The organism is Sinorhizobium chiapasense (assembly GCF_036488675.1).
GTDB classification, from domain to species: Bacteria; Pseudomonadota; Alphaproteobacteria; order Rhizobiales; family Rhizobiaceae; genus Sinorhizobium; species Sinorhizobium chiapasense.
On the sequence record NZ_CP133148.1, the window covers coordinates 459,178 to 513,324 of the forward strand.

The window sequence follows — 54,147 nt, forward strand, 5'->3', positions numbered from 1 at the left end:
CAAGGTGCGACAGACACCGGAGACGAACGCCTTCTTTTCCTCCGACGGGCACATGAACCGAGCGAAGAACGCTCAGCTTGGCCATTGGGGAAATATCATCGACGCCAATTTCAATGCGGAATATGGAGCGAGGGTTAAGGCCATCGGCCAGGTGCATGCCAGGATCGGTCTCGATCCGCGCTGGTATATCGGCGGCTATGCGCTAATCGCGGAGCATCTAGTCGGCGAGGTCGTGAAGGCGCATTGGCCGAAGGCGGGCGCCTTTGGCCGCCAAAAAACCTCCGCCGAAGAGATGAGCGCGATGCTTGCGAGCCTGATCAAGGGCATTCTGCTCGACATGGACCTATCCATTTCCGTCTACATGGATGCTTCCGACGTGGCCAAGCAGCGCGCCGTGCAGGAAGAGGCGCTTGCAGGTGAAAGGGCGCTCGTCAGCCGCATCTTTGGCGCCGCCTTGCAACGGATCGCCGCCGGTGATCTCACCGCCCACATAGACGTCAATATCCCGGAGGCCTACCAGGAGCTTGCGCAGAACTTCAACCATGCGATCGCGGAACTCGGACGCGTGGTAGGCGGGATAGGGGCCGGAGCCAGCCAGATCCACCTCAACGCCAAGGAGATCGCGGCGGCAGCCGACGATCTTGCGCAGCGCACCGAGCGCCAGGCGGCCAATCTCGAGGAGACGGCGGCGGCCGTGGAACAGGTGACGCGCACCGTGCGCCAAACGGCTGAAGGCGCCGACCGGGCGAATTCGACGGTGACGGCGGCACGCGCGAATGCGGAGCAGAGCGGCGAGGTCGTCGGCCACGCCATCGGCGTGATGCAGGAAATTCAGACGTCCTCAGCGAGTATCGCCCGTATCGTCGGCGTAATCGACGACATTGCCTTCCAGACCAATCTGCTGGCGCTCAATGCCGGTATCGAGGCGGCACGGGCAGGGGAAGCGGGCAGGGGCTTCGCGGTCGTCGCCTCGGAAGTTCGCGCGCTTGCCCAGCGTTGCGCCGATGCGGCCAAGGACATCCAGTCGCTGATCGCAAAGTCGCGCGGCCAGGTCGAGGATGGCGTCGCCTCTGTCAACCAGGTGGCGCAATCGCTGCAGCAGATCGTCGCCCAGGTGGTCGAGGTGAGCGCGGTGTTCCACGCCATCCGTTCGAGCACAGCCGAGCAGGCGACGGCTCTCCGTGAGGTCAACAGCGCCATCGGCCAGATGGACCAGATTACGCAGCAGAATGCGGCGATGGTGGAGCAGGCTAATGCATCCAGCCACGCGTTGACGGCCGAGGCCGAGCAGATCGCGCTGCGCCTCGGCGCCTTCACGACGTCCGGCAGTGCGAAGGCGAGCGCGGCGTCCGGCTACCGGGTTGCTGCTTAGATGTTTAGTCCCGGCATCTGGTGGAGCGGATTGAGGGTAAAACGTTCGGGCTGCGACGCCCATGCCTTGCAGATGAATTCGTAAGGGGTGAGGCCCTTGAGCGTCTTGAGCCTGCGGCCGAAGTTGTAGGCGGCAACGAAGTCGGCGAGATGCTGGCGGAGCTGGTCGTGGTTCTCGTAGTGGAAGCGCCTGACGGTGGCGTCCTTGATGGTTCGGTTCATCCTCTCGACCTGGCCGTTGGTCCATGGATGCTTTGCCTTGGTCGTGCGGTGCTCGATATCGTTTGTGGCGCAGGCGTACTCGAAGGCATGGGCCCAGAAGCGTTCACCGTTGGCAATCGCCGCCTTGATCAGCGGGACAGCCGAGCCACCGGCGCCGGGCGTGGTGAATTGGATGCCGTTGTCGGTGAGCACGGTGTGGATCTTGTAAGGGACGGCTGCGATCAAGCGCAGCAGGAACTCGCGTGAGACGGCGGTGGTGGCCTTCTCATGCAGTTCGACAAAGGCGAACTTCGAGGTGCGATCGATGGCAACGAACATGTGCAGCTTGCCCTGTTCAGTGCGCACCTCGGCAATGTCGATGTGGAAGTAGCCGATCGGATAGCTCTTGAACTTCTTCTTGGCCGGCCTGTCGCCGTCGACATCGGGCAGGCGGCCGATGCCATGGCGCTGCAGGCAGCGATGCAGTGAGGAGCGCGTCAGATGCGGGATCGTCGGCTGCAACGCATAGAGACAGTCATCCAGCGGCAACAGCGTGTAGCGTCGAAACGCGACGATGACCGCTTCTTCCTCGACGGAGAGCACCGTCGAACGTGGCTCCTTCGGGCCGGTCGGCAGATCCGCAACCGACGCCCGCTTCCGCCACTTGGCGACGGTCTTCTGATTGATCCCGTAGCGCTTCGAAAGCGTCCTCAGGCTCTCTTGACTATGCTGTATCGCTCGACGGACCGCCTCTGTCGTCGTGGCGCTCCCATGAAGAACCTGGCCCATAGCGCATCCTTTGATTCGGAAGACAAGGATGCCCCATCAAAGCCTGGGATCAAACATCTAGAGCTCGGCCTGAATTACACTCTCGGGCCGAGCTATTCACATAGGACATCAAGCAATGCCATGGATGCGGCCGCCAAGGCGGGGATCCTGCGTATCCACATTCCGGTGGCAAACGGCCTCTCCGACGGACGTGGTATGGCGCCGACTGGATCGAGTGGAACGACACGAGATACCAGCTACTGCGGACCTTTGCGCCATCGATGAGCTATGGCCGCTTAGGGTCCGAAACCCGTATTTTGCGGGACGGCTATTTCTAAGGTCAGAGCCCTCTTGCCCCCCAAAGCAATCAATGAGCATAGCAGGCGCAGGCGAAGCCGAAACCAGTTCGCGCACCGCCTAATCAGCTTTTCGCGGCTAAGCATGTGGTCCGCAAGAAGACCAGAATTCTTGATCCAGGTGGGTACACCAGCGTCATCGGCAGGGTACCGGATCAGTCTAATTGGCTCAGTTCAGAGAGGCCACAAATGCGTTGAGATGCCGCTGGGCAGTTCGACGTGCGGAGATTGGCTCGCGCATGACTTTCGTCATCTCGACAAAAGCATCAACGAGTTTGCATCGTCCAATCCCATCGTCGTCGATCGCATCGAGCACCTTTCCAGTCTCAATGCGTGGGGGAATTTTGCCAAAATGGCTGCAATCCCAGGCGACCTGAATGCATTCGGCGCCAGCAGAATACTGCCTTCGACAGCAATGCTAAGGCCATCAAGGCTCTGCATGCGACCGAGATCGTGCAACGGCAATGTAAACAGGAGGACAGCGACGTGCACGATGGATGCCAACTCGCTGCGCTCGGGCGGAGCGAGCGAGAATTGCTCCTCCATGGTTCGCGACCGCTCCCGGCGCTTGAGCTTATTAGCGGCGAGCGGCCGCGCGTCATTCTTCGTCGACTGAACGAGAAGCTGACCAAGTCATGAGCGTGTATTCCATGATCTTGACCGCTTCGTTGAAGATCTGCTCGTTCTCTCCGGGAAACTTTTCGACGTCGTAGGCGCCGTCCCATCGAAAACCTGATGTAGACAGCAGGCGACCGATATCATGGTTCGGATCGGGAAGGTCATCCTCCGGCAAGAGGTAACGGAGGACACGCCGCCCCTCGCCGAGAGCCTCGAAACAATGCTTGCCGAGTGTCTCACGTTCCTCCAGATGGCGTAGCATGCCCTTGGGTCCGCCTCTTACATCATCGAGGTCGGTGATTGTCGCCAAGGTCTCCTCGATCTGCTCGAGCATTTCATCGTAGTAGCCAAGCAGTTCGGACCGACGCTCCAGTGCGAGGGATGTCCCGCATCCTTCGACGACATAGCGCCATTCGCTCGCCTGAATGGCTTGCTGGATTTCCTCGATCGGAAGTCCACGCTCAGTATGCAGGTCGACGGCCTGTCGAAACCCATCGTCGTCGCCGCTTTTTGATAGCGCGCGAAGCGCGGAGATACGATTTGGGTCATAGCTATTCGGCATCTGTCACCTCCGACTGCGAAATCCTGTTCCGTTGAGTGGATCGAAGCTTGGCCTGAGCCTCCTTCCACCGCCTTTCATGGTCGGCGGACCAGATTTCCGTGACCATGTCGCCGCCATTCCATTCGAAGCCTGCCGTTTTCAGGCTTTGCTCGATCGGGTCGTCCGCGGGTGCTTCACCCGGCAGGAGATATCGCGCCACGCGCACCCCAACGAGCTCGGCCGCGCGAGCCAGGCGTGCGACCTTGGTTCGAACTCGTACCTGCGCGAATTGGTCTGAAAGCTCGGTCGCTTCCATATCCTGCACCCGAAGCTCTTTCGCAGCGACTTCTAAGTTGCGGACTGCGTCCTTGAATTCCGTCTTCAGCGCCTCAATGCGTGCCAAGGAAATGTCCCGGCCCGAATTCGTCACCAGAAAGCGCCATCCTGTTCCACGGATGGCCTCCTTCAGTTCGCTCAGCGGATGACCCGCAGCAACGTGCGCCTTGATTTCATCGAAACCCTCGTTCTTCAGAAGTACACTGAGGAGGCGGTTGGTCCGTTCTTGATCCATTCGTCGTCCCCTTAGAATGCATAGTGCGAGGCGGTCCGGAAACGGACACGGACACGCTCCATCGCTTCTTCGAAACGGTTGCCATTCGAAAAGCCGCGCCACCCCCAGCCGCGGAGAACCTCGAGGAAGGCGTTCGTGAGAGCCGCCAGCAGCGCCGAGCGAACACCTGGACAGCCGCTTTCTACAGCCGCGAGTTTGTGTTGAAGCATTGGTGCGTTCCTTTGATTTCCCCTTGGGGCGGGTAGTGGTTATGCGCCGAAGTATTGGTTGGCGAGCTCGTGCGGTGCACTGAATGCGGCGGCTTCGCGCGCGGCCTTCAGCGCCTTGGCCAAGGTCGAATGGGACTCGTATGTCATCGCATCGTCGGTGATTGCGCGGACGTGCCACCAACGGCGATCCGGTTCTCGCCGGCCGGTGCTGGTGATGTAGTCGCCGCCGAATTCGACGACATCGCCGGCCTGGACAGGATCGAGATCGACAATGTCGCCTGCGGTGGGGAGAAAGTGCCGCTCGCAGCTCGCGGCATTCTTTCCGCGCATGATCGCCGCCCAGTTACGACCGCGCTTGTGATAGCAGTGCGCGGGATTCTTGATTGAGCGGCCGTCGAGTTCAATTGTTCTCATACGTTTACCCTTTCTTTGTCGATTTCCCTCTCAATCAGGCCCGTAACCATCTCGCGGATCGTTGTATCGCGTCTCGCCACATGAACTTTGAGGGCGGTGAGCGTGCCCTTCGGGATGGTGACCGTCAGACGCGAGGCATGGCTCCGCTCGTCACGCTGAAGCGTGTTATTCCTTGAATTCTTTTCCATTTTCTGGGAGGTCCTGCGTTGTGAGTAGGTGCCATTGTGCATCCTCACATATGAGGCTCAGGGCGATTCTCACGGTCGTCAAGATAGAAAATGACGACCGTTCGATCTTTTCTCTTGTTGGTTCCTTGCGGTTCTATGCCGCGATCCGGAGGTCCTCGAGCGACCTTACCTTGATCTCCTCGGCGACGTTCGCCGACACCGTGATTGTCAGCTTCTCGCGCTGCCGAGGGTGGACAGAGGTCCTGTTCGCTTCGACGAGCCTCCAACCCTCCCTGGCCCGGACGATCTGGACCTTTGTGCCGGCCGCCGCATACTCGTACGCCTTGGCTCCTGGACCTCCGGAGATGAACTCCACGCGGCACCCAACCCGCAGGGCCTGCGGCAGGCGGGCGGCTTCGAGGCGGGCCTCGGCCTTCTCTGCGGCGCGCTCTACGTCGGGTCTGTTGGCCACAAACCTCGACGCCCGGCCGTTGACCTGCGCGAGGATCGCGTCGATTTTGTCCTTTTCGCTGAGCTTGATGCCGTGTTTACCGATTTTCAGTTCATTTTTCATGCGATGACTTCCTGTTTTGTTGGATAAGGCGATGGCCTCTCTTGGGAGAGGGCAGTCGCCTAACGAATTCGACGATCAGGCCCGTTAAGGCCATGGCGGGCGTCTGGCGCGCGAAACTAGGCCCTTAACCTGCTGGACGTTCGTCTCGTGGTGCATGCTCATTGCTCACCTCGTTTGGTTTGAGCCGAGAGCAAACGATCGCGGGCGGTGACATGTACGAGTGCGTCGGTGTCGACCTGCACAGCATATGAGGCGTAGAGGCGCTCATTGTCGTTCGCGAAATCACGATCCACGATCATCATGACGCCCTCGCGTGTTCTGCAACAAACTTCTTGATGGCCGGTCCGAGGCGCTGCATGGCGAGGCTGCCGAGCTTCAGCGAATTTGCCGAGGCTTGGCGAACGAGCGTGTTGTCGCGATCGCCTGTGAGAGGCAGTTCGATCTTGAGGAATTTCGCCACGGGTCCCCGACTGGCGTCGTTCCGCACCAGGATACTGGTCTGAACCAGCGCGAGCAGATTGGCCACGCCGTTTTCGCTCACACACAGGAGAATATCGACCCCGCCGTCCAGGATGCCGAGGGACTTTGCATGCGGTTCGTCACGCCAGGCGCCGCCACAGACGCGATAGGCGCGACAGGCGCCACGGGCGCGGTTGTCGTATGCGAGGAAGGGGCGGCTTTCGACGCGAAGGCCACGATTTGATGAGTTGTTAGGCACGTTGTTCTCCATCGGATGCTGCGAATCTGCGGGGATCAAAGCCCGACCGAAGTCGGGCGAAGTCATGGCGGGAGCTCAGTGCACGGAAGCTGCGGCAGGCCAGGGATCGTGCGACGGGTCGGTGTGGACGAGCACCTCGACGAACGCTTGAGCAGCCTTGGCTTCCTCCAAGACCGTTTCGAGCGCTTGGCGTACCTGTCGGCGATACTTGGCCGGGACACCTTGCGGAAACTGGCCGAAGATGAAGACGACGTAGGCGAACGCGACCTGTCCGCGCGGTGACAGCGCAGCATTGTCGAGCATGGCGGGATGAAGCCCATCAGGCAATTCAACGCTGGTAGACGTCGGGACCGTTTGAGCCTCTGCGGGCGAGCGAAGAATAACCCCCTTGCCTGTGCCTTCGAGCAGATGGCCTGCCAAGTCAGTTTCACCACGTGACAACATCTCGTGGAGTTTGTGGGACAGGTCATGGGTAGACGTGGCCAGGATCTCCTCCTGTTCGCGCACTTTTTTCATGTCGACCATAGTCATTCCTTTCGGTTTTCAGTTCGCGTGATTTTGTTACCTAAGCCGCCAACTCGTTCGCGAGGCGCAGGATTTCGCTGACATCGGCTTCATGCTGACGCCACTTGTGGATCAGAGGCTGGTACGCGGCCCCGTCGACGTTGATGACGTCACAGTGATGCTGTCCGTTATCGTCGCAGTAGGTGCCCTCGACCAGCGTGTCGCCGTAGACGAGTTCTGCGATAACCTGCGCGAGTTCCTGGTTCGACACGGTCGCTCGCGGCGCGGGATCCGCTTCGATGCGATCGCATTCGCCAGTCGCCATCATGGCGCCGAGTGCATCGGGCGAAGGCCAGTAGCGCGTTGCCGTCTCGTAAGCGATGCCATGCGTTTTCTGGAGCCAGCTCTTCTTGGGGGCACACTGATGGCTTTGTACGTATTCGCGGATCAGTGTGCTGATGTGCTCGCGCATGGCCTCTCCGCGAAGGCTGTTATTGCGCTTGGTCTGCTTTGTTTGTTCCTGCGGGTTATTCATCGGGGGGACTGCCTCCTGCTCGGATGGAATTGTTTCTGGGAGAAGGACGACTTTGGTTTCGTCCAATGGGTGTTTGCGTTTCCGAGTTACCTTGTCGCCCTCGAACACGACGCCGGCTCGGATCGAAGCTGACCTCAGGTGATTGCGCGAGGTATCGAGAAGCGCGGCCGCCTTGTCGAACGGCATTCCGGATAGGGCCAACGCGCGCAACGTGGGAATGGGAATCCGCGGCTTGCGTTTCTTACCGCTTGCTTTATAGTCCTCGCGATAGACTCCCGCATGGTTCCATCCGCGGATCGTTGGGTGCTTGCGACCTGTCGAGATTGCGACCTCGTCGCCTACGCGACCTTGTGTCGTGTGTACTGTCCGATCTGGCATCACGTCTCCTTTGCTCGTGTTCTGAGTGTGTTTGAGCCGACTTGGAGTCTGTCCGCCATACGCGGAATGTGACAGCATAAGTATCTGAATTAGATAGACAATTTCTGCACCCGGACATTCCGGGACACATCATGCCGGAGATGGCGTGAGCGAATTGGTAACCCATTCCATTTCCCGCCGATTAGGAAGGCGCGTGATAGCGACGTCGCGGTGCACACGGTTTGGTGACATCGGCAGAATGGGACATAGGAATGCAGAAAAAAGCGGCCGAAAACGTCGAGCTATTCAAAGGCATGGAAGCCTTGAGAGAAGAGTTGCCCGAGATCGAAGAAAGGAAATCGCCCCACTTGCGGCCTCATGTCGGAATCGACGACATCCTTGAGAAAGTGCTGCACGGCGAGATGCAGCCCGCCGAAGCCGATAAATGGGCCAGAGAGCACTGTTTCGAACCGTTCTCGGAACTCCCGCGAGAAATCGACGTGTTTGGGTCCGAGTGCCCGAATTGGACCGTGGAAATGGTCGCCGCCTGGTTTCGTTGGAAAGACCCCAAAATGGTGATGCGCCACGCTGCGGCGTCTTATGCCGGCGCGTGCGTGTGGGCAAAAAACCCTCTTGCGCGGAGGCAGCCCTTTGGCCCCGATCCAATTAGCGCGAAGGGACACAGACTTGAGGTGATGGAAGCGACGAGCATCTTTGAGCCTTTCATCGGATACGATGGACGGCCCTATTCATTCTTGCCCCACGGGTATTGGCAGAAGGTTCTGTTCGCTCATCTCAAGTTCGGCGATATCCGAGCCGTGGGACGCGAAAACGCCGTGAAACTGGTTTGCATACCTATAGAAGCCTGGGACCGGGGCATGTTTGTAAGGCACGATGATCAAACAGCTCTGTTGGTCGACAAGCAGATCTATACGCAGATCGAATTTGCCTCTGCGGATGTTAAGGCTCTCCCACACGAGCCCAACATCAAAATGCGTCCGTGGAAGAAAGACATGCCAGAATTGACGCCGGTAAACGAGGACTTGCGCGCGATTCTGCAGGCGCGTTCGCCTCAAGGCTTTGCGCCCTTATCGAAGATAGAACGAGGCAACCTCAAGGAGCAAATGCTTCAGCTTCATAAAGACATGAAGTGGGACGACGACGAAACCTTCAGACGCTTTCTGCACAGGCTGATTGATGACATTTGCGAAAAGAACCCGCGGGTCCCAAAAAGAAAATTGGTTCCCAGACCGGTCTATACAATTCGTGGGTAGGGCGGAGGGGGGAAGTTGGCGCCTTAGATCGTTCGGCATTCCCTTCCGAGTTCGCGTTCTGGTTAGCAGTGCATCTGACAGAGAACGGCTTCGATGGCGTCAATCTCATCTTGGAGGTGCCGCCGCTCTTTGCTGCTCTCGTAGGGCAGCCTGGACCTGAGTTCCTTGACCTGGGCCTCCAGCCGGTCAGCGAGCCGCGCGTCATCAAATCTGAAATCCTTCATCGATATCGTCAGCATGGAATGGTCTCCCGGAATTCGCCCACGCAAATAGTCTGAATGCAGCCACGGGCGGCGGCAAGCTGACTTTGACGCGCCTTACAGACCGCCGCGTCGATCCGCTGGCGAGAAGCTGTCTCGTTCATGCGAGTGACGCGGTCGTCCTTGAACTCCACTGTCGCCGCCAGCAGTGTCGTCAGACCGCGCAGATACGTACGCCAGCGCCTCGTGCCGGGCGGCTTCGTCGGCGATGCTAGAAAGATGCGCGTCGATTGCATCGTGTAGCGTGCGAATTAGTCTCAAGTGTTTCTCCTGCTATGAAAGGTCCGCAAACAATGCTGCACCGGCCAGCGGCCGGCCTCAAGGGCAACCCGGGCGACGTTGTCCCGGCGGTAAGTCGCGCAAAACGACGAGGGCCTCATCACCGTATTCTTGGTCGTCTGCCTTCCGCCGCTCGCTCCATTTTCTCCACCCGAACGCGACTTGCGCTCCGGCGACCAGGTCTTTCACCGCGGTGGAAGGTTCGGCGTTGGCAGGCCCGCGGAACTGGCGGACAAAACCGTCGCGGATTTCCAACGTCGCCTTTGGTTTCCCGTTTTGATCGCGAACCGAATACATCCCGGCGCCAGGCTCATCGAGCAGCGCGTCGTATCCACCGGAGCCGACGCAGTGTCGCATGCGGAGGCCCTCCCTGCGGAGGGCGGCACGCGACAGCAGTTGAACGAGGGTATGCCCGGCGCCGAGGTCGTAGACGAATGTTTCGTCTTCCGGGCCAAGGATGATGTCCCGGATGTTGCGCTGGCGAAGACCCTTTGAGGCTTCATGCACCAGGCGTTCCAGGTTACTGCATTTCATGATCTTTTTCGGAAAGCCGTCGTCGTCGACATTCACGAGCCATGGATGCTCGTCCGCGACCGCAGTGATCAGCCAATCGCAGACGTGCCAAGCATCTACGGAATGCCATTGCATCCACAATGCTGCCCGTCGACTCCACTTTCGATAGATGTGTCCGTCACCTTGTTCGGGCCAGCCATCGATACGGTGCCATTCCGGATCGACGTGGTCGCCAGGGGTCGGCATCCACTCCGTATCGACAGCGTCCTGTTTAAGCCAATCGAGCCAGAAAATACGGCCAAGCGAACATCCAATAAGCTCGCGGATTGGCACGAAAACGCGGTCGGGAATGTCCAACGCGCACGATAAGCGGAAGACGGCCTCGCGGTATTCCGGGTGATTGTATTTGTTGGCCATGCGTCGATGCCTCCTGTTAGGAGAGCGTCCGTCGTCGGCGTGCAAGCGACAAAGATGACGCCCCAGTGGCAGCCGGTGTCGAACCAGTACGCCGGGGATTTTTACGGCGCCGGTCGGCGGGAGGGAGGAGAGAGAGGCTGGCGAGCGGCAATACGGTCAAGGAGGGGCGCTCTATAGCCGGGGCTGCGAACCTCGGCGATAACGGCCCGGGTCAGCGCTCGGTGGGTTTCTGTCCAAGCAACGTTGATCTCGATCCACGCCTGGGCAACCGTCATCTCGAAACCGCGTTCTGCGCAGAGCGCGTTCCAGCTTTGCTCCCGAAGTTCCATCGAAGACCGGGACAGCGCCGTCGGCGACGGAGCGCACACAGACAGCGGGATATCCCTGTGCTTGCAGACGCGGATGATCTCACGGGCGACCCGATCCTTGTCGATCTCCATGGCGGCGAAGCTGAGTAGATCCGCCTGATTTTTGACGCGGCAGTCGGTCGCGGACTGCTGGAAAACGGCGAGCCACTTCTCGGCGGCGGCCGCTTCGAGCGGCTGACAATAGGCGACGATCCCGGGCTGGTTGCTGATCACAGACGGCAGTCGCTGACGAACGACGCCTTGCGGGAAGGCGAACGGTCCCTGTGCGACCGAGAGATCGAGATGGGTATTCCCCTGAATCGTGCCGCACATCGCTTCAAGTTTTATCCTGGTGACCGGGTCGAGGTGACCCCGGTCAATCTCGTCGAAGCCGATCTTGCTTAGCTCAATGCCTTCCTTGCGAAGGATTGCGCCAATGCGCTGCATGCCGCGCTGCATTTCCTGCTCGGAGTAGTGGCGAACAACAGCAATGTCTCCGTTTTCCGTCGGGCGCATGTGCTGCGGATAGAGCAGCCCGCCCTTGACCATAATTGGCGTCGGGCCGAACCCGACTTGAAAATGCGCCAAGCAGCGTTCAGCGACATAGCGTGATGCTGAATTATTGACGTCCATGTTCCTGTCTCGGCACGTCTGCTTGAGGCGGTCCCCGAGCGCGACGGCTACGGCCGTCATGGGTGTGAAGTCTTGCATTCCGATGCCTCCCTTTAAGGAGACGGTGGTCTTCGGCGATGCAAGGGACAAACGGCGTGTCTTTGAGGAACCGCGATTCTGAAACAGGAAGTAATGGGGGGAAGCGGGACTAACGCGATCAGCCTGAGGTCTTGGAATAGCGACGTCGCTTGACGAGCCGGGCCGAGAGAGCGGACCAGGACTGCTTACGATCGAGGCGCCTGACATCGACCAGATGATCGAGGGCAGCTTCCCAGATCGAATTCAGGACGTCGGACGTCTTGGTCTCCTTGTCCCCAGAGACCTTGATCCTCCGGAGTTCGGCTTTCATGGCAGCCGAGAGAGCCTCGTCTACCGCTACCGGCTGCGGCTTACCGACGGCTGCGCGACGCTGCCGGGTCTGCTGCGCGGATGTCCGCTGGCGCTGCGTTGTCTTGTAGAATTCCCTTGGCATAGCTCATGTCTCCCGAAACGGCGTTGCTAAGCCCATGAAACGGCGTTTCGGTGCAGGCGACAAACGGATGCGTTCTAAATCGAGAATGGGACGCCGATGTCCCATTCACAAATCACGACGACTTGCGTGCGATGTGCAGCAACTTCGGCTTGAGCTTTCCGGATTTAGCCCGTGACCGGATGGTTAGAGGCGCGCCGACTTGGTCGTGGTAGATTTTCGAGAGATACGACATGACCGCATCGGCACCTGGTCCGCCGGTCGCAAGAAGCAGCAGGGCCGCATCCGCCAAGGCCTCGCGGGTCGAAACCGCGTCGAACTTTACGCTCCCTGACAATTCACGCGCCTTCAGGGATGCCCGACGTTCCGCTTGCTTCCGGGCTTTGTATGCCCGGAATTCGGCGTCGGTCATGTCCGATGTCGCGACCTTGTTCCGCTTCACGGTGGTCCTTGGCTGGATCTCGACCACGGGCTCGTCGCCGAGAAGCTCCTTGAGCAGGCCGAGTTGGTCCTCAACAGACGTCGCCGGCTCTTCAATCTCTGTGTTCATCATCGTTGTATCCGTTCAACATGTAGAAACATGTTTCAAGTTCTTAATGTAGAAGTCTTGTCTGCTGGCCAAACTCAGCACAAGTCAATTCTACATGTAGAATGCAATAGTTTTTCTACATGTAGAACGCAATTTAAAAACGAGCTGGCGCACTAGAAGGCTCCGCCGGTTACACCAATTGTTATCAGAGGCTCCCTCTGCGAAATCCGATATCCATTTGACCACCAGACGAAACCAAGGCTTCGCCATCCGAACCCAAGGGGGACAGGTCAGCTATCAGTCACGCTCCGCGTATCTGACGACGAGGACATTTCAGCTTGCGCCAGGCTCCGCTGGAGGGCAGACTAACAAAAGAAGAGCGAAGCGACCCGCCTTTCAAAACTGGCGGAGCCCATGAAACCTCAGGATTAAAAATCCGAACCCTTGGTTTCACAGTCGCTATCTGAAGGCTCCCATTCCCCAAAATCCAGCGTCCAAGGAAAACCGTATAGTCGATTTATTTTATACCACCTGTCCCGGCACTCAGTGAATCCTGACGTAGCAAGGAAAAGGTCCACCTCAGTCGAAAAATAACGTTGTGCCTCTTGTGCGATGTTGCGCCGAAAAGCACACTTCTATGTGTCAGGGAGACAGAAGACGTGCATCAGCCAGCCACAACGCTCGAAGAAATGGAAACCGCCCCTAAGCGCCGTCGGCACAAGATGCACGGCAAGCGTGGGTCGGTGTTCGTTCATGAGCGCGAAGACGGCTCGGAAAAGGGCTACGTCTGGAAATCCACCGGCGACGACATTATTCGCGGTCATCAGCGCGGCGGTCTCAAGTGCCGCGATCTGTCCGCCGAAGCCGTCTTCGACAACGAGGCAACGTCTCCTCGTATCGAAATCCCGCGGGTCGTCATCGAGACGATGCAGATTGAATCGAACAATCTTCGCGCCGGCGACATCGCAGCCTTCTGGCGGCTGTTCGCCGAGGCGCGGAAGCAGGGCATCTCGCGCGACACGCATTCGATCAAGCTGGGCGACATCGTGAAATACCTCGGGCTCAACAGCCTCCATCGCGCCAAGCAGGCGCTGGCTCGGCTGTCGACGGCTGCAATGACACTCCGCCTGAACCAGGCGGGCGCGCGCGGTACGATCCGCATGCAGATGATCGCGCTGCTGCACGACACCGACGATTTCGCTGCGTTGCGCGGGGTCGACGAGATGTTCTTTCGTCTTCCGTCCGCCCTGAAGCTCGCGGTCGAGAAGAGCCGCGACTACGCCTGGGTCGATCTGAATGCGATGTCGCGGTTCGGGTCCAAGTTTACGTTTCCGCTCTATCTCAAGCTGTGCCTGAAGGCGGGCAGGCATCGCTTGTATCGGTCGGTTCCGGAGATGACGAAGGCCGAGTTTCGGGCATTCGTCGGAATGCCTGAACGGACGCAGGCGTCCGTGCTGGACAAGACCCTGCAACTCGTTTGTAACGATCTGTCGGCGATCAGCGGCGTCCGTCGCCGGTTTCCGATCTCTATCTCGTTCGAGGACGGAAAGCTGGTGATCGTCGTCGGCGCGGCCGCGAAGAAGCTCCGCGAGGTCAAGCCTGCGTGGATTGCGGCAGAGATGGCTACGAAGCAGACCGCGGTGGTCGACGCGATGCCTGCGAAGAAGCGGAAGCTCTATCCGTCCCTGACGCGGTTCCGTCAGGCAGAGACGACTATTGGAGCGCCGGCTTACCGGATTTTCGGCCTTTGGTCTGCCGACATTCACGGAGCGACGTCGTACCCCGACGATTACATCGTCGGCATGACCGGCCGCGATTTCCTTGAGCTGATCGACAAGGTCGGCGTGGACGAGGTTCTGGAGGTCTGGGCCGACAAACGCGACTTCGAGGTGCTTGGGATTGCAGGCAAGTGGCGAGATGTCGAGGTCGTCGAGCATACGACAGGAGTTAAGGTGCCGACGGAGGCCCGTTTGTTGAATGCACCTTGCCTGGACGATCTCATCCGCAACCACGGTGTGGTCCTCGCGGACGATCCTCTGCCGCCGAAGCCGTCCTCGTTCGCCGAGGTCGACGACGACGAGATCGATTTCTAATCGATCGCGCCTCGTTAACCACTCGATCGCATTGGCGTTTTAGAAACCAGAATTCCCGGATGCCGCGTTGACAAGCGAAACTGCACGCGGCAAGGTTGCAAACACGTTGACCGATCGAGACAAGCCGAAGCCATGACCACCGACCTGCGAATAACCCGGATAGCGCACTGATCCCCATCCCGGGGACAGCTTCCGTGGTGTTTTGCAGGAGCAAATTATGGCTCGCATCGACTTCGAGCGAACGCTCGCCCGCCTTCACGTGGACCGCATCCTCGATGGCCTCGGTCATCAGCCGAGAGGTATCCACGTAGTCATCGTGCCAGAGACGACTACCGCCGTTGTATGGCAGGACGCTGCTGCTCTTGCCGTCCGCGATCTCCGCGTCTGTCGGGGACTTACTCCTGGAAACGGCGACAAAATGGATTTTTGCGTCGAGGACGTCGTGGACGGAGACGATGCTATCACTCCCTCCTACGATGTTGATGTGGCTCTCATGCGCCACAACATGGGCATCGAGAGCGGGATCGACGATGCCGCTTGCACTCTCATCATGGCGGACGGTTCGGATGCCGAACATTCGTCGGTGCCGCTTGCTGACTCGGTCATCCGCCCCGAACTGGACGTCGATCTAGTGATCCTCGCGGCGGCTCAATGCGGCCGCGAGATCACGGCAGATGAGGCCACCCTGCTTTCGGAGATGCCGTGGCGTCGTCGCCGCATCGCTGTCTCCGCTGCCCGCTCGATCTCCGAAACCCACCGGCTGCACCTGCAGGCAGAGGCAGCCGAGGAGGAACGGAAAGCCAAGGAATTCGGCGAAAAATCGGCCGACAAAAAGGACAGGAAGGGCCCGAAGCCATCGGAACGCCTGGTCCCGGATGTCCGCCCGTTGGTCGAAACGCACGGCTACGGCGGCGCGAAGGATTGGGGTCTCGAACTCGCGAAAGACATTGAGGACTGGCGTAACGGAGTCATCCGCTGGAGCGATGTTGACAACGGTATTCTCCTGAGCGGTCCTCCGGGATGCGGGAAGACGACGTTCGCCGCGGCGCTCGCGAGGACGCTCGACGCTCACCTCGTCATCGGCAGTTATGCTGCGTGGATCGGCACTGGAGATGGGCACCAAGGCGATCTCATCCGTGCGATGCGCGAGGCATTCGCTGAGGCTCGAGAGCATGCGCCGTCTGTGATTCTGGTCGATGAGATCGATAACTTTGTGCAGCGCGGTTCCATCGGTCACGGTCGGTCCGACGAATGGATGCGCGGCGTCGTCAACGCCTTGCTCGAATCCCTCGACGGGGCGATCGAGCGCGCGGGCGTGATCGTGGTTGGCGCGACGAATGACGCGTCGGGCATCGATGCAGCACTCCGCCGCCCGGGACGGCTCGACCGGCACATCGAAATCGGTCTTCCCGACGCCGAAGCCCGGAAAGCGATCTTGCGCCAGCACCTCGGCGTTGCGGAGGGCTTCCCATTGCGCCTCTTCGAACGGAAGACTCAGGGTATGTCCGGCGCTGACTTGGCGAGACTGGCTCGCGACGCCCGTCGGCTTGCTCGACGCGAGCGAGGGGAAGTTCGGCCTCATCATATCGCTGCCGCGCTGCCGCGCCGAGAACGGCGTTCCGAGGATGACCTCCGTCATATCGCTGTCCACGAAATTGGTCATGCCGTCGTCGCGGCGCACCTGGGGGCGACGGTGCATGAGGTCTTCGTAACCCGGGATCGCGATCCCAAAGCTGAGATGGAGATCGCCGGAGCGGCCGCTGTGCAGCCGCGCGGCGGCCGACGAGATTTCGCGTGGTATGCTGACCGCGTGGCGCACATTATGGGCGGCATGGCGGCCGAAAAGATGGTCTTCGGCAACCATGCCGACGGCGTAATCGCCGATCTCGCCGAAGCGACAAATATCCTCACTTACGCACTGTCGAGCGTTGGTATGGGGCAAACGCTTCGGTCGGACGGACACCGCGATCCGCAGTCGATGGTCCAGGCTCGACAATTCGATCCCGTCCTCCGTCGGCGCGTCGAAGACGTTCTCCAGGAACAGGCAGAGCGCGCCCTCGGCATTCTTGAAAACAATCGCGCTGCTTTCGACGAACTCGTTGAGGTTCTCATCCTCCGCAGCCGGCTCGGCGGGGACGAGGTCCACGAGACGCTTGAGGCCTACGCGCAGCCGCAGCTCTCGCTGGCGATCTGAGGAGGGATCATGTTCGTGAAAAAGTTCTACATCTCGGACACCCACTTCTGCCACGAGCGCATCATCAGGATGTGCGCTCGGCCGTTCGCATCAATCGACGAACACGACGAGGCCATCGTCGCCAATTGGAACTCCGTCGTCCGCGACCAGGACATTGTCTACCACCTCGGCGATTTTGCCTTCCAGCTCGGCATCAACAGCGAGCGCATCCGGTCGCTGTTCTTCCGCCTCAAGGGCCGCAAGCACCTGATCATCGGCAACCATGACCTAGACAAGCGCGGCGATCTGCATCCGACCTTGGCGGCTCTCGACTGGGCCGCACGCCCGGAGCATGCGCTACGCACTCGGGACGGCGGTCGCGATGTCTACCTGGCTCACTATGCCGCCCGGGTATGGCCGAGCCAGCGGTACGGCGCCGTGCATTTCTACGGACATTCGCACGGAAAGCTCCCCGGACAGGGGCTGTCTCGGGATGTCGGGATCGACATGCCCGACGTCGACTACACGCCGCGTAGCTTCGACGAACTCATGAAGGGAATGATTTGATGACTGGGAATGACCTGAATGAGCTTTACGGTGCGATCATCAGCCCCGCGGCTTCCGTAGTGATCCCGGAGCATTGGATGCCGGCTGTACACGAGGCTCTGGCAGCTTTCCGCGATCTCCCAACGGACATCCGAGCGTTCATGATCGTGACCGGAATTCGAGACTGCGACGGGCTGGTCTTCGATGTCGGCGCTGTGCCTCATCTTATGCCGCCCGACGGCCTGACGCGCATCGGGGAAATCGTCGAAAGCGCGCGGGCGGCTGTCAAAGCGGGCCTGCACTGATGCGCCTCGAAAACGACATCGCAATTCGCCGTGAGGTCCTCAGCATCCTCGCAGATGACGTCGCGCTTGGCGTCGGCGACGGTTGGCACCAACTTGTCGGCAAGGCGCTCGTCGGAATCCAAGACCTCACGGACGGTCAGGTTACGATCCGTAAGGTCTCGGAACGTAGCGGACTGCTGACGATCGCAACCGATGCCGCTCGGTCTTTATTTGACGATGCCACAATGCGTCGCGTCTATGCGATCACCGGTGTGGCGACAGATGCCTCCGCGAGTGCATGTGAGATGTGCGGATGTCAAGGACGTCTGATCACGACCGCGCGTCCTCGTGTCCGCTGCGCAGCGTGCGGAGACGACGAACCCGCACGGCAGCGTGTCTGGCAACAGCATCGAGGCGGCATCAACGAGGCGGCCGCGTACTATCTCCGTGTGTGCCTCGAGCATTCTCGGCTTTTCCCGGTCGCGAACATCGTCGTCCGTGTCTGCCTCGATGACCGTGATCACCGCGTCTACCTGGACGAGGTCCACGATCGGCTAGTTTGGTGGCGTGGCGGCTCCTGGCTTGAAGGCGTCGATGAAGCGGTGCGCGATCAATTCAGGAGGCTCGATTTTGACCGACGGTGACCCCGACCTCGGCCTCATTCTCGACCAGCGAAGCCGGCGAGCAACCGAAATCCGGGCGGCCGCGCGGGCCTACGTGCGGGAATGCGGACGGAAGAAAGAGGTCGTCGACATCAAACTATGGGGGCAGCACCGTTGGAGGCGCGATGGCGTGGTCAAGCGACGGATAATGATCGATGCGCTGCGCGACGAGGTATCCACGGGTGTTGCCGTTGTCGACGTTTGGCAGAGGTTCGAGGTCAGCGGCACTATAGCGCGCGGGCTTGTCGGCGCTCGGAGCTATGGCGACCTGTATCGCATTCTGATGATCAACGAGATGCCGGTCGGTTTCAGTCCAGGAGATATCGCCCGGTGGGTTTCGGAAGGCAAAATGTCGGCCGAGGACGGGAGGGATATCCTCGGCATCGAAAGTGACGCCGAGTTCGAAGCGTTCCTTGCGGCTTGGACTGCCGACGAAAACTTGCTGTCAGACGGCCCCGGTAACCGGCATTGCAATCCGTGCCAGAATGGCTGGCGGAGGCGGCCTAAGCCGCCTTCTTCTCCTTTTCAGGCTCCTCGGGATCGAACAGGTCGATAGCTACCAGCGTGCCGTTCTGGTCCACAACGATGCCTTCGTCACGCACCTGATTCCAGGCGTCTAGCACGGCGTCAGTCCAAACCAGCATCGCCTCGCTCTTGAGGTCGAGGTGCTGGATGTCGCCGTAGCTGTCTCCCGTGATCGCTGCGACGCGATTCCGAACCCAAGCCGCAAGCTCCTCGGGGGACATATCCTTCTCTTGTTTGCCGGCGTCGATAGTGTGTGCCAAAACCGCTGATGCGCCCCCTGGGATACCTGCTTCGTCCATTGTCTTCGTAATCGCGCGTCGCAGATCGTGAGGGGAGAAATAGTTCACGCCATTGAGGGCGAGAAGATCGACGGCTTCCTGCTTGCCTTTCATAAGATTGTCTCGGGCAGCAAGACGACGCAGCACCGCGAGTGTTGCTGACCGACTAACATGCACGTCGTCGCCATCCTCGGAGGGGAAAGCCCATCCGGAAGAACCCGTATGCTTTGCCTTGTCGACGTAGTAGCGAAGGGCGGTCGCCATTCTCGGCGGAATAGGCAGCGCGAAGCACCTACCGTTCTTTTGGATACCTTCATCCCATTGAGCCAGGTACCAACCGTCCTCTTCGCGACCGGGGTAGAGTGTCAGGTTCGCCGCTTTAAGCTGGAGCCCTGCGCCCTGCCGCTGCCCGGACAGGACGATCCACAGGAAGGCCGCGAAGACATTATCGCGGAGGCCGTGCTGCACTCCGACACGACCCGGTAGACGGTGATCGAGGAAGTAAGCGGCGAGGGCGAGGGTCTTTCCGATGCCTTCGATTTCTGGCCGGCGCTTCCGTGGCTTGATGACGGTATCCGTCGACAACATCAGCCACCACGGTTCCCGACCCTCAAGGCCTGATTGACCACGATGGTTTTCGTATGTGTACGTGAGAACCGCCCGCAGTCGTGAGACGGCCTTTTTACTCGGTGAGATGCCCGAGTTTTTCTCGACAGCGTCTCGGATGTTTTCGCCGATCGTTGAGTTCAGCTTCGTGATCGGAGCGTTGATGATGTCGGCGAACTCCTTGCGGGCGAACACGGACCGCACTTCGTCGGCGTAGGACGCCTTGATCGCCTTCTTCTTGCCGTCTCGCGAGCGTTTTTCTATGAAGTTGTCGACGGCCTGCTGGAGGGTCCATGCATTTTCATGTTGTAGTTCGCCACGAACTCTAGCGACAACTTCCTCAGCCTTGGCTTGAGCCTTCCGAATATCAGCCCTACCGATTTCGTCTGCGGTTGCATGATAGTTCAGGAGGAACGGATCGATCAATTCTTCATCGTTGTCGATCAAATATCGAATGTGGTCATTCAGGGCTCGGGCATACACCGGCGACTGCAACAGCCATCTCTCCTTTTTAGGATCGGGGACGGCTGCGTATCCGAGCGTAATCATCCGGCCTTTATAGCGTGAAATCCATGCCGCCTTTTTTCCTTGGACGCGAAGCTCCATGCCCTTGGTTTCTGCGTCGGTGTAGATGCGATTACCTTCTGAGAAGGGATCGGCTAGAAAGCTCTTCATGAAGCCGGTGGTGATTGAAAGCTTTGTCGATGCCATCTCGGAAGTCCTCGAAGCGTTATGGTTTCGGCTCTATAACATCTCCATAACATTTTTCCAGTGTTGACAATGCAAATTCAAAGCCCGCATTTCCGGGCTTCTTCCGAGTTATGGTTAACAGATTTTGGAATTTCAAGCGTTCTGGTGACGGACGATTATTCAGTGTTGACAATAGGTTAGGTTGGTATCACCATGATATTTCTAGGTAATCGAGTCAGTGTTGACAAAGGGCCGATTTCCTTAGAGCGCAGGTTTGTGGCACCTGAGGTCGGTGGTTCGAGACCACCCAACCGTACCATTTTTCAACTCATCCTGTCGTCTCTTTGATTGAAGGGCAACTCCGGTAAGCGGATCGTCGGACCTTGCATGCATGCAAGTGCAGGCGTGCCGCGAACAGTGTGCGGCGGGAGGCGGAGTTCCTCATGAGTTTCGCAGGCGCGGCGAAAACCGCGCCTGCGCTTACTTCAGACGATGAAGAAATCGGCGGCGGTAAGCGCAAGATTGGTCCCAATCGTCGCAAAATGTACAGACCCGCCCGCTGCATTTCCGTTGCTGTCGTAAAGCAGCTTTCCCGTGTCGCTCTCATAGATGATCCGATCATTGGCGTCAGCAGCGAGGCCCGTAGTATTCTTGACAAACTGGACCGCGGTGAGCGTGCCGGTACCGACGATGGCCGAGAAGATCAGGTTTTCCAGCCGGACCGTGTCGTCTGCGACGGTGAAGCCGTTGATCGTGTCGACGTTCGTCGTGGCGTTCAGCGCGCTGTTGAAGAAGAATGTGTCCAGGCCCGTCGAGCCCGTCAGGCTGTCATTGCCGAGCCCACCATTGATCAGGTCATTGCCGAGTCCGCCGTTGATCAAGTCGTTACCGGCGGCGCCATTGAGGCTGTTGTTGCCGGAATTCCCGCTCAAGCTATTGTTCAAGCCGTTGCCAGCGCCACTGATATTGCCGGTGCCGAGCAGGGCGAGCTTTTCGACACTGCCACGGACGACGGCAGCGTTACCGAGATTGAACGATATGGAGGAACGAACCGTATCTGACCCGGCGCCGTTGTCGGCGCTTTCGTCGACTACATCTCCGACATTGTCCACAAAGTAGGTGTCGTTTCCTTGGCCGCCCCGCATTTCATCGGCGCCGCCGACGCCATTGAGGGAATCATTGCCTGCCTGGCCTCTGAGAACGTTTGAAACAGCATTGCCAACTATCGTATCGGCGAAATCTGTCCCACGCACATTCTCGATGTTTGACAAGGTATCCTGCGTGCCGAAACCGTCTCTGGCAACTCCGGTGGTAAGGTTCACGACAACACCGAGGCTGCCGCCCCTGTCGGCATCCCGGTGATATCTCACCGTGTCGATACCGCCTCCACCATTGATCGTGTCCCTTCCTCCGAGCCCCATGAAGCCTTCGTCGATTGCCGCTCCAATAAACGTGTCGGCGAACTGTGTGCCCCGAAAATCCTCGAAACTGCTGAACGTCTCGGAGAGACCGTAAGGGTCGATAACCGTTCCGGTGGATGCGTTGAGACTGATGCCGCGAAAGGCTGACGAGGTGAAGTAGGCGTCTTGGAAATTGAGGGTGTCAAAGCCGGCGCCGCCGTTGTAGGTGTCATCTCCTACCCCTCCGGTAATGAAGTCGTCGCCATCATTGCCATTCAGGATGTCGTTGCCAGCACGACCATTCAACTCATCGCTGCCCGCCGAACCATTAAGCGTATCTGCCCCACGCAATAGCCACTCTTCCAACTGAAAATTGTCGAAAGCCGTCATACCGTTTTGAAACAATTCGAGCGACAGACTCAGACCGCTTATCGCCTGGACCAGCGTCGTCCCGTTGTTTTGCAGCACCTGTATGGACGAGATCGTGCCCGCAACCGGATATCCGTTAGCGTCGAATGCGAACCCTGATCCAACAAGCTTTAGCTTCAGGCCATTGCCCAGACTGTAAAGGACCTGTGTGCTGCCCGTGGTCAACCGCGTAGACGTGCTCATGTCGACCAGCTGTGAGAATGCAGGGTTAACGTCGTCGAAGCCTGCTATCGGAGGGTTGTACTGGTTTGGATATATTCCACCTGGGAAGAAATAAGTAACAGTAGCCATGTTTCCCCCATGCCGGGTCGCGCCCAGCTCAACTATGTTGCGCAGGTAACCAAGGGATTTGGTGGTTCGGCGGTCAATTTTAGGTTGTTCTAATTAGCAGATTGGCGTTGCCCTGTCACATCGTCCTTTCGGGTGACGTGTCGGGATGTCCCTTACTCAGTCGCTACAACGCAACTGGCCCTGCGTCTAATCGAAGATCTGATGCTCCGCCGCCACCAGCTCCTGCAAAAACGAAACGACGGTGCGCACGCGCACGAGATCGCGCGCGCTTTCGTGATAGGTCGTCCAATAGGCGCGCCGGATGGTCGTTTCCGGCAGGATGCGTTTGAGCTCGGAAACCTGGCGGGCAATGTAGTTGTGCAGAATGCCGATCCCGGCGCTGGAACGGACGGCTTCCGTTTGTCCCGTGGCGCTGGAAATCTCGAAAGAAGCGTCCCAGCTGCGCATGATTTCGGCGGAGAAATTGAGCGAAGGCGTGAAGATCAGGTCTTCGACATAGCCGATCCGGCGATGGTCCTTGAGATCGTCAATCGCTCGTGGCGTACCGTGGCGGGCAAGATAATCTGCCGATGCGTAGAGCCCCAGTGTATAATCGGTCAGCTTGGATGAAACGAGACGTCCCTGTTCCGGGCGCTCGATGGTGATCGCGATGTCGGCCTCACGCTGTGACAGCGAGAAGGAACGCGGAACCGGAACGAGCTGCAGCTTGAGCTCCGGATAACGCGCCGTAAGCCGCCCGAGGCGTGGCGCCAGGAAGGAGACGCCGAAACCGTCCGGCGCGCCGATGCGCACCGTGCCGGCGATCGCCGTGTCGATCCTGCCGATCTGCGATTGCGCCGCGAGCATTTCGGTTTCCATGCGTTCGGCGGCGGCAAGGAAGACTTCCCCCTCCGCCGTCAGCTCGCAGCCGCTCGGACGGCGGACGAGAAGCCTGGTTTTTAGTGTTTCCTCAAGCGCCGTCACTCGGCGGCTCAGGGTGGCGTGATTGATGCCGAGCCTCTTGGAGGCGGCGAGAATTTGCCCCGTTCGCGCCACCGCGAGAAACACTCTGACATCGTCCCAGTCCACGCCGCAGCTCCATGGGCTTTAGTTTTTGCACAACGGTTCCTGAATATCGGAAATTGAATTGTTCAAATCGTAGTGCGATCATGGGACCACAATCAAGATCAGGAGGAGCACCAATGTACGAAATCGGACATTTCATTAACGGCGAGCGTGTTGCCGGCAAAAGTGGCCGCACCAGCAACATCTTCAATCCTGCGACCGGTGAAGTTCAGGGGACCGTGGCGCTGGCAAGCGACGCGGAGCTCGCCGCAGCGGTCGAAAGCGCGAAGGCCGCGCAGCCGAAGTGGGCCGCCACCAATCCGCAGCGCCGCGCTCGCGTTTTCATGAAATTCGTCCAGCTGCTCAACGAAAACATGAACGAGCTGGCCGAGATCCTTTCGCGCGAGCACGGCAAGACGATCGAAGATGCCAAGGGTGACATTGTTCGCGGCCTTGAGGTTTGCGAATTCGTCATCGGGGTGCCGCATCTCCAGAAGAGCGAGTTCAGCGAGGGCGCCGGTCCGGGCATCGACATGTACTCGATCCGCCAGGCGGTCGGCATCGGTGCCGGCATTACCCCGTTCAACTTCCCGGCCATGATCCCGATGTGGATGTTCGCGCCGGCGATCGCCTGCGGCAATGCCTTCATCCTGAAGCCGTCCGAGCGTGACCCATCCGTGCCGATCCGGCTCGCCGAACTGATGATCGAGGCCGGTCTGCCCGCGGGTGTGCTCAACGTGGTCAATGGCGACAAGGGCGCGGTCGACGCGATCCTGACGCACCCGGATATTTCCGCGGTTTCCTTCGTCGGTTCGACGCCGATCGCCCGCTACGTCTATGGCACCGCGGCGATGAACGGTAAACGCGCCCAGTGCTTCGGCGGCGCCAAGAACCACATGATCATCATGCCGGACGCCGATCTCGATCAGGCCGCCAATGCGCTGATCGGTGCGGGCTACGGCTCCGCCGGCGAGCGCTGCATGGCGATTTCCGTCGCCGTTCCGGTAGGTGAGGAAACCGCGAACCGGTTGATCGACAAGCTGGTGCCGATGGTCGAGAGCCTGCGCGTCGGTCCCTATACCGACGAAAAGGCCGACATGGGGCCGGTCGTCACCAAGGAGGCCGAGCAGCGCATCAGAAGCTTGATCGATAGCGGCATCGAGCAGGGCGCGAAGCTCGTCGTCGATGGCCGCGATTTCAAGCTGCAGGGCTATGAGAACGGCCACTTCATTGGCGGCTGCCTGTTCGACCATGTCACCCCGGACATGGACATCTACAAGACGGAAATCTTCGGACCGGTTCTCTCGGTCGTCCGTGCAAAGAACTACGAGGAAGCGCTGTCACTGCCGATGAAGCACGAATACGGCAACGGCGTCGCAATCTACACCCGCGACGGCGATGCGGCGCGCGACTTCGCTTCCCGCATCAACATCGGCATGGTCGGCGTCAACGTGCCGATCCCGGTTCCGCTCGCCTACCACTCCTTCGGTGGCTGGAAGTCCTCTTCATTCGGCGATCTCAACCAGCATGGCACGGACTCGTTCAAGTTCTGGACCAAGACGAAGACTATCACTTCTCGTTGGCCGTCCGGCATCAAGGATGGTGCCGAGTTCTCCATCCCGACGATGAAGTGAGGAACACAACGATCCTCCCGTCTGGGCCTCCTTCGGGAGGCCCTTTTTTGTTGCATCGGCTGAGGCGGTACAACTAACGTTGCTGCATCGAGCGGAGATTCGCGGCCAGGGACTATCGGGGGATAGTGGCCATTGACGCGTCGATGCAATTCAGCTGCGCCGGGCGAACATCTCTTCGCCTGGCGTTTCGAAACTAGAGCGAGGGGAACACCATGGCTTTGAGCGAGCCACCAACGATATCGCCGGCATATCTTGATCGTCGTAACAATTTCGGGCGCTCGCCGGCAGGCGACTTTCAGCGCCTGTCCTTTGCCGGCAGCGCCAGCGAATATTTCGGGATCTGGATCGTCAATATCCTGCTGACGATTGTCACGCTCGGCATTTATTCGGCTTGGGCGAAGGTTCGCCGCAACAGGTACTTCTATGGCAACACCGTGTTGCTTGGCCGTGCCTTTGAATATCATGCGAAGGGCAAGCAGATACTCATCGGACGAGCCATCGTGATCGGAGCACTGGTGGTGCTCAATGTGGTGGCCACACTCGCACCGGTGCTCGTGCTCTTGCCAACAGTCGTGGTTCTCGCGGCGTTGCCCTGGCTTGTCGCGAGAGGGTTGCGCTTCAATGCGCGCGTGACGAGCTATCGCAATGTCCGCTTTGATTTTGTGGGTGGCGCAGGTGGCGCGTTCAAGGCGTTTATCCTCGGCGGTTTCCTCGCTCTCATCACATTGGGGCTGCTGGCGCCGCTCGCCAGCCGGTGGGTTGGTCGTTACGTTGGAACAAACCTGCGCTTTGGCGGAAGGGCCTTCCAGACAGATCCGCCGCTTGCGCCGCTTTATCGCGGGTTGTTCCTCGGCCTGGGGCTTGCACTGGCGGTCGCTCTCCTGGCCACCGCGATTGTTATGGGAACATTGCGCGCGACAGGGACGCTGGGCCAGCCGACGGAAAACTCGATATGGCTGTGGTTCTCTATTGGTTCCAGCTACGCCGGATTTATAACCTTCTATGGCATTATTACATTGTTCTACCGCGCCGCCGTACGCAATGCAGTCTGGAATTCGACTGTCTTTGACGGAAAACACAGATTCTTCAGCGGCTTGTCGCGAGGGCGCTACACCTGGATCGCGATCTCGAACGTCGTTGTCACCATTGTGACGTTGGGCCTGATGCGCCCTTGGGCGGCGGTGCGTATGGCGCGTTACACATGGACTCGGACCGGTGTCGCCATTTCCGGGGTCGTAGGTACGCTGGTGAGCGACATTGAAGAACAGGCCTCAGCTGTGGGGGCCGAGTTCATTGACTTCGAAGGTTTTGATTTTGGCTTCTAGCAGTGTCCACATCGCCCCCGGCGAATGGCACCCGGCCGGTTCAACCCGCTCGGTGCCTTCGCAACTGATCGACGATGGCGGCGAGATCACGGCGATCGATGCATCCGGTGCCAAACTCGCAGGCGGCGCCTTCGCTGCCGTCGACATTTCGGCACGTGTCGGTGCTATCCCGCGTCGCGTCGAGTTTGCCGACGGATCGCTTTTCGAAACGACGCACAACGATGCGGTCGATCGCTATTTGAAGCAGAAGGGACGGGTCGGCTTCATTCACGAATTGGAACGCTTTCACCCGCGCCTCATCGCCGTTATCGCCGCGACCGTGCTTTGTAGCATTGCGATCTACCGCTACGCCGTGCCGGCGCTCGTCGAGATCGCGGTGCTGGTCACTCCGCCGATCGTGCCGAAGATCATGTCGGCGAGCACCATGAAAACGATGGACCGCACGCTGCTCGACCAGACGCAACTGACGGCCGAGCGGCAGGACAGGATCCGCGAGGGCTTCAAGGCGATCGCCGCACGCTCCAGCCGCGGCGAGGCCGGATACACGCTCAATTTCCGCAAGGGCGGACCGATCGGCCCGAACGCCTTCGCGCTGCCGGACGGCACGCTAATCGTTACCGACGAACTCGTCGAGCTTGCCGGCGACGATCCCGAAATGATCGTCGGCGTGCTGGCGCATGAGATCGGCCATGTCGAACTCGAACACAGCCTCAGGCAGATCTATCGCGCGGCCGGTGTTGCCGGCCTCATCATGATGATTGGCGGCGACATTGGTTCGGGCGCGGAAGATGTGCTGGTGCAGGGTGCCGGTCTTCTCTCGCTTTCCTATTCCCGCGGTGCGGAAGGCGCGGCGGACAGGCACTCGGTCGAACTGATGCAGAAGGCAGGCCGAGATCCGACGGCGATCGCCCGCTTTTTCGATCTGCTCGAAGAGAAGCTCGACGATCACGGCGATACCAGCATTCTCTCGACGCATCCCGGAACGCCCGAGCGGCGCAAGACGATCCTTGATTATGTCGCGGAGTTGCGCGCCAGAGCGGGATGAGGAAATGTGTGTGCGGTTTTCCGCCCGCATCCTGCCATGGCGCGCATAGCCCTACCCAGAACGAAAACAGCGGGCCAAGGCCCGCTGTCCACATTCTGTAAAATCGGCTTGCGCTCAATCCTGCGGGCCGTCGTTGTAACCGACCTTGTCGACCAGTTCCGATGCCTTCTTGCGGTTGGCCGCGATGTCGGCAAGCGGCAGCGTATCGGGCTTGATCGTTCCGAAGGACTTGACGACCCCGGAAGGCTCGGCGCCTGCGAGCACCGGGTATTCGAAAACCTGCTCGGCATAGATCTTCTGCGCTTCGCCTTCGGACAGGAACTCCATCAGCTTGATGGCGTTGTCCTTGTTCGGCGCGTTCTTGGCGAGCGCCATGCCCGAGATATTGACATGGGTGCCGCGGTCCTTGGCATTCGGGAACAGGACCTTGATCGCTGCGGCCCATTCCTTCTGTTCAGGCTCCCTCTCGTTGGTCAGCATGAGACCGACGTAGTAGGTGTTGCCGATGGCGAGGTCGCATTCGCCGGCGAGAATGGCCTTCGCCTGGTCACGGTCGCCGCCGTCCGGCTTCTTGGCGAGGTTGTTTCTGAGACCCGTCAGCCATTTCTCCGTTTCGGCTTCGCCGTGATGGGCAACCATCGAGGCGAAGAGGCCGATATTGTAGGAGTGTTGGCCGTCGCGCGTGCAGATCTTGCCCTTCCACTTCGGATCGGCGAGCTCCTCGTAGGTGATGTCGTTCTCGGTCACGCGCTCCTTCGAGGCGTAGACGACACGGCCGCGCGTCGTGAGGCCGAACCAGTTGCCGTCGGGATCGCGAAAATGCGCCGGAATATCCTTGTTGATCGTCTCGTTGATGACCGGCTGGGTAACGCCCCCGTCCTTCGCCTCGGTGAGGCGGCTGATATCGACCGTCAGGATAACGTCGGCAGGGGAGTTTGCGCCTTCCGCCTGAATGCGCTCGACAAGGCCCTTGTCGAGAAAGAGCACGTTGGTTGTGATGCCGGTCTCCTTGGTAAAGGCGTCCAGCAGAGGCTGGATCAGATCCGGCTGGCGATAGGAATAGATGTTGACTTCGCCATCAGCCCAGACCGGTGCGGTCGAAGCAAACAGCGTCGCCGTTACCGACAGTGCTCCGATCGTCACTCTTGACATGCACATGGTGCCCTCCGTTTCGTTTTGACGTAACTTAACAAAATCGGTCATCTTTTTGACGCCGCGCGCACGGACAGTCAACAGTCAAACATAGCCGTCAACCAGAAGTGATTTTTTGCCGTTTTGGAATTGTTCCAAACTGCGATCCGTCCTATATGATGAAAAGATGAATTTCTCGATTCCGGAGTGAATTATGCGTCTGACGAAGCAAACGAACTACGCGGTTCGCATGCTGATGTACTGTGCTGCGAACGGCGAGAAGCTCAGCCGCATCCCTGAGATCGCCAAGGCCTACGGTGTCTCCGAGTTGTTCCTGTTCAAGATTTTGCAGCCGCTTACCAAAGCGGGCCTGGTGGAAACCGTCCGGGGCCGCAATGGCGGTGTACGGCTGCCAAAGCCGGCATCCGAAATCACCCTCTTCGACGTCGTGAAGGTTACCGAAGACAGCTTTGCCATGGCGGAATGCTTCGAAGCCGGTGAGATCGATTGCCCGCTGGTGGATAGCTGCGGCCTTAACGCCGCCCTGCGCAAGGCGCTGAATGCCTTCTTCGAAGTGCTTCAAGGCTATTCGATCGACGACCTGGTCAAGGCCCGGCCGCAGATCAACTTCCTTCTCGGCCTTGACGAGCCGGCACAGGTGCGCACCTCGGCGGCCTGATTTTCCGCCCCCTCGTGGCGGCTGTCTGGCCGGCCGCCCTTACTCCTCCGGCAAATATTCCCTTAGGATGAACTCGATCGCCGTCGGGTCGATTTCCGATTTGTCGATGCGGAAATCGGCGCCATACTCTTCCAGGCTCTGGAAGTAGGGGTCACCCGGCGAGGACGATATGACACCGATTGGGCCGATGAAGCCCTGATGCCTCAGTGCGGGAACGGTCTCGCGAAAATCACCGCGAGGATGCACGAGATTGTCCAGCAGAACCATCGAGACCGGTTTGCCGGAAAGAAGAAACGCGATCGCGCTGTCCATGGTCCGGCAGTAGTGCAGTTCGATGTCGATGCTGTCCACTTTCCTGATCAGTCCGCTGAGGATGAGGTTTTCCGCCGGGTTGTCGTCAACGAGCAAGATGTGGGCTTTCCGTGTCATGACCGTTCACATCCCTGATTGATCGGCGGTCCATGCGGGAGGCATGCCGCTCGCGTGGCGTTCCCGGCCGCGCCGGTAACGTCATTGGATAATCTGTTCTCGTATCGCTTTCGCGACCATTTGCGTCCGGTTGACCACATCGAGTTTCTTGAGGATCGTTGCGGTATGGGAATTCACGGTGTGTTCCGAGACCGAGACGATCAGGGCAATCTCACTCGCCGTCTTTCCGTGCGAAATCCACTTGAGTATTTCGGTTTCCCTCGGCGTCAGGCCCATGCCAGCCTTGTTGGCGAGCGTCGCCCGATAGAAATAGTCGAAGGCAGATGCCGCGCTGTAGCATAGCTCGTAGTGCTCGGCCTGTTCGATGTCTTCGCCATCGCCGAGGAAGAGGACCGCGTAGCGCGATCCCGTCGTTGCCGCATTGACAGGCACGCAAAGCAACAGGTCGAAACCGAGTTGGGAAATGAGGCCATGCCCTGGTCCCAGCGTCGGATCATCCGCGCGCCATACCGACGAAATGTTCGACGCATGCAAGGCCCTGTAGACGATGGAATCACCGAAACGGTGACGCTTGTCGTATTCCTCGGCGAGGCCGGAGGGGAGGTCGTGGAGCACCAGTCGGCTGGAAAGCATGCAGGCGTCATTCTCGTTGCCGAGTTGCAGGATGCCGAAATGCCCAAAGCCGAAACGCAGCGCCAATGTGTGGAAAATGCGGAAGAAATCCACGCGGTTGAGAGCCGTCTCCAGCTCCTCGTGAAGGTCGTATCGCCTGTGATTTTCCTGCAAGACTGCCACGCGCCGGCTATCTCCCCATTGCCGCGCGGCAATTTGCCGACCAGCCTGACATGGACACCGGCTCCATGTTGGCGGCCAAATCCTCTACATGGATATCACCCACGCCGAATGTTCCCCCGAAATCCGTACACATTCTATTGCACGACAGGCTTTGCGTTTCTACTGCACTATTTTGGGGTTCACCGGGCCCGGCCGACGACTTTCGAGCCCTGCGACGTGCTGATACTCGCGCGGTTGACCAACGCATACGGTGCGTTTTTCTGGCGCGCCGGGTGCGAAAGCGCTGTCAATTCTTTTGTCCGGGCGGTAAACGCGCCTCGAAGACTGAGATCCGCCGAAACGGGGTTCGTGTTGGAAATCGTGGACAGTTGCGCGAGCTCTACTTAAGGAAGAATTTTTCGCATAGACAAATTTCTGCAGTGACTTATTGCATTGCGACGCCAAATGTCGTTCCATCCGCCCTTGACCGGGTGCAAACGTCATTCCGCGTCAGGCAAATACGAGAACAAAAAACAAATCTGGGAAGCAAGCTCATGAAAAAGCTCACTACTCTCTTCGCAGCGACGGCGCTTGCCACGCTGATGGCCGGCTCGGCTTGGTCGAAGACGTTCGTCTACTGCTCTGAAGGTTCACCGGAAGGCTTTGATCCCGGCCTCTACACGGCCGGTACGACGTTCGATGCTGCCGCGCACACCGTTTACAACCGCCTTCTCGAATTCAAGAAGGGCACGACGGAGACCGAACCAGGGCTTGCTGAAAGCTGGACGATTTCTGACGACGGCCTCGAATACACATTCAAGCTCCGTCCGGGCGTCAAATTCCAGACGACCGAATTCTTCACCCCGAGCCGTGAACTGAACGCCGACGACGTCGTCTTCTCGCTCGAGCGTCAGTGGAAGTCCGACAATCCGTGGCATGGCTACGTGACCGGCGGTTCCTGGGAATATTTCGCCGGCATGGGTCTGCCTGACGTGCTCGAGTCGATCGAGAAGGTCGACGACATGACCGTGAAGATCAAGCTGAAGCGCAAGGAAGCACCGTTCCTCGCCAACCTCGCCATGCCCTTCGCGTCGATCATGTCGAAGGAATATGCCGATAAGCTGCAGGCCGAAGGCAAGATGAACCAGCTCAACCAGATGCCGCTCGGCACCGGTCCGTTCGCCTTCGTCGGCTATCAGCAGGATGCGGTCATTCGTTACAAGGCTCATCCGGACTATTGGGGCGGAAAGCAGAAGATTGACGATCTCGTCTTCGCGATCACCACGGATGCAGCCGTGCGCTTCCAGAAGCTGCAGGCTGGCGAATGCCATCTGATGCCTTATCCGAATGCGGCCGATGTCGAGGCGATGAAGGCCGATCCGAACCTCAAGGTGATGGAGCAGGCCGGCCTCAACGTCGCCTATCTCGCCTACAACTCGACGCAGCCTCCCTTCGACAAGCCTGAGGTCCGCAAGGCGCTGAACAAGGCCATCAACAAGCAGGCAATCGTCGATTCCGTCTTCCAGGGCCAGGCTACCCCGGCGACGAACCCGATCCCGCCGACGATGTGGTCCTATGACGACAACATCGCGGACGACACATACGAGCCGGAAGTCGCCAAGAAGATGCTCGAGGATGCCGGCGTCAAGGATCTCTCGATGAAGGTCTGGGCGATGCCGGTTGCGCGCCCGTACATGCTGAACGCGCGTCGCGCTGCCGAACTGATCCAGGCCGATTTCGCCAAGATTGGCGTCAAGGTCGAGATCATCTCCTACGAGTGGGCCGAATATCTCGAGAAGTCGAAGGCGAAGGACCGCGACGGTGCCGTGATTCTCGGCTGGACCGGTGACAATGGTGATCCGGACAACTTCCTCGACACGCTGCTCGGTTGCGACGCTGTCGGCGGTAACAACCGCGCTCAGTGGTGCAATCAGGAGTTCGACGACCTGGTGACCAAGGCCAAGGAAGCGACCGACGTTGCAGAGCGCACCAAGCTCTATCAACAGGCTCAGGCAGTCTTCAAGAAGGAAGCACCCTGGGCAACGCTCGACCACTCGCTCTCCATCGTCCCGATGCGCAAGAACGTCGAAGGCTTCGTGCAGAGCCCGCTCGGCGACTTTGCTTTCGACGGCGTTGACATTGTAGAGTAATCTTACCGACTGACCCGAAGGGGGCGTTTGCCGTTGGGCGAGCGCCCCTCTTCCTTTTTGCCAGTGCTGCCGCAAGGAGTTCGCGGCCACGATTGGCAGAGGTTTGACTATGTTCCGATTTCTTCTGGGGCGCTTGGCAGTGCTGATCCCGACATTCATCGGGGTCTCCATCATCGCCTTCTCCTTCATCCGCCTGCTTCCGGGCGACCCCGTGGCGTTGCTTTCCGGCGAACGGGTGATGTCGCCGGAGCGGCACGCTGAAATTTCTCACCAATTGGGCTTCGACCGTCCCATCGTCGTGCAGTATCTGGATTACCTCTGGGGTATTCTCCATGGGGATTTCGGCACCTCGATCGTTACCAAGAAGCCAGTGATCGATCAGTTCCTGGAACTCTTCCCGGCGACAGTCGAACTCTCGCTGTGCGCGATCATTTTCGCCGTTGTCGTCGGCATTCCGGCGGGCGTTATTGCGGCGATCAAACGCGGTTCCATATTCGACCAGATCATCATGGGGACGGCGCTCGTCGGCTTCTCGATGCCGATTTTCTGGTGGGGCTTGCTCTTGATCATCGTCGTCTCCGGCATGTTGCAGTGGACGCCGGTGTCCGGACGGATCTCGCTGATGTTCTTCTTTCCGTCGGTCACCGGCTTCATGCTGATCGATTCTCTGTTGTCGGGGCAGGAGGGTGCCTTCCAGTCCGCCTTCAACCATCTCGTTCTGCCGACGATCGTCCTCGGCACCATTCCGCTTGCCGTCATCGCGCGGCAAACCCGTTCGGCGATGCTCGAGGTTCTTTCCGAGGACTATGTGCGGACGGCCCGTGCCAAGGGGCTTCCCACGTTCCGCGTCGTGGGCATCCATGCCCTGCGCAACGCAATGATTCCGGTCGTGACCACGATCGGTCTCCAGATTGGCGTGATGCTGGCCGGCGCCATCCTGACGGAGACGATCTTCTCCTGGCCGGGCATCGGCAAGTGGATGGTCGATTCGGTTTTCCGCCGCGACTATGCCGTCATCCAGGGCGGGCTCCTGATCATCGCCGCCGTCATCATGCTCGTGAACCTCGCCGTCGACCTGATGTACGGCCTCATCAACCCTCGTATCCGGCATTGAGGAGGGCGATATGACTGAAGTTACTGCAACAAGCCCCATATCGACCGATCCGTCCCGCCGGGCGAGGCTTGCCGAGTTCTGGTACTATTTTTCGGAGAACCGCGGCGCCGTCATCGGTCTGTTCTTCTTCCTTTTTCTGGTGGTGCTCGCCATATGCGCCCCGCTCGTAGCGCCGCATGATCCGACCATCCAGTTCCGCGAGGCGGTTCTGCTTCCGCCCTTCTGGCAGGAAGGTGGTCGCGCGGCCTTCCTCCTCGGAACCGACGCCGTCGGCCGCGATATGCTCTCGCGCCTCATCTATGGCACGCGCTTTTCGCTGTTCGTCGGCGTTATCGTGACCACATTGTCGCTGATCGGCGGCATCCTCATCGGCGTCATCGCCGGCTATTTCCGCGGATGGGTCGATACTGTCATCATGCGGATCATGGATATCATCCTGGCGTTTCCGTCGCTGCTGCTGGCGCTGGTTCTGGTCGCCGTGCTCGGTCCCGGTCTCACGAATGCGATGATCGCGATCGCGCTGGTGTTCCAGCCGCATTTCGTTCGGCTGACCCGGGCAGCCGTGATGACGGAGAAGACCAGGGACTACGTCGTGGCGGCAAAGGTCGCCGGCGCGGGCCACCTGAGGCTGATGTTCAAGACCATCCTGCCGAACTGCATGGCGCCGCTCATCGTTCAGGCGACGCTCTCCTTTTCGAGTGCGATCCTCGACGCGGCGGCACTCGGCTTTCTCGGCATGGGTGCGCAGCCGCCGACGCCGGAATGGGGAACGATGCTTGCGGAAGCTCGCGAATTCATTCTGCGTGCTTGGTGGGTTGTGACGCTCCCCGGCCTTGCGATTCTCGCGACTGTTCTCGCAATCAATCTCATGGGCGATGGTCTGCGTGATGCTCTCGACCCCAAGCTGAAGAGGTCCTGACATGGCGCTCCTCGAAATTGAAAATCTCGTCGTTGAATTTCAGACATCCTCCGGACCGTTCCGGGCGGTCGACGGCGTTTCGCTCAAGGTTCATGAGGGCGAGGTCCTGGCGATCGTCGGGGAATCGGGCTCGGGCAAATCCGTGTCGATGCTTGCTGCGATGGGGCTTCTGCCCTGGACCGCGAAGGTGACGGCGGACAAGCTTGCCTTCAATGGACGGAACCTTCTGAAAATGTCCGCGACCGACCGTCGAAAGATCATCGGCAAGGACATCGCCATGATCTTCCAGGAGCCGATCGCCAGCCTCAATCCGTGCTTCACGGTCGGCTTCCAGATTGAGGAAGTACTGCGCATCCACATGGGCCTCGACCGCAAGGCGCGGCGCAAGCGCGCGATCGAACTCTTCGAGGCCGTCGGTATTCCCGATCCGGCCGAGCGTCTCGGCCATTATCCGCATCAGATGTCGGGCGGGCAGTGCCAGCGCGTCATGATAGCCATCGCCCTTGCCTGCAACCCGAAGCTGCTCATTGCAGATGAGCCGACGACCGCGCTGGACGTGACGATCCAGAAGCAGATCCTCGATCTTCTGATGAGACTGCAGCAGGAATACCGCATGGGCCTCATCATGATCACCCACAACATGGGCGTGGTGGCGGAAACGGCCGATCGCGTCGTGGTTCAATACAAGGGCCGCAAGATCGAGGAGGCGGATGTGCTGTCGCTGTTCGAATCGCCGAAGAGCAACTACACGCGCGCGCTTCTTGCTGCCCTGCCGGAGAACGCGACGGGAGACCGCCTGCCGACGATCTCCGAACTTTTCAACGACCAGCAGATGCTGGAGGGAGCCACTCGATGACTCACGTTCTCGAAGCCCGCAACCTGGTGCGCGACTACCACATTCCCGGCAACCTGCTCCGCAAGGCGCGTACCGTTCATGCGCTGAAAGGCGTAAGCTTCACCGTGGATGAGGGAAAGACGCTCGCGATCGTTGGCGAAAGCGGCTGCGGCAAGTCGACGCTTGGCCGCATCATCACGCTGATCGACCCCGCCACATCGGGCGAGTTGCTGATCGGCGGAAAGAAGGTCGACATCGCGAAGGACGGCCTGACGTCGGAAATGCGCCGTAAGGTGCAGATCGTTTTCCAGAATCCATATGGTTCGCTCAACCCTCGGCAGAAGATCGGCGACATCCTGGCGGAGCCGCTGGTCATCAACACCAAGGCGCCGGCCGACGAGCGGCGTGACCGCGCCATGACGATGCTGAAAAAGGTGGGGCTCGACGAGAAGCACTTCAATCGCTACCCGCACATGTTCTCGGGCGGCCAGCGTCAACGCATCGCCATTGCGCGCGCCTTGATGCTCAATCCCAGTCTCCTCGTGTTGGATGAGCCCGTCTCCGCGCTTGATCTTTCGGTTCAGGCACAGGTCCTCAACCTGCTCGCGGACCTGCAGGACGAGTTCCACCTGACCTATGTCTTCATCAGCCATGATCTCTCGGTGGTACGCTACATCGCCGACGACGTGATGGTGATGTATTACGGCGAGGCGGTGGAATACGGCAGCCGTGACGAGGTCTTTGCGGATCCCAAGCACACCTATACCAAGACCCTGTTTGCCGCCACGCCGCGCGCAGACGTTGCCAGCATCAAGGCGCGCCTCGCACGGAAAGCCGCTTGAGATATCCTGCCCTGTCACCTGCAGCGCCGCGCGTCTTATCAGGCGCGCAAAGAACGCCGTGGCACTTTGAATCACTGCATGTTTTCATCCTTAAATCGGGTACGATTTAAGGAAACATGCAGTAGCGCAGGGTCCAACGGGCGTTCAGGTCCGAGCTTTCCGATCGGACGGGACGGAGCGGCTCCTTGGCCTTGATTTCCCTTTGGTGTAGAGCTTCTCCGCCGCTAACACCACTCGCCTTCCGGCGGCGGGCGGACGCCACCAGCCGGACGGAAGTGGTCCGGCCCAAACTTCAGGATGACAACAATGGAAATCAAGCGCTTTGAAACCGGCCCGCGGATGAGCCAGGCCGTGGTCTATAACAACACGGTTTACCTGGCCGGTCAGGTTGGCAACGCCGGTGACGACGTCGTCACCCAGACGAAGCAGGCGCTCGCGGAAGTCGATCGTCTTCTCGCCCTCGCAGGCACGGATAAGACGCGCATCCTGTCGGCAACGATCTGGCTCGCGGACATGGCCGACTTCGCCAAGATGAATTCCGTTTGGGATGCCTGGGCGCCGCAGGGCCACACGCCCGCACGTGCGACTGGTGAAGCCAAGCTCGCAACGCCGGAATACCTCGTCGAAGTCATTGTCACCGCTGCCGCGTAAGCCTTTCCTCTTTTGAGCTTTGGCTGAATCGAAGCGCGCCGTCGTGCCCTGTGCACGGCGGCGTTTTTTCTTCGACCTCGAGCACCTTCCCCTGTACAGCGCCGCGAGTCCTGTCAGACTCGCAAAAGACGCTGCAGCACTTTGAATTCCTGTATGTTTTTATCCTTGAAGCGGCTGCAATTTAAGGAACCATGCACTACAGCGCCGCGCGTCTTGTCAGACGCGCAAAGGTCGCTGTAGCACTTTGAAGTGCTGCGTGTTTTTGTCCTTAAATCGTCTACGATCTAAGGAAACATGCAGTAGGAACCAAGCACTCGCTCGGGCGTTTATCGGTCGTTCCGCAATGGAAGGAATGACCAATGCTCTACTGGCTGCCACGCCTTTTCGTGTTGGTGCTAGCCGGGATCGTGATCGGTTTCGGCCTCATCCCTCAGACAACGGATGAAGTCGCGCGCACGCTGCTGATAATCGTTCTGGGATTGGGCCTGCTCTCCCTGACGCTCCACATATTTCCACCCGGACAACATTGAGCGACCCCTTGGGTGAAAGGCGGACGCGCGGGTGTGGGGCGAGGGCAGGTTGTTGCGGATTTGCCGTTTGACCGATGGCATTGCCGACGTTGCGAAACGGTAGCAGAAAAGAAGGACGCCGATGGAAACAGCGAGGCATACCGCCGAGCGCAAACGGAAGCGCAGTGTGGACAAGGAAATCGCCCTGGCCGCATCGCCGACAGGCGCCGTGCGAAAACGCAACGGCATGGAACTGGCGGTCGCGCTAAGCACGGTCGGCCTCTTCACCATCGCCTGTTCAGCGGCCGTCTATTCCATGGAAGCGATCCTTATGCCGATCACGCTGGCGATTATCGTCGGCATCGTGCTCGGCAGGGCGGCCGACGAATTGGAGAGATTCGGCCTGCCGCCGATCTTCGGCGGCCTTTTGATGGCGCTTCTCTTCGTGCTCGGGCTATCCTCGCTCGTGAATGCACTTCTTGGCCCTATCACCGAGGTGGCGCGTGAGGCTCCCCGGCTGGCCGAGGGTGTCATAGAGCGGATATTGCCGTTCATCGAGCGTTTCACCTGGTTGAGAATGGCGCTGGTACGCAACGCCGATCAGAACGCACTTGCCGACACCCTCGTGAAGAATGCCGGCCCCTTGCTTGGAGCCGTTGCAGCAGGCCTGACGCCGGCACTTGTCCAGACACTTATTTTTCTGGCGGCCCTTGTGCTTTTTCTGCTCGGCCGCCTTCAACTGCGCAGCACGATCATCCTTGCCTTTGCGGCAAGGGAGCATCGTTTGAACGCGATCCGGATCATGAACGCGACCGAGGATGCGCTCGCTCGGTATTTTTCGACGGCGAGCCTCATCTATCTGGCGCTGGGCGTGATGACGATGGTGATCGCGCTTGCCGGCGGATTGACCATGGCACCGTTGTGGGGGTTGTTTGCCTTCGTATCGAGTTTCATTCCCTATCTTGGCGTGACCTTCATGACGCTGTCCCTGCTCGTCGGCGGATTGATGACGCACAATGCGCTGCTTCTGGGGATTGCGCCTGCCGTCGCCTTCTTCCTTGTACACCTGGTCATGGAAAATCTCGTCGTTCCGGCGATCCTCGGGCGCCGCTTCGAGGTCAATCCATTTCTGATTTTTGTCGCGATCATTTTCTGGACCTGGATGTGGGGCGCCGTCGGCGCAATTCTGGCCCTACCCCTGTCGCTTATCGCCATGACCATTTTCGCGCAGGTGCGCGAGCCGCCGCCGGACCGGCAGTTGCCGGAGTGACGTTGGCGATGCCGGATTGCTGGCGGTGCAGCCCGCGAGTTTACGGGCGTCCCGTCCGCGCCTGTTCGTCGAAGAACAGGGCTTGGCTGATCAGTGCCTTCACCATTTCTGGATTGAAGGGCTTCGTTACCAGAAATGCCGGCTCCGGCTTCTTGCCCGTCAGGAGCCGTTCGGGGAAGGCGGTAATGAAGATCACCGGCACGGTGGTTTCAGCCAGGATATCGTTGACGGCGTCGATGCCGGAACTGCCGTCGGCGAGCTGGATATCGGCAAGAACCATTTTCGGCGATGTCGTCCGATAGAGTTCGAGCGCCTCCCCGTAGGTTCGAGCGATCCCGGTGACGCGATGGCCGAGGCTTGTCACCATGTCCTCGATATCCATGGCGATCAGCGGTTCATCTTCGATAATCATGACCTCCGTCGCCACCTGACGCGAAATCTCCTGTGACGCCCCGGCGAGAAGAGTGGTGAAGGCGCCTGGGTCGAGGTTCATGATCTCGGCCGCCTCGCTTGTGGAAAAGCCTTCGACGGCGATCAGCAGGAATGCCTGGCGCGGCGCCGGTGCGATCAACGACAAATTGGCCGCGGCGTTGCGCTCCCAGGCGAAAGGCGACGTCAATTGTGTGCGATCGATTTCCAGCTTGTCGAACAGGGAGCAGAACAGCTTGTAGAGACCGATTCGGTCGCTGGAGGCGGTTGGGAAGAGGCTGACGTCCTCGATCAGCGCCTCGAGAACGGCGGCGACATAAGCGTCGCCTGCCGCTTGCGAGCCAGTGACGGCGCGGGCATAACGCCGCAGATAGGGAAGATGTGGCGCAATCCTGGTGGAAAGTGACATTTAGGCCTTCCTAAACTATTGTGCCGGTATGGTCCCGGTCTTGCGGACAATGGGCGTGCAGCAGGATACGTCAATGTTTTGAGCACGTCTTTCGGATTATGGAAAGCCTAGAGTAAGCAGATGACGGGCATAGGGGACAGGAATGGCCGGAACAGGGGGATAAGGCCTCGGCGCGCGGAAGCGGAAAATGAATGATCCTTCCGGACGGCGCAATGCGCGTGGCGCTGCCGCCAGGCATCCCTCGACGGATCCGAGCGCACAGATCGCTTCGAAATTGAGGGCACTTTACCAAGCCCTGGAAAACGAACCGATTCCGCTGCAGTTTATTGAATTGCTCGAGCGTCTAGACGCGGCCGAGCACGTGCAGTCACGACGCTGATGCCCCCGCCGTTCCACGCGGCCGCTTCGCATCACCCGTTGCGATAGGGCGCTGGCTTGGCGTGCGTAGCAACCCGGCGGCAATTACTCCATAGCCGGCCGGGTTTCGCCCGACAGCGCCGCGCGTCTAACAGACACGCAAAGGACGCCGTAGCACCTTGAATTGCTGCATGTTTTTATCCTCAAATCGGCTACGATCTAAGGAAACACGCAGTAGCCGATCAGCAACGCGCGGTGTAGCGGCGGCCGTATTGGTCGCGATAGTAGCAATAGCCGGGCTCGTTCGCACGGCCGATAAGGGCGCCGGCAACACCACCGACCGCAGCGCCGACAGCGGCCCCTCGGACGTCATTCGTTATGGCGCCGCCGATGATACCGCCGGAAGCTGCGCCGATTGCAGTACCTTTCTCCGTAGCCGTGCAGGCCGCAAGGGGAAGGATCAGGCTTGCGACGAGAAGTATCTTTTTCATGATGCGTTCCTATCCGGGGTTTGAGTTGCCGTAACCGAAGAAGGAGTTGTCTGGGCACAAGATTTCGGGCGGAGCGCGGTCTCCTGCAATCGCGCTTGTCCGATCAGCAAGCTGCAGTATAGCGCCGCCCGTAGCGGTCACGATAGATGCAGCGCCCAGGCTCGTTTGCCCTGCCGATCAGGGCGCCGGCAACGCCCCCAACAGCCGCGCCGACCGCGGCACCCCCCACATCATCGGTGATTGCTCCGCCAATGATACCACCGGTAACGGCGCCGATTGCCGCACCTTTTTCCGTCTGCGTGCAGGCCGCCAGGGAAAGGATCAGGCCTGCTGCAACAAGTATCTTCTTCATGACACGTTTCCCTATCCAAGCTTGGTTACCAAACCGCGGGAGATGCTGAGCGGGTGTTTTCCGGTCGAGAGACGGGAGGCCGATAAGCATGCCGGTCACGAGTCGAAGTCACCCGTAGGCGATCGCTGACGCGGCCACAATCATAGCATGTTTCTGACATTGTTTGGCTTGTCGCTGCAGGCGCAATTGGGTCACGCATACTTCACTCCCTTGAACCCGGCCGCCGCCCGCGGCGCTTGTTATTGTTGCCAAAACGCCGACTGTGGCCATTTGTTCCGCGTGTCCACACACCGTTGCGCCTGACAGTTGTCGCCCATGCGCATCCCGGTCGCAAAGACCGCCGAATAATCGGCCGTGTGCCCAAGCCTCCTCAGGCCTCCTCAAGCCTCCTCAAGCCTCCGCTAAAGCAATTGTTCACGCGAACGAGGAACCGGCGACGGGTCTGGTTCGTTTGTTTCTCGCCTCAGCGTCGAAGGAGCGCGGAAATGGAACATGTTGCCGCCATCATGGTTCTCGTTGGCTGCATGCAGGAAACGACGGCGTGCCGTGAGGTGCCATCGCCGGTGGTCGCCTTCGAAACCGTCGAGGAATGCCAGGCCTTGCTTCCTCCCGCGATGGAGGAGGTCGGCAAGGTTTTCAAGACGGCATACGGCAAGTGCGCCGAGGTTGATCCTGCGCTCATCGTCGAGAGTGCAGTAATCGAGTGGACGATCACACCTGCGAGGAAGCTTGAAGTGACGGTGACGCCAGATGAAGAGCCCTATACGGTCGCAGGCCGTGTCCGCCCGTCGTCCGGCGATGAGTGACTTCCCGCATCACAGATTGAAAGGAGCGTTTCATGAATTGGGACATCATCGAAGGCCGGTGGACCGAATTCAAGGGCAAGGCCCAGGGGCAATGGGGAAAGCTCACGAACGATGATCTCGACGTCATCAACGGCAATCGGAAGGAGCTCGCCGGGCGCATTCAGGCGCGTTACGGAATTGCCAAGGAAGAGGCGGAGCGTCAGATCGACGAGTGGGCATCGCGCCATTGACAGGCTGACGCCCGAAAGGGCGTGACGCGCGTCTTGCAACGGACGCGCGTCGCTTATCATCCGTGGGTGTCGCGTTCTGCTTTTTCCAGTGCGTCAAGAAGACCCTGGAGACGTTTGTTGCGTTTCTCTTCCGTGTGCATGTGAAGGTCGCGCATCGTCCTGCCGATATGCAGGTTATGCCTGCGCACGGCCGCGTTGTGCCGGGCGACCTCGGTCACCGATTTCCATATATGTCGCGACGGAATCTTCATTGCGTTCCCAAAAGCTTTCGTTACCGGGACAACGCCAAGCCCTATCGAAGGTTCCTGGCGAATTTTGTTCCCGTGCGCCGATCTTGGCACCGTTTCTCGTTCCTTGGTTAACGAAAGGTTTTCTTTCGCTTCAAAAGATTTTTAGGGTCTCGCCGAGAGAAACATCGAAACCGGAACAAAGGCGATGAGCTACGCGTTACAATTTCACCAACGCAGACATTGGAGATATCAATGCTCTACTATGCTCTCGTCTTTCTGATTGTTGCCATCATCGCCGGCATTCTCGGCTTTGGTGGTATTGCTGGAGCTTCGGCAGGCATTGCCCAGGTCTTGTTCTTCCTGTTCCTCGTATTCTTGGTGATTTCGCTTATTGCCGGACTCATGCGCAGGACCTGACGCGACAAGTCCGTGGGCTCATGAACGAGAAAGGGGCGAAGCGCGACGCTTCGCCCCTTTCCGTTGTGAGCAATGTTCTGTTCCCTTGCTCTGGCCAATGCCCTTGGCTATTCATGCGAGTACCCGCCCACCGGTCAGGAACAGAACAATCACATGAAGTCCCTGGAACTCATCGTCGAGCGCATCATCCTTTCGAGCCGATGGCTGCTGGTCGTCTTTTATCTCGGACTGGTTGCGGCGCTTGCTCTCTACGGCATTTCCTTCATCTACAAGTTCCTGAAGGTCGCGGGCCTGGTCTTCGTCTACGACGATGCTCAGATGATATTGGCAATGCTTGGGTTGATCGACGCCGCACTCGTCGCGAGCCTGATCGTCATGGTGATGATTTCCGGATACGAAAACTTCGTCAGCCGCTTCGACGAGGGTGAGGGCGAGGTCTCCTTCCTGGGCAAGCTTGATTCCGGCAGCCTGAAGATCAAGGTCGCCTCCTCAATCGTGGCGATCTCGTCGATCCATCTTTTGCAGATCTTCCTCAATGCCCAGCAGTTCACGAGCGAGAAGCTGATGTGGGCGACGATCATGCATCTGGCTTTTGTCGCTTCGGCCGTGCTCCTCGGTTCCCTGGAGCAGATCATGAGCAAGTTGAAAAAGTAGCGGCGCGACCGCTGCAGCCAGCCTTTGGCGCCTGCGGCGGGTTTGTGAGCGAGTAAGCGGGGCACTGGCATGAAGACTGACGTAGTGGTTCTGGGCGCCGGCATTGTCGGCATTTCCGCCGCCATCCACCTGGCGCGACGCGGGAAATCGGTGGTGCTTCTCGATCGGCGCGGTCCCGGAGAAGAGACGTCCTACGGCAACGCTGGCCTTATCCAGCGCGAAGGCGTCTTTCCCTACGGCTTCCCGCATGATTTCGGTGCGCTTTTCCGCTACGCGCTGAACAACACCATCGACGCCAGCTATCATTTTCGCGCGTTGCCGGGGCTGGTGCCCTTTCTGGCGCGCTATTGGTGGCATTCCGGCTTCACTCAGCACCAGAGGATCGCGCATCTCTATGCGCCGCTGATCGAAAACTCGATCGCCGAGCACGAGGACCTGATCGAGGCCTCCGGTGCCGGGGACCTCATCCGCAAGGATGGCTGGATGAAGGTGTTTCGCACGGAAAAGGAGCGCGACGCCGCCTACAAGGACGCGGAAAAACTCTCCGCCGGTTTTGGCGTCAACCACCAGAAGCTTTCGACGAGCGAACTGAGGACCATCGAACCATCCATCCGCGTCGAGCTCGCCGGCGGGCTGCGCTGGACCGACCCCTGGTCGATCCGCGATCCGCATAGCCTCAACAAGGCGTATCTCGCCTATTTCCAATCGCTCGGCGGCCGGCTCGTCTCGGGCGACGCCGCAACCTTGGAGCACATTCTGGAGGGTGCCGGCTGGCGGGTCGCGACACCGGAAGGTCCGCTCGAGACCCGCGAGGTGGTGGTGGCGCTCGGTCCCTGGGCCGATACAGTGACGCGCAAGCTCGGCTATCATTTTCCGCTCGCGGTCAAGCGCGGCTACCATATGCACTACGGCGTCCAGGAAGGGGCAACGCTTAACAATTGGGTGCTCGACGCCGAGAGGGGGTATTTCCTGGCACCAATGCTGCGCGGGGTCCGCTTGACCACGGGCGCAGAATTCGCATTGCGTGACGCACCGAAAACGCCGGTACAGTTGACCCGGGCCGAAAGGGTCGCGCGCGAGTTCTTCCCGCTGGCCGAACGGCGCGACGAGGAGCCTTGGATGGGAGCGCGGCCCTGCACGCCCGATATGATGCCGATCATCGGCAAGGCACCGCGACACGAGGGCCTCTGGTTCGCCTTCGGCCATGCGCATCACGGCATGACGCTCGGGCCGGTCACCGGCCGGGCGTTGGCCGAAGCCATGACCGGCGAAAGGACCGTGATCGACATCGCTCCCTATCGGCCCGAGCGCTTCCTTGCCTAGCGCATCGGCCCGAAAATCGGAATCGATTTTCGGAAAGCACGATGCGTAGAATCAAAGACTTACAGCGTCCTTTGTGCGTCCTGCAGGACGCACGACGCTGTAGATACGTTCCAGGAAGATGTGCGGCGGTTTTTTCGTCTGCAATTGTGTAGTTTCAATGAGTTGGATCGCTTGGCTGTTTCCATGACACTGTAGCGATCCAGCCCATTTCGCCTCCCCGCCGCGATCTGGGCGATGATCTCCTCGCCGGTTGCGGCGTAGCGCTGCTATTTTTGTTGTCCTCCGTGTGGAACCAAACGGCCGCCCGGGTGTTTCGCGGATGGCTGAAGGCGAGGGTTCGGTTCGCTGGCGCCTGCCCAGCGAAAATTGCTTGTCGCTCTACGAGCCGCCGGGAGGGAGTTTCACACCTATGAGTAAGCAGACGATAGAATTCGCCGGCGAGGCGGTCGGCGCACTGATATCCGACAACGGACAATTGCGTTTTGTCGCGGTCAAATACAGTGTGTGGCCGCTGGACGGCCAGGTTTTCCAGACGCCCGAAGATGCCCGCCGGGCGGTCGCCATGCTGCAGGCACATCGACAGAGAGGTCCGGCCATACGGAAGAGTCCGCGCGCAGGCAAAGCCCCCATGCACGGCCGTTCCGATCCGGAAGTTCCATCTGCTTTTCCCGGCCGTTAGAGCAATTCCAGGAAGAGTTTGCCACGGTTTCTCGTCGGAGATTGCGTGGTTTCAAAGAGTTTCACTGTCAACGAAACAATGAGAGGACTACAGTCGCGCGTCTGATCGGATACGCAAAGGTCGCTGTAGATCACGCAGTAGAGCGGAATGAGGAAGGTGTACGCGGCTTTCCCGCCCGCGTACGGCGTCCGATATGGGTTGATTCGACCCAAGATCATCGTGATCTAGCGTTCCTTCGAAACGGTCGCAGCGTCCCGAGGGACCGCGGGGCGTGCGTTCGCGCCACTTTCGGACGGTTCCGGCGGCTTCCAGTGGAGAGCGACCTCCAACCGCCAGAGGATGAAAAGCACGGCGAGGCTTGCGCAGGCGGCGAAGGCTGCAATAAGCCAGAAGCCAAAGCCGATGGACAGCCCTACCGCGCCCGCGAGCCACATCCCGGCTCCTGTGGTCAGCCCTTTGACCTCGCCCCTTGAAAACACGATCAAGCCGGCCGCGAGAAAGGCCACACCAGCGGTGACCGCCTCCACGACCCTGATCGGGTCAATCCGCACTTCGGGTCCCGAGAGGCTCGCCATATGCACGCTTTCCACTGCGATCACTGCGAAAATCGAGGAGGCGAGGCTGACGAGAATGTGCGTCCGGAGACCGGCCGGCCGTTGCCGTTGTTCCCGCTCGATGCCGATCAACGCCCCGAAGAGGATGGCGCCGCAGAAGCGCGCAAATATGACCGGATAGGGAACCTGAGTTGGGGCAAGGATATCGGCGAGGATCTGTTCCATGAGCAGCGAAGCCTACTGCATGTTTCCTTAGATCGCAGCCGACTAAGGACATGCAGCAATTCAAGTTGCTACAGCGTGCTTTGCGCGTCTGACAAGATGCGCGGCGCTGTGATCGAAATTTTCGCTCATCTCCCAATTCGGTCGCCGAAACGGGGAGAACTGTTGCTCCCCGTTCTTTGACAGTTCTTGGGCGGGGCTTATTGCGCCGGCTGCGCCGGTTGTGCCGGTGTGGTCTGCGGCTGCGGTGCCGGGCTTGCCGGCGGCGTGGTCGTCGACTGGTCCGAGGTTGCCGGCGGCGGCGTCGCCTCTTCCGCGTCCCTGGTCAATTCTGCGGGAAGCCAGGCGATCAGCGCCAGCACCAGCCCCGCGAGCAGAATGATCAGCAAGGGCCAGGTGCTGCGGCCCGACAATTTGCCGCGCATCTCTGGATCCTGGGTCGTCGGCTGACCCGTCACAGGATCGATGAGCGGCTTGTCCTTCAATTCTTCATGCTGATTCATCGTATTCACATCCTTTCTGGACATCATCCATCGCCGGCCGGTCGCAAAGCAACTGCCAGCACGTGCCTCCCTAGATCAGCGATGACGTAAAGAGTGGCTCCGTATCATCGCAAGTATAGTCGCGACCCTGCCGCGGCTGGTTGGAGCCACGGTGAAATATTAAAACGTTCCAGATCTTGCTAGGTTCCGTTGCAGGCGGCCAGAGCTACAATTTGCCTTGCAAAGGTGCTTTGCAGATACGTGCTGTAACTGCGAAAAAAGCTCGCAATGCCGCGATAACGCTGCATGCTTCGGGAGAAGCAATCTGGCGAAACGCGGATCGCTGTAGCCGCTGAAAACGTTCGCCGCCTTGTCGAAGATTCCGGGCGGCTTGCGTCAGGGCGCGGTTGCGCGCAATCTTGAGCCGGCTGGATTACCGGTTCGTTCGAGGTGGGGTTGGGATCGCAATGAGACTCGTTGCCGTGTGGGTTCTGGCGGGCGTGTACCTCGTCACCGCAACGGGCCCGTCGCGGGCGGAGCCCCTGCAGACCGTCCAGGATGTGGGCGATGCACTCGGCAAATGCTGGACCCCGCCGCCAGAGATCAAGGATTCCTTCGTCACCTTGAAGTTCGGCTTCAAGGGCAACGGAACGCTGATGGGCCCTCCGCAACCGACAGCGATCCGCGTCACCGGAGATGAAGCGCAGCGCAAGGCCTTCGTGGCGGCGGCGACCGAGGCGCTGCAAGGTTGCATGCCGCTGGAGTTTTCCAAAGCACTCGCCGACGAAATCGCCGGCAATGTGTTTACGCTGCAGTACAGGTCGGCGGAGTAGCGGGGCTGTTACGCAATACCGCAAGCCGCGTCGCGAGTTGTTAAACAGTGATCTTGAAGATTGGCTGGGGAACCTGGATTCTCACATGATTTCAATGGCTTACTGAAACCGCCATTGAATTCCCTAGATTTTTCCGTCGCGAGCGACCGTGGATGCAACCTTTGTGCCCTGGCTTTGGGCCTCAGTCAACACGTGCTTGGAGCGGCAATAATTTCCGCTTCTGGACCCAAAGCGGGCTTTCGCCGGTTGGTCACCTCCAACAGCTTTGGGTGGAAAGTGGAAGTTTGGCTGCCTCTGCCGACGAGACGGGAATTTGCCCTATAGCGGACGTCGCGCTAGGACCTTTGCTATCCGCCAAGACGCCGCCCTCACATTCCGCGCATCGCTCCCTTGGGCTGTACGACTGCCGTTCGTGCCTATAGCCGGATGCCGGCACTGCTGCGGAACATCTCCGCAAATTGTCCCGGCTCCAACAATGAAGGATTTAGCGGTTCGCCTTGAACGCCTCAGCCCGCTCTTCGCGTTCGCTCTGATAGGCGGGGTTTAGCTCGGTAATCAGATCTTGGCGCTGGAGGGGTTGGCCGCAGCTTTCACAAACTGGCCCAAGTCCTGCGGACTTCCCGCAGGTGCGGTGCAGGTAATTGACCGCCCGGCCTTCTTCCGGTGACTTGCACCATCTCTCCCCCCATGCCCGCAGCGCCAGGATGACAGGGTAAAAAGCCTCGCCCTTCTCGGTCAGATGATACTCGTAGCGCGGCGGCCGCTCGGTGTAGCGACGGCGCTCCACGAGGTCATCCTCCTGCAGCTTCTTCAGGCGCGCTGCGATCATCTGCGGCGTCCCGCCGGTCTGAGCCTGGATTTCCTCAAAGCGATGAACGCGCATGAAGAGCTCGCGCAGGATCAGCACGGTCCAGCGGTCGCCGACTTCGGTCTCGGAGCGGGCGATCGGGCAGAGCGTCCCTCCAGCAGATATTTTCTCCATCTTGTCACTTTCTTTATCATAGGGACTTGTAGATATGATTTTCATAGCTAATATAAGAAGTCGTTGAAACAAGTGCAACAGGCCAAGCGGCATCGCGAGGATCGCGAAGCAATTTCGATGTCGAAATCAAGCTTGTCCAGTAAACGAAGGAGCGCGCCCATGGGCGATCATGAAATCGTCGATTCAAGCTTTTCCGCAATCATCAACGCACCGTTCGAGAAGATCGACATTCCGCAATGGTGCTTCACTCTCCCCGAGCATGAATACCGGCGCTGCTCTCCGGCGCATATTGCCGCCGGCTTCACGACGGCTCCGGACGGCAAGCGCATGTCGATCAATGTCGAGACGATCGGCGGCAGCCTGATGGTGCAGCACTACGTCGAGACATTGGCTGAGAAGCACCACCTGATCCTCGAATCCGTTTCGGACATATTCACTCCTACGGGCCGAACGACGATCCATGTGCTTTGGGAACTCAGCGCCAAACGCATCGACGACCGGACTTGCGAATTCACGAACCACGTGCGCTCCAGGGCAACGGAAGAATTCAAGGCCTTTCTCGACAGGCAGGGCATCCCGTTCGAGGTCTTCCGCGCGCAGCGACAGCCGATGTCGATCGCCCATAACCAGGGCGAAACGCCGCTCTTTGCAGCCAGCATCGAGCGCGCGGCGCTCAACAACTGACAATCCGCAAGTTCAACTGAAGGATTTCAACATGGCACAGCCAAACTATCCCATCGATCGGACCGCCTACCTGCTGGTCGATCCGTTCAACGATTTCCTGCATGAGGACGGGAAGGTCTTCCCGCAGCTCAAGCCCGTGGCCGACGAAGTCGGGCTGCTCGACAACCTCCGCCGGCTGGACAAGGCCGTGCGCGCGGCCGGCGTCCGGGTGGCGATTGTTCCGCACCGGCGCTGGGAACCTGGCGATTATGAGAGTTGGGACCATCCCAGCCCGACCCAGCGCAAGATCATGGAACGTCACCACTTTGCACGCGGCGAGTGGGGCGGCGAATTCCACCCTGATTTCGCGCCGAAGCCGGGCGACATCATCGCTTCCGAGCATTGGGGTCAGAGCGGCTTCGCCAACACCGATCTCGACATGAAGCTCAAGCAGCACGGCATCACGCACGTCATCGTTGTCGGCCTGCTTGCCAACACCTGCATCGAGACCACCGCCAAATACGCGATGGAACTCGGCTACCACGTCACGCTGGTGAAGGACGCGACCGCCGCCTTCGGCCACGCGCACATGCATGCCGCGCACGAACTCAATGGACCCACCTTCGCTCACGCCGTCAGGACGACTGACGAAGTGATCAACGATTTGTTCGGAAAGTGAGAAACGAAATGACCAAGTTTATGAAGACCCTTGCCGCCGCCGCGGTAACGACCATGCTGTCAACAACCGCTATCGCTCCGGTGGCATATGCCACCACTGCGACCACCACCATCCGCGAAGACACCTCAATTCGTCCGTTCCCGAAAATCCACTATTCGCAGAAGGCGCTGAACGACCTTCGCAAGCGGATTTTGGCGACCCAGTGGCCTGAGAAGGAGACTGTTTCGGACACATCTCAGGGTGTGCCGCTGGCGACGATGCAGGAGCTCGCCCGATATTGGGCGAAGGACTATGACTGGCGCAAGGTAGAGGCCAAGCTGAATGGCTTGCCCCAGTTCGTCACCACGATCGACGGGGAAGAAATTCACTTCATCCACATCCGTTCGAAGAATCCCAATGCGCTGCCGGTGATCATCAACCATGGCTGGCCGGGCTCAATTATCGAGCAGATCAAGCTGGTCGGGCCCCTGACGGATCCGGTCGCCTACGGCGGCAAAGCCGAAGATTCATTCGACGTGGTGATCCCGTCGATGCCGGGCTACGGCTTCTCCGGCAAACCGACTGCGACCGGCTGGGGTCCCGAGCGCATGGCCAAGGCCTGGGACGTGCTGATGAAGCGCCTCGGCTATCAGCGCTATGTCGCCCAGGGCGGCGACTGGGGCGCGTTTGTCGTGGACCAGATGGGCTTGCAGGCGCCCCCGGGGCTGCTTGCCGTCCATACCAACATGCCCGGGGTTGTTCCGGCCGACATCGACAAGGCGACCCTGGCCGGCGATCCGCCGCCTTCCGGCCTCTCGGGCGAGGAAAAGCGCGCCTACGAGCAACTCCTCTACACGTACAAGCATGTGGCAATTTACAAGACGATGGCAGAGCGACCCCAGACCCTGTACGGCCTTGCGGATTCTCCCGTCGCCCTCGCCGCCTATATGCTCGACCATGGCGACAATGGCAGCCAGCCCGCAGTGGCAGTTACCGAGGCCCTGGGCCGACGTGAGAGCGCCACTGGCGAGCTAACGCGGGACGAGATCCTCGATAACATCACGCTCTACTGGCTGACCAATACCGGTGTGTCCGCGTCGCGCCTCTATTGGGAATACAAAGGAGGCTTCTTCAACGCGAAGGGCGTCAAGATCCCGGTAGCGGTGAGCGTCTTCCCCGGCGAGCAATATGAGGCGCCGCGGAGCTGGACCGAAAGAGCCTATCCCGACCTCATCTATTATCATCATGCGGAAAAGGGCGGCCACTTCGCCGCCTGGGAGCAGCCGATGATTTTCGCTCGGGAGCTCAGGGCGGCGTTCAGATCGCTGCGCTGAGCTGGAGGACGCGGACGGTTTCCTCCCGCCGTCCGCGTCCGTTCCAACTGCCTAGCTGCTCAAGGCTTCACCCAAACCGCCGCGCTACCTCGGCGACCTTGTCGAGTTTCTTGTATCGCTGCATGTCCAAATGGTCGACAGGTACACATGGTTTCAAAGTCCCAGGTTGTCGAAACAATGGCGACACAGGTCGGGTGTCTCTGAGGATCGTAACCGACAGAGTTACGGAGGAAGTCAATGGTCATGATCATCACGACACTTGCCGCAACCGCTGCTGCAACAATGTTTGCCACAAGAGCTTTCGCCTTGGGAGTGGCTCGCGAGGTGCCCTCGTTCGTCCCAAGCGCGCAATCGGGCGCCGGCCCAACCAAAACTCGAGGTGCAAAATGAGTGATACACGCAAAGGCGTCGTCGCTGACGACACACCGCAGAATATCGGCTCGGGCCAGATGAATGCCCTCCTGAGCAAGGGCAATCGCGTCGTCGCCATGTCACGCTCGCGACAGTCGCTTCGGCGGATGCTCGCCGCAGCTTCGGCAGGGGCAATTGGACTTTTGGTCGCAACAGCGGCATCGGCAGAGGCAACCGTTACCAGGGCCTCGGCATCGACCGTTGCTAGCGCGGCCGCGAAACCGGCACAGGATGCTTCGATCCGCCCGTTCAGCTTCCAAGCGTCCGAGGAGGCACTGGCTGAGCTCAAGCAGCGGGTCAAGGCGACGCGATGGCCGAGCCAGCAGCTGGTTGCAGACGACACGCAGGGCGTTCGGCTTGAGACCATGCAGAAACTTGCCGACTATTGGGTGAAGCAGCATGACTGGCGCAGGGCCGAAGCGAACCTCAACAAATATCCCCAGTTCGTCACCAACATCGACGGCGTCGACATCCACTTCGTCCATGTGAAGTCGAAGCACAAGACCGCCTTGCCCGTGATCATCACGCACGGCTGGCCCGGCTCGATCATCGAGCAGTTGAAGATCATCGACCGCCTGACCGATCCGGCCGCGCATGGCGGCACTGAGGCCGATGCGTTCGACGTGGTCATCCCGTCACTGCCCGGCTACGGCTTTTCGGGCAAGCCGACCGAACTCGGCTGGGATCCGCAGCGCGTCGCGCGTGCCTGGGCCGTTCTGATGGACCGCCTGGGTTACAAGAAATATGTCGCGCAGGGGGGCGACTGGGGTGACGCCGTCAACGAGCAGATGGCGTTGCAGAAGCCTGCAGGGCTGCTCGGCATCCACACCAACATGCCCGGCACTCTTCCGGATGATATCTCGGCGGCGCTGGCCGGCGGTCCGCAGCCGACGGGCTTGAAGGGAGATGAAGAATATGCGTGGAAGCAGCTCGATTTTTTCTACAAGAATCGTGTGGGCTACGCGTTGGAGATGGGGGCCCGGCCACAGACCCTTTATGGCCTCGACGATTCGCCCATTGCGCTCGCCGCCTGGATGATCGACCACGATCCGGAAAGCCAGAAGCTGATCAACCGGGTCTTTGACGGGGCGTCGGAAGGACTGACGAGGGACGATATCCTCGACAACATCACGCTCTACTGGCTGACCAATACCGGACTCTCTTCGGGCCGTCTTTTCTGGGAGAGCAAGCTGCCCTTCTTCGCGCCCAAGGGCGTGACCATTCCGGTCGCGGTCAGCGCCTTCCCGGACGAGATCTACACCGCTCCGGAAAGCTGGTCGCGCAAAGCCTTCCCCAACCTGATCTTCTACAAGCGCCATGCGAAGGGCGGCCACTTCGCGGCGTGGGAACAGCCACAGGCGCTCGTCGAGGATATGCGCGAGGGATTCCGGTCGCTTCGCTGAGTTCAGGATGGCGGGAGGCGATGCGCTGCCCGCCATCCTGCGTCCCAAGCGCCATCGACGTGGAGATATCATCCACCCGAAAGCGGGCCTATTGGGCTCATACCGAGTTTGTCGGTCGTGGTCGGAAGCGGACATCGTTGTCCAAACTTCACCCGATATACCCGGAGACGCCGTCCCAAAATAATTTCAGCGCCGTCACGACCAGCAATCCTTAGCGGGCCCGAGAGATCTGGCGGTGGTCGAGGAAGCGGAACAGCAGAGAGCCGAGCCCGATGCAATCACGAGCCTGGGCAACAGCAGTGCAAGGTCAGACCACCGACCAGGGCCGGGCCATCCAGACGGCTCTGTTTTTGGCAGTCTCCGGGTGGCAGAGCCAGGAGACTGCTTATGCCGGTTTCGGAACCTCAAGCTGACCACCTTGGGCCGCGCTCGGCGGTGTCTAGAACGCTGGCGGCTGAAGCAATTCCATGAAAAGTGGGTAACGATTTTCCGTCCGGAATTGCGTAGTCTCAAAGATTTAGAACATTTCACTGTTTCAATGAACTATCTCGGTGTCTTCAGAGCGCTCTGTATCCCAATAGTTCCAAGTGGCTGGATCGCTACACAAGCTTTCAAATTCGCCGAACGCCAAAACAATGGCGATACATAGAGGCCGTCTCATGTGACCGTAAGTCATCCAGTCACGGAAGAGGTCAAAGACCATGCTCATCAAGACGCTTGCCGCAGTTGCCGCCGCCACTGTGCTCGCCACCGGCGCGTTCGCCCAAGGCACCGGGGAGGTCCGCGCCGCGCCGGTGTTCTTCCCCATCAAGAACGAACCCCCACCCAAGCTGATCGTGGAGCCTCCGCTTCCCGAAGCGCTGGCCCGGGGCGCCGTGCTCATTCCGTACCAAACCGAGAACTTCCGTATCGTATCGGTGTTCGGGGCGGGCGCGAGCACAGTGTCGCCACGGGTCGGGCATCTGCACGTGACCGTTGACGACCTGCCGTGGCGTTGGGCGGAAACGGGAGACACCAGCACGGTCGTCGTGGTCGGGCTGCCCGCCGGCGAGCACAAGGTGCGGATCGAGCTCGCGAGCCCCGAGCACAAGGTCTTCGCCGGAAAAACGGTGGCGTTCACGGTGCCTGACACTGCGTCTCATCCGCATTGAAGACCACAGCGCCGCGCTTATCAGACGCGCAAAGGGCGCTGTAGCACTTTGAATCGCTGCATGTTTTTGTCCTTAAAGCGGCTAC

Annotated in this window: 63 protein-coding genes (1 of these 63 only partly in view); 33 read left to right on the forward strand and 30 right to left on the reverse strand. The window is 59.6% G+C overall.

The window, feature by feature from the left end; genetic code table 11:
• A protein-coding gene (locus tag RB548_RS02050; protein ID WP_331373404.1) for a methyl-accepting chemotaxis protein crosses the window boundary here: on the forward strand, positions 1-1,372 show its 3' portion. It extends 149 nt beyond the left edge of the window; 1,372 of the gene's 1,521 nt are visible here — the last part of the coding sequence; its start codon lies off the left edge, out of view; it ends in the stop codon at positions 1,370-1,372.
• Here the strand turns inward: RB548_RS02050 and RB548_RS02055 are convergent.
• The 12 genes from RB548_RS02055 to RB548_RS02110 form a co-directional block, all read right to left on the reverse strand.
• On the reverse strand, positions 1,369-2,361 hold the full coding sequence (locus tag RB548_RS02055) for an IS481 family transposase (RefSeq protein WP_331373405.1): 993 nt from the start codon (positions 2,359-2,361) through the stop codon (positions 1,369-1,371). The two genes, RB548_RS02050 and RB548_RS02055, sit on opposite strands and share 4 nt — an antisense overlap.
• A gap of 584 nt (positions 2,362-2,945) precedes the next feature.
• Positions 2,946-3,242 (reverse strand): hypothetical protein, encoded by a 297-nt coding sequence (locus RB548_RS02060; protein WP_331373406.1) that lies wholly within the window; start codon positions 3,240-3,242, stop codon positions 2,946-2,948.
• Between the two features lie 52 nt (positions 3,243-3,294).
• Positions 3,295-3,876 carry a hypothetical protein gene (locus tag RB548_RS02065; protein ID WP_331373407.1) on the reverse strand — a complete coding sequence of 194 codons (582 nt, stop codon included), beginning with the start codon at positions 3,874-3,876 and terminating at the stop codon, positions 3,295-3,297.
• Positions 3,866-4,426 (reverse strand): hypothetical protein, encoded by a 561-nt coding sequence (locus RB548_RS02070; protein ID WP_331373408.1) that lies wholly within the window; start codon positions 4,424-4,426, stop codon positions 3,866-3,868. Before RB548_RS02070 ends, RB548_RS02065 begins: the two co-directional genes overlap by 11 nt.
• A gap of 11 nt (positions 4,427-4,437) precedes the next feature.
• A complete protein-coding gene (locus tag RB548_RS02075) occupies positions 4,438-4,635 on the reverse strand; it encodes a hypothetical protein (protein WP_331373409.1) in 198 nt (65 codons plus the stop codon).
• A 39-nt stretch (positions 4,636-4,674) separates the two neighbouring features.
• A complete protein-coding gene (locus tag RB548_RS02080; protein ID WP_331373410.1) occupies positions 4,675-5,049 on the reverse strand; it encodes a hypothetical protein in 375 nt (124 codons plus the stop codon).
• The gene (locus RB548_RS02085) at positions 5,046-5,237 is read right to left on the reverse strand and encodes a hypothetical protein (RefSeq protein ID WP_331373411.1); all 192 of its coding nucleotides are present in this window, start codon (positions 5,235-5,237) and stop codon (positions 5,046-5,048) included. Before RB548_RS02085 ends, RB548_RS02080 begins: the two co-directional genes overlap by 4 nt.
• Before the next feature lie 133 nt (positions 5,238-5,370).
• Positions 5,371-5,790, reverse strand: coding sequence for a hypothetical protein (locus RB548_RS02090; RefSeq protein WP_331373412.1), 420 nt, complete (start codon positions 5,788-5,790; stop codon positions 5,371-5,373).
• A gap of 158 nt (positions 5,791-5,948) precedes the next feature.
• Positions 5,949-6,092, reverse strand: a complete 144-nt coding sequence (locus tag RB548_RS02095; protein ID WP_331373413.1) for a hypothetical protein — start codon at positions 6,090-6,092, stop codon at positions 5,949-5,951.
• Complete coding sequence (locus RB548_RS02100; RefSeq protein WP_331373414.1) at positions 6,089-6,508, reverse strand: hypothetical protein; 420 nt, start codon at positions 6,506-6,508, stop codon at positions 6,089-6,091. Before RB548_RS02100 ends, RB548_RS02095 begins: the two co-directional genes overlap by 4 nt.
• 75 nt (positions 6,509-6,583) lie before the next feature.
• A complete protein-coding gene (locus RB548_RS02105) occupies positions 6,584-7,033 on the reverse strand; it encodes a hypothetical protein (protein WP_331373415.1) in 450 nt (149 codons plus the stop codon).
• 40 nt (positions 7,034-7,073) lie between these two features.
• Entirely contained in the window at positions 7,074-7,925 is an 852-nt protein-coding gene (locus RB548_RS02110) for a hypothetical protein (RefSeq protein ID WP_331373416.1), read from the reverse strand.
• Positions 7,926-8,176: 251 nt separating this feature from the next.
• Between RB548_RS02110 and RB548_RS02115 the strand changes: the two genes are divergently transcribed.
• Positions 8,177-9,178 carry a hypothetical protein gene (locus RB548_RS02115; RefSeq protein WP_331373417.1) on the forward strand — a complete coding sequence of 334 codons (1,002 nt, stop codon included), beginning with the start codon at positions 8,177-8,179 and terminating at the stop codon, positions 9,176-9,178.
• 62 nt (positions 9,179-9,240) lie between these two features.
• Here the strand turns inward: RB548_RS02115 and RB548_RS02120 are convergent, their stop codons facing one another.
• The 5 genes from RB548_RS02120 to RB548_RS02140 all read right to left on the reverse strand — a co-directional run bounded on the left by RB548_RS02120 (position 9,241) and on the right by RB548_RS02140 (position 12,685).
• On the reverse strand, positions 9,241-9,417 hold the full coding sequence (locus RB548_RS02120) for a hypothetical protein (protein WP_331373418.1): 177 nt from the start codon (positions 9,415-9,417) through the stop codon (positions 9,241-9,243).
• Positions 9,418-9,756: 339 nt separating this feature from the next.
• Positions 9,757-10,647, reverse strand: coding sequence for a PcfJ domain-containing protein (locus RB548_RS02125; protein WP_331373419.1), 891 nt, complete (start codon positions 10,645-10,647; stop codon positions 9,757-9,759).
• Positions 10,648-10,748: 101 nt separating this feature from the next.
• Positions 10,749-11,705, reverse strand: a complete 957-nt coding sequence (locus tag RB548_RS02130) for a nucleotidyl transferase AbiEii/AbiGii toxin family protein (protein WP_331373420.1) — start codon at positions 11,703-11,705, stop codon at positions 10,749-10,751.
• Between the two features lie 118 nt (positions 11,706-11,823).
• A complete protein-coding gene (locus RB548_RS02135) occupies positions 11,824-12,138 on the reverse strand; it encodes a hypothetical protein (RefSeq protein ID WP_331373421.1) in 315 nt (104 codons plus the stop codon).
• 112 nt (positions 12,139-12,250) lie between these two features.
• Entirely contained in the window at positions 12,251-12,685 is a 435-nt protein-coding gene (locus RB548_RS02140; protein ID WP_331373422.1) for a hypothetical protein, read from the reverse strand.
• A 638-nt stretch (positions 12,686-13,323) separates the two neighbouring features.
• Here RB548_RS02140 and RB548_RS02145 point away from each other — a divergent pair.
• The 6 genes from RB548_RS02145 to RB548_RS02170 all read left to right on the forward strand — a co-directional run bounded on the left by RB548_RS02145 (position 13,324) and on the right by RB548_RS02170 (position 18,978).
• Complete coding sequence (locus tag RB548_RS02145; RefSeq protein ID WP_331373423.1) at positions 13,324-14,757, forward strand: hypothetical protein; 1,434 nt, start codon at positions 13,324-13,326, stop codon at positions 14,755-14,757.
• A gap of 217 nt (positions 14,758-14,974) precedes the next feature.
• Entirely contained in the window at positions 14,975-16,951 is a 1,977-nt protein-coding gene (locus RB548_RS02150) for an AAA family ATPase (RefSeq protein WP_331373424.1), read from the forward strand.
• Positions 16,952-16,960: 9 nt separating this feature from the next.
• Entirely contained in the window at positions 16,961-17,497 is a 537-nt protein-coding gene (locus RB548_RS02155) for a metallophosphoesterase (protein WP_331373425.1), read from the forward strand.
• A complete protein-coding gene (locus RB548_RS02160) occupies positions 17,497-17,781 on the forward strand; it encodes a hypothetical protein (RefSeq protein ID WP_331373426.1) in 285 nt (94 codons plus the stop codon). Before RB548_RS02155 ends, RB548_RS02160 begins: the two co-directional genes overlap by 1 nt.
• Positions 17,781-18,404 (forward strand): hypothetical protein, encoded by a 624-nt coding sequence (locus RB548_RS02165; RefSeq protein ID WP_331373427.1) that lies wholly within the window; start codon positions 17,781-17,783, stop codon positions 18,402-18,404. The genes RB548_RS02160 and RB548_RS02165 overlap by 1 nt, the downstream gene beginning before the upstream one ends.
• Positions 18,343-18,978, forward strand: a complete 636-nt coding sequence (locus RB548_RS02170) for a hypothetical protein (RefSeq protein WP_331373428.1) — start codon at positions 18,343-18,345, stop codon at positions 18,976-18,978. The genes RB548_RS02165 and RB548_RS02170 overlap by 62 nt, the downstream gene beginning before the upstream one ends.
• On the opposite strand, the gene RB548_RS02175 is transcribed toward RB548_RS02170, so the two are convergent.
• The 3 genes from RB548_RS02175 to RB548_RS02185 form a co-directional block, all read right to left on the reverse strand.
• Positions 18,926-20,542, reverse strand: a complete 1,617-nt coding sequence (locus RB548_RS02175; protein WP_331373429.1) for a hypothetical protein — start codon at positions 20,540-20,542, stop codon at positions 18,926-18,928. The two genes, RB548_RS02170 and RB548_RS02175, sit on opposite strands and share 53 nt — an antisense overlap.
• Before the next feature lie 464 nt (positions 20,543-21,006).
• Positions 21,007-22,641: a calcium-binding protein gene (locus RB548_RS02180; RefSeq protein ID WP_331373430.1), complete on the reverse strand. Its 1,635-nt coding sequence runs from the start codon at positions 22,639-22,641 to the stop codon at positions 21,007-21,009.
• A gap of 186 nt (positions 22,642-22,827) precedes the next feature.
• A complete protein-coding gene (locus tag RB548_RS02185) occupies positions 22,828-23,709 on the reverse strand; it encodes a LysR family transcriptional regulator (protein WP_331373431.1) in 882 nt (293 codons plus the stop codon).
• 113 nt (positions 23,710-23,822) lie between these two features.
• On the opposite strand from RB548_RS02185, the gene RB548_RS02190 reads away from it, so the two are divergent.
• The 3 genes from RB548_RS02190 (at position 23,823) to RB548_RS02200 (ending at position 27,689) form a co-directional block, all read left to right on the forward strand.
• A complete protein-coding gene (locus RB548_RS02190; protein WP_331373432.1) occupies positions 23,823-25,319 on the forward strand; it encodes a CoA-acylating methylmalonate-semialdehyde dehydrogenase in 1,497 nt (498 codons plus the stop codon).
• 212 nt (positions 25,320-25,531) lie between these two features.
• Complete coding sequence (locus tag RB548_RS02195) at positions 25,532-26,644, forward strand: YjgN family protein (protein ID WP_331373433.1); 1,113 nt, start codon at positions 25,532-25,534, stop codon at positions 26,642-26,644.
• Entirely contained in the window at positions 26,634-27,689 is a 1,056-nt protein-coding gene (locus RB548_RS02200) for a M48 family metallopeptidase (RefSeq protein WP_331373434.1), read from the forward strand. Before RB548_RS02195 ends, RB548_RS02200 begins: the two co-directional genes overlap by 11 nt.
• A gap of 114 nt (positions 27,690-27,803) precedes the next feature.
• Here the strand turns inward: RB548_RS02200 and RB548_RS02205 are convergent, their stop codons facing one another.
• Positions 27,804-28,847: a Fe(3+) ABC transporter substrate-binding protein gene (locus RB548_RS02205; protein WP_331373435.1), complete on the reverse strand. Its 1,044-nt coding sequence runs from the start codon at positions 28,845-28,847 to the stop codon at positions 27,804-27,806.
• 187 nt (positions 28,848-29,034) lie between these two features.
• Here RB548_RS02205 and rirA point away from each other — a divergent pair, with 187 nt between their 5' ends.
• On the forward strand, positions 29,035-29,499 hold the full coding sequence (gene rirA, locus RB548_RS02210; RefSeq protein WP_331373436.1) for an iron-responsive transcriptional regulator RirA: 465 nt from the start codon (positions 29,035-29,037) through the stop codon (positions 29,497-29,499).
• Positions 29,500-29,538: 39 nt separating this feature from the next.
• On the opposite strand, the gene RB548_RS02215 is transcribed toward rirA, so the two are convergent.
• Both RB548_RS02215 and RB548_RS02220 read right to left on the reverse strand, forming a co-directional pair.
• Entirely contained in the window at positions 29,539-29,928 is a 390-nt protein-coding gene (locus tag RB548_RS02215; RefSeq protein ID WP_331373437.1) for a response regulator, read from the reverse strand.
• 81 nt (positions 29,929-30,009) lie between these two features.
• Positions 30,010-30,723 (reverse strand): helix-turn-helix transcriptional regulator, encoded by a 714-nt coding sequence (locus RB548_RS02220; protein ID WP_331373438.1) that lies wholly within the window; start codon positions 30,721-30,723, stop codon positions 30,010-30,012.
• Between the two features lie 533 nt (positions 30,724-31,256).
• On the opposite strand from RB548_RS02220, the gene RB548_RS02225 reads away from it, so the two are divergent.
• From RB548_RS02225 to RB548_RS02260, 8 genes are all read left to right on the forward strand, one after another.
• Entirely contained in the window at positions 31,257-32,852 is a 1,596-nt protein-coding gene (locus RB548_RS02225; RefSeq protein WP_331373439.1) for an ABC transporter substrate-binding protein, read from the forward strand.
• Between the two features lie 109 nt (positions 32,853-32,961).
• Complete coding sequence (locus tag RB548_RS02230) at positions 32,962-33,966, forward strand: ABC transporter permease subunit (RefSeq protein WP_331373440.1); 1,005 nt, start codon at positions 32,962-32,964, stop codon at positions 33,964-33,966.
• 10 nt (positions 33,967-33,976) lie between these two features.
• The gene (locus RB548_RS02235) at positions 33,977-34,885 is read left to right on the forward strand and encodes an ABC transporter permease subunit (protein ID WP_331373441.1); all 909 of its coding nucleotides are present in this window, start codon (positions 33,977-33,979) and stop codon (positions 34,883-34,885) included.
• Position 34,886: 1 nt separating this feature from the next.
• The gene (locus tag RB548_RS02240) at positions 34,887-35,741 is read left to right on the forward strand and encodes an ABC transporter ATP-binding protein (RefSeq protein WP_331373442.1); all 855 of its coding nucleotides are present in this window, start codon (positions 34,887-34,889) and stop codon (positions 35,739-35,741) included.
• Complete coding sequence (locus tag RB548_RS02245) at positions 35,738-36,562, forward strand: ABC transporter ATP-binding protein (protein WP_331373443.1); 825 nt, start codon at positions 35,738-35,740, stop codon at positions 36,560-36,562. Before RB548_RS02240 ends, RB548_RS02245 begins: the two co-directional genes overlap by 4 nt.
• 306 nt (positions 36,563-36,868) lie before the next feature.
• A complete protein-coding gene (locus RB548_RS02250; protein ID WP_180940249.1) occupies positions 36,869-37,213 on the forward strand; it encodes a RidA family protein in 345 nt (114 codons plus the stop codon).
• Positions 37,214-37,572: 359 nt separating this feature from the next.
• Positions 37,573-37,743 carry a hypothetical protein gene (locus tag RB548_RS02255; RefSeq protein ID WP_331373444.1) on the forward strand — a complete coding sequence of 57 codons (171 nt, stop codon included), beginning with the start codon at positions 37,573-37,575 and terminating at the stop codon, positions 37,741-37,743.
• A 121-nt stretch (positions 37,744-37,864) separates the two neighbouring features.
• Entirely contained in the window at positions 37,865-38,992 is a 1,128-nt protein-coding gene (locus tag RB548_RS02260; RefSeq protein WP_331373445.1) for an AI-2E family transporter, read from the forward strand.
• Positions 38,993-39,032: 40 nt separating this feature from the next.
• Here the strand turns inward: RB548_RS02260 and RB548_RS02265 are convergent, their stop codons facing one another.
• Positions 39,033-39,830 carry a response regulator gene (locus RB548_RS02265; RefSeq protein WP_331373446.1) on the reverse strand — a complete coding sequence of 266 codons (798 nt, stop codon included), beginning with the start codon at positions 39,828-39,830 and terminating at the stop codon, positions 39,033-39,035.
• A 187-nt stretch (positions 39,831-40,017) separates the two neighbouring features.
• Here RB548_RS02265 and RB548_RS02270 point away from each other — a divergent pair, with 187 nt between their 5' ends.
• Positions 40,018-40,209, forward strand: coding sequence for a NepR family anti-sigma factor (locus RB548_RS02270; protein WP_331373447.1), 192 nt, complete (start codon positions 40,018-40,020; stop codon positions 40,207-40,209).
• A 220-nt stretch (positions 40,210-40,429) separates the two neighbouring features.
• On the opposite strand, the gene RB548_RS02275 is transcribed toward RB548_RS02270, so the two are convergent.
• Both RB548_RS02275 and RB548_RS02280 read right to left on the reverse strand, forming a co-directional pair.
• Entirely contained in the window at positions 40,430-40,678 is a 249-nt protein-coding gene (locus RB548_RS02275; protein WP_283961537.1) for a glycine zipper domain-containing protein, read from the reverse strand.
• Positions 40,679-40,781: 103 nt separating this feature from the next.
• On the reverse strand, positions 40,782-41,030 hold the full coding sequence (locus RB548_RS02280) for a glycine zipper domain-containing protein (RefSeq protein WP_331373448.1): 249 nt from the start codon (positions 41,028-41,030) through the stop codon (positions 40,782-40,784).
• Positions 41,031-41,515: 485 nt separating this feature from the next.
• Here RB548_RS02280 and RB548_RS02285 point away from each other — a divergent pair, with 485 nt between their 5' ends.
• Together RB548_RS02285 and RB548_RS02290 are read left to right on the forward strand one after the other, a co-directional pair.
• The gene (locus tag RB548_RS02285; RefSeq protein WP_331373449.1) at positions 41,516-41,836 is read left to right on the forward strand and encodes a hypothetical protein; all 321 of its coding nucleotides are present in this window, start codon (positions 41,516-41,518) and stop codon (positions 41,834-41,836) included.
• 32 nt (positions 41,837-41,868) lie between these two features.
• Positions 41,869-42,066, forward strand: coding sequence for a CsbD family protein (locus RB548_RS02290; RefSeq protein WP_180940255.1), 198 nt, complete (start codon positions 41,869-41,871; stop codon positions 42,064-42,066).
• A gap of 56 nt (positions 42,067-42,122) precedes the next feature.
• Here RB548_RS02290 and RB548_RS02295 read toward each other — a convergent pair whose 3' ends face one another.
• Positions 42,123-42,317 carry a hypothetical protein gene (locus RB548_RS02295; RefSeq protein WP_331373450.1) on the reverse strand — a complete coding sequence of 65 codons (195 nt, stop codon included), beginning with the start codon at positions 42,315-42,317 and terminating at the stop codon, positions 42,123-42,125.
• Positions 42,318-42,548: 231 nt separating this feature from the next.
• Here RB548_RS02295 and RB548_RS02300 point away from each other — a divergent pair, with 231 nt between their 5' ends.
• The 4 genes from RB548_RS02300 (at position 42,549) to RB548_RS02315 (ending at position 45,369) form a co-directional block, all read left to right on the forward strand.
• Positions 42,549-42,713, forward strand: a complete 165-nt coding sequence (locus tag RB548_RS02300) for a DUF1328 domain-containing protein (RefSeq protein WP_153438296.1) — start codon at positions 42,549-42,551, stop codon at positions 42,711-42,713.
• Positions 42,714-42,866: 153 nt separating this feature from the next.
• Positions 42,867-43,367 (forward strand): TIGR00645 family protein, encoded by a 501-nt coding sequence (locus tag RB548_RS02305; protein ID WP_331373451.1) that lies wholly within the window; start codon positions 42,867-42,869, stop codon positions 43,365-43,367.
• 69 nt (positions 43,368-43,436) lie between these two features.
• Complete coding sequence (locus tag RB548_RS02310; RefSeq protein WP_331373452.1) at positions 43,437-44,690, forward strand: NAD(P)/FAD-dependent oxidoreductase; 1,254 nt, start codon at positions 43,437-43,439, stop codon at positions 44,688-44,690.
• A 409-nt stretch (positions 44,691-45,099) separates the two neighbouring features.
• Positions 45,100-45,369 carry a hypothetical protein gene (locus tag RB548_RS02315; protein ID WP_331373453.1) on the forward strand — a complete coding sequence of 90 codons (270 nt, stop codon included), beginning with the start codon at positions 45,100-45,102 and terminating at the stop codon, positions 45,367-45,369.
• A gap of 224 nt (positions 45,370-45,593) precedes the next feature.
• On the opposite strand, the gene RB548_RS02320 is transcribed toward RB548_RS02315, so the two are convergent.
• Together RB548_RS02320 and RB548_RS02325 are read right to left on the reverse strand one after the other, a co-directional pair.
• Positions 45,594-46,148 (reverse strand): MgtC/SapB family protein, encoded by a 555-nt coding sequence (locus RB548_RS02320; protein WP_331373454.1) that lies wholly within the window; start codon positions 46,146-46,148, stop codon positions 45,594-45,596.
• 197 nt (positions 46,149-46,345) lie between these two features.
• Positions 46,346-46,648, reverse strand: a complete 303-nt coding sequence (locus RB548_RS02325) for a hypothetical protein (protein WP_331373455.1) — start codon at positions 46,646-46,648, stop codon at positions 46,346-46,348.
• A gap of 446 nt (positions 46,649-47,094) precedes the next feature.
• Between RB548_RS02325 and RB548_RS02330 the strand changes: the two genes are divergently transcribed.
• Positions 47,095-47,460, forward strand: a complete 366-nt coding sequence (locus RB548_RS02330; RefSeq protein WP_331373456.1) for a hypothetical protein — start codon at positions 47,095-47,097, stop codon at positions 47,458-47,460.
• Between the two features lie 484 nt (positions 47,461-47,944).
• Here RB548_RS02330 and RB548_RS02335 read toward each other — a convergent pair whose 3' ends face one another.
• Positions 47,945-48,442, reverse strand: a complete 498-nt coding sequence (locus RB548_RS02335; protein WP_331373457.1) for a winged helix-turn-helix transcriptional regulator — start codon at positions 48,440-48,442, stop codon at positions 47,945-47,947.
• 159 nt (positions 48,443-48,601) lie between these two features.
• On the opposite strand from RB548_RS02335, the gene RB548_RS02340 reads away from it, so the two are divergent.
• The 5 genes from RB548_RS02340 to RB548_RS02365 all read left to right on the forward strand — a co-directional run bounded on the left by RB548_RS02340 (position 48,602) and on the right by RB548_RS02365 (position 54,062).
• Positions 48,602-49,126: a hypothetical protein gene (locus tag RB548_RS02340; protein ID WP_331373458.1), complete on the forward strand. Its 525-nt coding sequence runs from the start codon at positions 48,602-48,604 to the stop codon at positions 49,124-49,126.
• 31 nt (positions 49,127-49,157) lie between these two features.
• Positions 49,158-49,784, forward strand: coding sequence for an isochorismatase family cysteine hydrolase (locus RB548_RS02345; protein WP_331373459.1), 627 nt, complete (start codon positions 49,158-49,160; stop codon positions 49,782-49,784).
• Between the two features lie 8 nt (positions 49,785-49,792).
• Entirely contained in the window at positions 49,793-51,097 is a 1,305-nt protein-coding gene (locus RB548_RS02350; protein ID WP_331373460.1) for an epoxide hydrolase family protein, read from the forward strand.
• A gap of 386 nt (positions 51,098-51,483) precedes the next feature.
• Entirely contained in the window at positions 51,484-52,911 is a 1,428-nt protein-coding gene (locus RB548_RS02355; protein WP_331373461.1) for an epoxide hydrolase family protein, read from the forward strand.
• A 701-nt stretch (positions 52,912-53,612) separates the two neighbouring features.
• On the forward strand, positions 53,613-54,062 hold the full coding sequence (locus RB548_RS02365) for a DUF6130 family protein (protein ID WP_331373462.1): 450 nt from the start codon (positions 53,613-53,615) through the stop codon (positions 54,060-54,062).
• Positions 54,063-54,147 lie beyond the last annotated feature (85 nt).

Excerpts from the sequence above, each read along its gene's own strand:
- RB548_RS02085 (WP_331373411.1), bottom strand. The coding sequence starts at position 5,237 with ATGGAAAAGAATTCAAGGAATAACACGCTTCAGCGTGACGAGCGGAGC.
- RB548_RS02315 (WP_331373453.1), top strand. The coding sequence starts at position 45,100 with ATGAGTAAGCAGACGATAGAATTCGCCGGCGAGGCGGTCGGCGCACTG.
- RB548_RS02225 (WP_331373439.1), top strand. The coding sequence starts at position 31,257 with ATGAAAAAGCTCACTACTCTCTTCGCAGCGACGGCGCTTGCCACGCTG.
- RB548_RS02155 (WP_331373425.1), top strand. The coding sequence starts at position 16,961 with ATGTTCGTGAAAAAGTTCTACATCTCGGACACCCACTTCTGCCACGAG.
- RB548_RS02325 (WP_331373455.1), bottom strand. The coding sequence starts at position 46,648 with ATGAATCAGCATGAAGAATTGAAGGACAAGCCGCTCATCGATCCTGTG.
- RB548_RS02070 (WP_331373408.1), bottom strand. The coding sequence starts at position 4,426 with ATGGATCAAGAACGGACCAACCGCCTCCTCAGTGTACTTCTGAAGAAC.
- RB548_RS02255 (WP_331373444.1), top strand. The coding sequence starts at position 37,573 with ATGCTCTACTGGCTGCCACGCCTTTTCGTGTTGGTGCTAGCCGGGATC.
- RB548_RS02180 (WP_331373430.1), bottom strand. The coding sequence starts at position 22,641 with ATGGCTACTGTTACTTATTTCTTCCCAGGTGGAATATATCCAAACCAG.
- RB548_RS02095 (WP_331373413.1), bottom strand. The coding sequence starts at position 6,092 with ATGATGATCGTGGATCGTGATTTCGCGAACGACAATGAGCGCCTCTAC.
- RB548_RS02075 (WP_331373409.1), bottom strand. The coding sequence starts at position 4,635 with ATGCTTCAACACAAACTCGCGGCTGTAGAAAGCGGCTGTCCAGGTGTT.
- rirA (WP_331373436.1), top strand. The coding sequence starts at position 29,035 with ATGCGTCTGACGAAGCAAACGAACTACGCGGTTCGCATGCTGATGTAC.
- RB548_RS02150 (WP_331373424.1), top strand. The coding sequence starts at position 14,975 with ATGGCTCGCATCGACTTCGAGCGAACGCTCGCCCGCCTTCACGTGGAC.
- RB548_RS02135 (WP_331373421.1), bottom strand. The coding sequence starts at position 12,138 with ATGCCAAGGGAATTCTACAAGACAACGCAGCGCCAGCGGACATCCGCG.
- RB548_RS02130 (WP_331373420.1), bottom strand. The coding sequence starts at position 11,705 with ATGCAAGACTTCACACCCATGACGGCCGTAGCCGTCGCGCTCGGGGAC.
- RB548_RS02110 (WP_331373416.1), bottom strand. The coding sequence starts at position 7,925 with ATGCCAGATCGGACAGTACACACGACACAAGGTCGCGTAGGCGACGAG.
- RB548_RS02300 (WP_153438296.1), top strand. The coding sequence starts at position 42,549 with ATGCTCTACTATGCTCTCGTCTTTCTGATTGTTGCCATCATCGCCGGC.
- RB548_RS02215 (WP_331373437.1), bottom strand. The coding sequence starts at position 29,928 with ATGACACGGAAAGCCCACATCTTGCTCGTTGACGACAACCCGGCGGAA.
- RB548_RS02230 (WP_331373440.1), top strand. The coding sequence starts at position 32,962 with ATGTTCCGATTTCTTCTGGGGCGCTTGGCAGTGCTGATCCCGACATTC.
- RB548_RS02285 (WP_331373449.1), top strand. The coding sequence starts at position 41,516 with ATGGAACATGTTGCCGCCATCATGGTTCTCGTTGGCTGCATGCAGGAA.
- RB548_RS02205 (WP_331373435.1), bottom strand. The coding sequence starts at position 28,847 with ATGTGCATGTCAAGAGTGACGATCGGAGCACTGTCGGTAACGGCGACG.
- RB548_RS02080 (WP_331373410.1), bottom strand. The coding sequence starts at position 5,049 with ATGAGAACAATTGAACTCGACGGCCGCTCAATCAAGAATCCCGCGCAC.
- RB548_RS02290 (WP_180940255.1), top strand. The coding sequence starts at position 41,869 with ATGAATTGGGACATCATCGAAGGCCGGTGGACCGAATTCAAGGGCAAG.
- RB548_RS02340 (WP_331373458.1), top strand. The coding sequence starts at position 48,602 with ATGGGCGATCATGAAATCGTCGATTCAAGCTTTTCCGCAATCATCAAC.
- RB548_RS02105 (WP_331373415.1), bottom strand. The coding sequence starts at position 7,033 with ATGGTCGACATGAAAAAAGTGCGCGAACAGGAGGAGATCCTGGCCACG.
- RB548_RS02060 (WP_331373406.1), bottom strand. The coding sequence starts at position 3,242 with ATGGAGGAGCAATTCTCGCTCGCTCCGCCCGAGCGCAGCGAGTTGGCA.
- RB548_RS02175 (WP_331373429.1), bottom strand. The coding sequence starts at position 20,542 with ATGGCATCGACAAAGCTTTCAATCACCACCGGCTTCATGAAGAGCTTT.
- RB548_RS02320 (WP_331373454.1), bottom strand. The coding sequence starts at position 46,148 with ATGGAACAGATCCTCGCCGATATCCTTGCCCCAACTCAGGTTCCCTAT.
- RB548_RS02165 (WP_331373427.1), top strand. The coding sequence starts at position 17,781 with ATGCGCCTCGAAAACGACATCGCAATTCGCCGTGAGGTCCTCAGCATC.
- RB548_RS02250 (WP_180940249.1), top strand. The coding sequence starts at position 36,869 with ATGGAAATCAAGCGCTTTGAAACCGGCCCGCGGATGAGCCAGGCCGTG.
- RB548_RS02240 (WP_331373442.1), top strand. The coding sequence starts at position 34,887 with ATGGCGCTCCTCGAAATTGAAAATCTCGTCGTTGAATTTCAGACATCC.
- RB548_RS02335 (WP_331373457.1), bottom strand. The coding sequence starts at position 48,442 with ATGGAGAAAATATCTGCTGGAGGGACGCTCTGCCCGATCGCCCGCTCC.
- RB548_RS02195 (WP_331373433.1), top strand. The coding sequence starts at position 25,532 with ATGGCTTTGAGCGAGCCACCAACGATATCGCCGGCATATCTTGATCGT.
- RB548_RS02260 (WP_331373445.1), top strand. The coding sequence starts at position 37,865 with ATGGAAACAGCGAGGCATACCGCCGAGCGCAAACGGAAGCGCAGTGTG.
- RB548_RS02350 (WP_331373460.1), top strand. The coding sequence starts at position 49,793 with ATGACCAAGTTTATGAAGACCCTTGCCGCCGCCGCGGTAACGACCATG.
- RB548_RS02365 (WP_331373462.1), top strand. The coding sequence starts at position 53,613 with ATGCTCATCAAGACGCTTGCCGCAGTTGCCGCCGCCACTGTGCTCGCC.
- RB548_RS02345 (WP_331373459.1), top strand. The coding sequence starts at position 49,158 with ATGGCACAGCCAAACTATCCCATCGATCGGACCGCCTACCTGCTGGTC.
- RB548_RS02115 (WP_331373417.1), top strand. The coding sequence starts at position 8,177 with ATGCAGAAAAAAGCGGCCGAAAACGTCGAGCTATTCAAAGGCATGGAA.
- RB548_RS02065 (WP_331373407.1), bottom strand. The coding sequence starts at position 3,876 with ATGCCGAATAGCTATGACCCAAATCGTATCTCCGCGCTTCGCGCGCTA.
- RB548_RS02055 (WP_331373405.1), bottom strand. The coding sequence starts at position 2,361 with ATGGGCCAGGTTCTTCATGGGAGCGCCACGACGACAGAGGCGGTCCGT.
- RB548_RS02160 (WP_331373426.1), top strand. The coding sequence starts at position 17,497 with ATGACTGGGAATGACCTGAATGAGCTTTACGGTGCGATCATCAGCCCC.
- RB548_RS02305 (WP_331373451.1), top strand. The coding sequence starts at position 42,867 with ATGAAGTCCCTGGAACTCATCGTCGAGCGCATCATCCTTTCGAGCCGA.
- RB548_RS02125 (WP_331373419.1), bottom strand. The coding sequence starts at position 10,647 with ATGGCCAACAAATACAATCACCCGGAATACCGCGAGGCCGTCTTCCGC.
- RB548_RS02190 (WP_331373432.1), top strand. The coding sequence starts at position 23,823 with ATGTACGAAATCGGACATTTCATTAACGGCGAGCGTGTTGCCGGCAAA.
- RB548_RS02270 (WP_331373447.1), top strand. The coding sequence starts at position 40,018 with ATGAATGATCCTTCCGGACGGCGCAATGCGCGTGGCGCTGCCGCCAGG.
- RB548_RS02275 (WP_283961537.1), bottom strand. The coding sequence starts at position 40,678 with ATGAAAAAGATACTTCTCGTCGCAAGCCTGATCCTTCCCCTTGCGGCC.
- RB548_RS02235 (WP_331373441.1), top strand. The coding sequence starts at position 33,977 with ATGACTGAAGTTACTGCAACAAGCCCCATATCGACCGATCCGTCCCGC.
- RB548_RS02310 (WP_331373452.1), top strand. The coding sequence starts at position 43,437 with ATGAAGACTGACGTAGTGGTTCTGGGCGCCGGCATTGTCGGCATTTCC.
- RB548_RS02265 (WP_331373446.1), bottom strand. The coding sequence starts at position 39,830 with ATGTCACTTTCCACCAGGATTGCGCCACATCTTCCCTATCTGCGGCGT.
- RB548_RS02280 (WP_331373448.1), bottom strand. The coding sequence starts at position 41,030 with ATGAAGAAGATACTTGTTGCAGCAGGCCTGATCCTTTCCCTGGCGGCC.
- RB548_RS02120 (WP_331373418.1), bottom strand. The coding sequence starts at position 9,417 with ATGCTGACGATATCGATGAAGGATTTCAGATTTGATGACGCGCGGCTC.
- RB548_RS02245 (WP_331373443.1), top strand. The coding sequence starts at position 35,738 with ATGACTCACGTTCTCGAAGCCCGCAACCTGGTGCGCGACTACCACATT.
- RB548_RS02330 (WP_331373456.1), top strand. The coding sequence starts at position 47,095 with ATGAGACTCGTTGCCGTGTGGGTTCTGGCGGGCGTGTACCTCGTCACC.
- RB548_RS02295 (WP_331373450.1), bottom strand. The coding sequence starts at position 42,317 with ATGAAGATTCCGTCGCGACATATATGGAAATCGGTGACCGAGGTCGCC.
- RB548_RS02140 (WP_331373422.1), bottom strand. The coding sequence starts at position 12,685 with ATGAACACAGAGATTGAAGAGCCGGCGACGTCTGTTGAGGACCAACTC.
- RB548_RS02090 (WP_331373412.1), bottom strand. The coding sequence starts at position 5,790 with ATGAAAAATGAACTGAAAATCGGTAAACACGGCATCAAGCTCAGCGAA.
- RB548_RS02355 (WP_331373461.1), top strand. The coding sequence starts at position 51,484 with ATGAGTGATACACGCAAAGGCGTCGTCGCTGACGACACACCGCAGAAT.